This window comes from Streptomyces achromogenes (assembly GCF_030816715.1).
Classification (GTDB): Bacteria; Actinomycetota; Actinomycetes; order Streptomycetales; family Streptomycetaceae; genus Streptomyces; species Streptomyces achromogenes_A.
The window spans coordinates 3,662,677-3,719,187 of the sequence record NZ_JAUSYH010000001.1 but is presented as its reverse complement, the minus strand read 5'-3'; the positions used below and the strand labels follow the sequence as shown (position 1 = coordinate 3,719,187).

At 69.6% G+C, this 56,511-nt stretch carries 52 protein-coding genes, 1 tRNA gene, 3 pseudogenes and 1 riboswitch (1 of these 57 only partly in view); of the genes and pseudogenes, 38 read left to right on the top strand and 18 right to left on the bottom strand.

What is annotated here, in order from left to right:
- Positions 1-64: 64 nt before the first annotated feature.
- Complete coding sequence (locus QF032_RS16610) at positions 65-472, bottom strand: hypothetical protein (protein WP_307056359.1); 408 nt, start codon at positions 470-472, stop codon at positions 65-67.
- 284 nt (positions 473-756) lie between these two features.
- On the opposite strand from QF032_RS16610, the gene QF032_RS16605 reads away from it, so the two are divergent.
- From QF032_RS16605 to QF032_RS16535, 15 genes and pseudogenes are all read left to right on the top strand, one after another.
- Positions 757-1,587, top strand: coding sequence for a glycoside hydrolase domain-containing protein (locus QF032_RS16605; protein ID WP_306951753.1), 831 nt, complete (start codon positions 757-759; stop codon positions 1,585-1,587).
- Between the two features lie 34 nt (positions 1,588-1,621).
- Positions 1,622-1,969: a hypothetical protein gene (locus QF032_RS16600; protein ID WP_307043563.1), complete on the top strand. Its 348-nt coding sequence runs from the start codon at positions 1,622-1,624 to the stop codon at positions 1,967-1,969.
- Between the two features lie 13 nt (positions 1,970-1,982).
- Positions 1,983-2,615 (top strand): hypothetical protein, encoded by a 633-nt coding sequence (locus QF032_RS16595; RefSeq protein ID WP_307056357.1) that lies wholly within the window; start codon positions 1,983-1,985, stop codon positions 2,613-2,615.
- A 189-nt stretch (positions 2,616-2,804) separates the two neighbouring features.
- A complete protein-coding gene (locus QF032_RS16590) occupies positions 2,805-3,449 on the top strand; it encodes a SurA N-terminal domain-containing protein (protein ID WP_307043560.1) in 645 nt (214 codons plus the stop codon).
- A gap of 213 nt (positions 3,450-3,662) precedes the next feature.
- The gene (locus QF032_RS16585; protein WP_307043559.1) at positions 3,663-4,673 is read left to right on the top strand and encodes a nucleoside triphosphate pyrophosphohydrolase; all 1,011 of its coding nucleotides are present in this window, start codon (positions 3,663-3,665) and stop codon (positions 4,671-4,673) included.
- Between the two features lie 144 nt (positions 4,674-4,817).
- On the top strand, positions 4,818-6,143 hold the full coding sequence (locus QF032_RS16580) for a cytochrome P450 family protein (RefSeq protein WP_307056355.1): 1,326 nt from the start codon (positions 4,818-4,820) through the stop codon (positions 6,141-6,143).
- A gap of 217 nt (positions 6,144-6,360) precedes the next feature.
- On the top strand, positions 6,361-7,419 hold the full coding sequence (locus QF032_RS16575) for a LysM peptidoglycan-binding domain-containing protein (protein ID WP_307056353.1): 1,059 nt from the start codon (positions 6,361-6,363) through the stop codon (positions 7,417-7,419).
- Positions 7,420-7,624: 205 nt separating this feature from the next.
- Positions 7,625-7,807, top strand: a riboswitch (cyclic di-AMP (ydaO/yuaA leader).
- A gap of 3 nt (positions 7,808-7,810) precedes the next feature.
- Positions 7,811-8,509: a LysM peptidoglycan-binding domain-containing protein gene (locus QF032_RS16570; protein WP_307043554.1), complete on the top strand. Its 699-nt coding sequence runs from the start codon at positions 7,811-7,813 to the stop codon at positions 8,507-8,509.
- A 335-nt stretch (positions 8,510-8,844) separates the two neighbouring features.
- Positions 8,845-10,140: a phosphopyruvate hydratase gene (gene eno / locus QF032_RS16565; protein WP_057578620.1), complete on the top strand. Its 1,296-nt coding sequence runs from the start codon at positions 8,845-8,847 to the stop codon at positions 10,138-10,140.
- A gap of 139 nt (positions 10,141-10,279) precedes the next feature.
- Positions 10,280-10,756, top strand: a complete 477-nt coding sequence (locus QF032_RS16560) for an FtsB family cell division protein (RefSeq protein ID WP_306951761.1) — start codon at positions 10,280-10,282, stop codon at positions 10,754-10,756.
- 30 nt (positions 10,757-10,786) lie between these two features.
- Positions 10,787-11,326, top strand: coding sequence for a DUF501 domain-containing protein (locus QF032_RS16555; RefSeq protein WP_307043551.1), 540 nt, complete (start codon positions 10,787-10,789; stop codon positions 11,324-11,326).
- Positions 11,323-12,264 (top strand): Ppx/GppA phosphatase family protein, encoded by a 942-nt coding sequence (locus QF032_RS16550; RefSeq protein ID WP_306951763.1) that lies wholly within the window; start codon positions 11,323-11,325, stop codon positions 12,262-12,264. The genes QF032_RS16555 and QF032_RS16550 overlap by 4 nt, the downstream gene beginning before the upstream one ends.
- 453 nt (positions 12,265-12,717) lie before the next feature.
- Positions 12,718-14,112, top strand: coding sequence for an NAD(P)/FAD-dependent oxidoreductase (locus tag QF032_RS16545; protein WP_306951764.1), 1,395 nt, complete (start codon positions 12,718-12,720; stop codon positions 14,110-14,112).
- A 112-nt stretch (positions 14,113-14,224) separates the two neighbouring features.
- Positions 14,225-14,574, top strand: a pseudogene (locus QF032_RS16540) (Uma2 family endonuclease); the annotation flags it as partial.
- Between the two features lie 179 nt (positions 14,575-14,753).
- Complete coding sequence (locus QF032_RS16535) at positions 14,754-16,043, top strand: SAM-dependent methyltransferase (RefSeq protein ID WP_307056351.1); 1,290 nt, start codon at positions 14,754-14,756, stop codon at positions 16,041-16,043.
- 59 nt (positions 16,044-16,102) lie between these two features.
- Here QF032_RS16535 and QF032_RS16530 read toward each other — a convergent pair.
- Positions 16,103-18,632, bottom strand: a pseudogene (locus tag QF032_RS16530) (ABC transporter permease).
- A gap of 81 nt (positions 18,633-18,713) precedes the next feature.
- Positions 18,714-19,484, bottom strand: coding sequence for an ABC transporter ATP-binding protein (locus QF032_RS16525; RefSeq protein ID WP_306951768.1), 771 nt, complete (start codon positions 19,482-19,484; stop codon positions 18,714-18,716).
- A 480-nt stretch (positions 19,485-19,964) separates the two neighbouring features.
- On the opposite strand from QF032_RS16525, the gene QF032_RS16520 reads away from it, so the two are divergent.
- The 3 genes from QF032_RS16520 (at position 19,965) to QF032_RS16510 (ending at position 22,644) form a co-directional block, all read left to right on the top strand.
- Positions 19,965-20,048 (top strand) — tRNA-Leu (locus QF032_RS16520).
- A gap of 314 nt (positions 20,049-20,362) precedes the next feature.
- Entirely contained in the window at positions 20,363-21,538 is a 1,176-nt protein-coding gene (locus tag QF032_RS16515) for a 4-hydroxybenzoate 3-monooxygenase (RefSeq protein ID WP_307056349.1), read from the top strand.
- Positions 21,539-21,750: 212 nt separating this feature from the next.
- Positions 21,751-22,644 (top strand): Bax inhibitor-1/YccA family protein, encoded by an 894-nt coding sequence (locus tag QF032_RS16510; RefSeq protein ID WP_306951772.1) that lies wholly within the window; start codon positions 21,751-21,753, stop codon positions 22,642-22,644.
- A gap of 103 nt (positions 22,645-22,747) precedes the next feature.
- Here QF032_RS16510 and QF032_RS16505 read toward each other — a convergent pair whose 3' ends face one another.
- Positions 22,748-22,975, bottom strand: coding sequence for a DUF4287 domain-containing protein (locus tag QF032_RS16505; protein WP_020128488.1), 228 nt, complete (start codon positions 22,973-22,975; stop codon positions 22,748-22,750).
- A 103-nt stretch (positions 22,976-23,078) separates the two neighbouring features.
- Between QF032_RS16505 and QF032_RS16500 the strand changes: the two genes are divergently transcribed.
- Complete coding sequence (locus tag QF032_RS16500; protein WP_173985633.1) at positions 23,079-23,390, top strand: hypothetical protein; 312 nt, start codon at positions 23,079-23,081, stop codon at positions 23,388-23,390.
- A gap of 21 nt (positions 23,391-23,411) precedes the next feature.
- Here the strand turns inward: QF032_RS16500 and QF032_RS16495 are convergent, their stop codons facing one another.
- The 3 genes from QF032_RS16495 to QF032_RS16485 form a co-directional block, all read right to left on the bottom strand.
- Positions 23,412-24,227 carry a hypothetical protein gene (locus QF032_RS16495; protein WP_307043543.1) on the bottom strand — a complete coding sequence of 272 codons (816 nt, stop codon included), beginning with the start codon at positions 24,225-24,227 and terminating at the stop codon, positions 23,412-23,414.
- 283 nt (positions 24,228-24,510) lie between these two features.
- Complete coding sequence (locus QF032_RS16490) at positions 24,511-25,731, bottom strand: acetyl-CoA C-acetyltransferase (RefSeq protein ID WP_307043541.1); 1,221 nt, start codon at positions 25,729-25,731, stop codon at positions 24,511-24,513.
- Positions 25,732-26,130: 399 nt separating this feature from the next.
- On the bottom strand, positions 26,131-27,159 hold the full coding sequence (locus QF032_RS16485; protein ID WP_307043539.1) for an SGNH/GDSL hydrolase family protein: 1,029 nt from the start codon (positions 27,157-27,159) through the stop codon (positions 26,131-26,133).
- Positions 27,160-27,320: 161 nt separating this feature from the next.
- Here QF032_RS16485 and QF032_RS16480 point away from each other — a divergent pair, with 161 nt between their 5' ends.
- Positions 27,321-28,709: a cystathionine beta-synthase gene (locus QF032_RS16480; protein WP_057578588.1), complete on the top strand. Its 1,389-nt coding sequence runs from the start codon at positions 27,321-27,323 to the stop codon at positions 28,707-28,709.
- A 449-nt stretch (positions 28,710-29,158) separates the two neighbouring features.
- On the opposite strand, the gene QF032_RS16475 is transcribed toward QF032_RS16480, so the two are convergent.
- Entirely contained in the window at positions 29,159-29,584 is a 426-nt protein-coding gene (locus QF032_RS16475) for a hypothetical protein (RefSeq protein WP_307050130.1), read from the bottom strand.
- Between the two features lie 235 nt (positions 29,585-29,819).
- On the opposite strand from QF032_RS16475, the gene QF032_RS16470 reads away from it, so the two are divergent.
- Positions 29,820-30,362 (top strand): GNAT family N-acetyltransferase, encoded by a 543-nt coding sequence (locus QF032_RS16470; protein WP_307056347.1) that lies wholly within the window; start codon positions 29,820-29,822, stop codon positions 30,360-30,362.
- A 231-nt stretch (positions 30,363-30,593) separates the two neighbouring features.
- Here QF032_RS16470 and QF032_RS16465 read toward each other — a convergent pair whose 3' ends face one another.
- On the bottom strand, positions 30,594-31,100 hold the full coding sequence (locus QF032_RS16465; RefSeq protein WP_307056345.1) for a hypothetical protein: 507 nt from the start codon (positions 31,098-31,100) through the stop codon (positions 30,594-30,596).
- Between the two features lie 471 nt (positions 31,101-31,571).
- Positions 31,572-32,597: a hypothetical protein gene (locus tag QF032_RS16460; RefSeq protein ID WP_307056343.1), complete on the bottom strand. Its 1,026-nt coding sequence runs from the start codon at positions 32,595-32,597 to the stop codon at positions 31,572-31,574.
- A gap of 122 nt (positions 32,598-32,719) precedes the next feature.
- Here QF032_RS16460 and QF032_RS16455 point away from each other — a divergent pair, with 122 nt between their 5' ends.
- The 4 genes from QF032_RS16455 (at position 32,720) to QF032_RS16440 (ending at position 36,733) form a co-directional block, all read left to right on the top strand.
- Positions 32,720-33,028 carry a helix-turn-helix domain-containing protein gene (locus QF032_RS16455; protein ID WP_307056341.1) on the top strand — a complete coding sequence of 103 codons (309 nt, stop codon included), beginning with the start codon at positions 32,720-32,722 and terminating at the stop codon, positions 33,026-33,028.
- Positions 32,952-33,545 (top strand): ImmA/IrrE family metallo-endopeptidase, encoded by a 594-nt coding sequence (locus QF032_RS16450; protein ID WP_307056339.1) that lies wholly within the window; start codon positions 32,952-32,954, stop codon positions 33,543-33,545. Before QF032_RS16455 ends, QF032_RS16450 begins: the two co-directional genes overlap by 77 nt.
- A 1,884-nt stretch (positions 33,546-35,429) precedes the next feature.
- Positions 35,430-35,693 (top strand): helix-turn-helix transcriptional regulator, encoded by a 264-nt coding sequence (locus tag QF032_RS16445; RefSeq protein ID WP_307056337.1) that lies wholly within the window; start codon positions 35,430-35,432, stop codon positions 35,691-35,693.
- Between the two features lie 71 nt (positions 35,694-35,764).
- Entirely contained in the window at positions 35,765-36,733 is a 969-nt protein-coding gene (locus QF032_RS16440) for a DUF6083 domain-containing protein (protein ID WP_307056335.1), read from the top strand.
- Between the two features lie 179 nt (positions 36,734-36,912).
- Here QF032_RS16440 and QF032_RS16435 read toward each other — a convergent pair whose 3' ends face one another.
- Positions 36,913-37,194: a hypothetical protein gene (locus QF032_RS16435; RefSeq protein WP_307056334.1), complete on the bottom strand. Its 282-nt coding sequence runs from the start codon at positions 37,192-37,194 to the stop codon at positions 36,913-36,915.
- A 75-nt stretch (positions 37,195-37,269) separates the two neighbouring features.
- Between QF032_RS16435 and QF032_RS16430 the strand changes: the two genes are divergently transcribed.
- From QF032_RS16430 to QF032_RS16420, 3 genes and pseudogenes are all read left to right on the top strand, one after another.
- Entirely contained in the window at positions 37,270-38,739 is a 1,470-nt protein-coding gene (locus QF032_RS16430) for a UvrD-helicase domain-containing protein (protein ID WP_307060284.1), read from the top strand.
- A gap of 882 nt (positions 38,740-39,621) precedes the next feature.
- Positions 39,622-39,768 (top strand): annotated as a pseudogene (locus QF032_RS16425) (IS110 family transposase); the annotation flags it as partial.
- Between the two features lie 754 nt (positions 39,769-40,522).
- Positions 40,523-41,416, top strand: coding sequence for an IS5 family transposase (locus QF032_RS16420; RefSeq protein ID WP_307060282.1), 894 nt, complete (start codon positions 40,523-40,525; stop codon positions 41,414-41,416).
- Here the strand turns inward: QF032_RS16420 and QF032_RS16415 are convergent.
- Positions 41,404-41,871, bottom strand: a complete 468-nt coding sequence (locus QF032_RS16415) for a hypothetical protein (RefSeq protein WP_307056333.1) — start codon at positions 41,869-41,871, stop codon at positions 41,404-41,406. The two genes, QF032_RS16420 and QF032_RS16415, sit on opposite strands and share 13 nt — an antisense overlap.
- Positions 41,872-42,514: 643 nt before the next feature.
- Here QF032_RS16415 and QF032_RS16410 point away from each other — a divergent pair.
- A complete protein-coding gene (locus QF032_RS16410; RefSeq protein ID WP_307056332.1) occupies positions 42,515-42,856 on the top strand; it encodes a hypothetical protein in 342 nt (113 codons plus the stop codon).
- A gap of 201 nt (positions 42,857-43,057) precedes the next feature.
- Here the strand turns inward: QF032_RS16410 and QF032_RS16405 are convergent, their stop codons facing one another.
- Positions 43,058-43,465, bottom strand: coding sequence for a hypothetical protein (locus QF032_RS16405; RefSeq protein ID WP_307056331.1), 408 nt, complete (start codon positions 43,463-43,465; stop codon positions 43,058-43,060).
- A gap of 336 nt (positions 43,466-43,801) precedes the next feature.
- Between QF032_RS16405 and QF032_RS16400 the strand changes: the two genes are divergently transcribed.
- From QF032_RS16400 to QF032_RS16360, 9 genes are all read left to right on the top strand, one after another.
- A complete protein-coding gene (locus QF032_RS16400) occupies positions 43,802-44,152 on the top strand; it encodes a hypothetical protein (protein WP_307056330.1) in 351 nt (116 codons plus the stop codon).
- Position 44,153: 1 nt separating this feature from the next.
- On the top strand, positions 44,154-44,927 hold the full coding sequence (locus tag QF032_RS16395) for a hypothetical protein (RefSeq protein ID WP_307056329.1): 774 nt from the start codon (positions 44,154-44,156) through the stop codon (positions 44,925-44,927).
- Positions 44,928-45,075: 148 nt separating this feature from the next.
- Entirely contained in the window at positions 45,076-46,602 is a 1,527-nt protein-coding gene (locus QF032_RS16390; protein ID WP_307056328.1) for a M48 family metalloprotease, read from the top strand.
- Positions 46,599-47,582 (top strand): hypothetical protein, encoded by a 984-nt coding sequence (locus QF032_RS16385; protein WP_307056327.1) that lies wholly within the window; start codon positions 46,599-46,601, stop codon positions 47,580-47,582. Before QF032_RS16390 ends, QF032_RS16385 begins: the two co-directional genes overlap by 4 nt.
- A gap of 475 nt (positions 47,583-48,057) precedes the next feature.
- Positions 48,058-48,591 carry a TerD family protein gene (locus tag QF032_RS16380; protein ID WP_307056326.1) on the top strand — a complete coding sequence of 178 codons (534 nt, stop codon included), beginning with the start codon at positions 48,058-48,060 and terminating at the stop codon, positions 48,589-48,591.
- 471 nt (positions 48,592-49,062) lie between these two features.
- Positions 49,063-49,575: a hypothetical protein gene (locus tag QF032_RS16375; RefSeq protein ID WP_307056325.1), complete on the top strand. Its 513-nt coding sequence runs from the start codon at positions 49,063-49,065 to the stop codon at positions 49,573-49,575.
- A gap of 106 nt (positions 49,576-49,681) precedes the next feature.
- Complete coding sequence (locus QF032_RS16370; protein ID WP_307056324.1) at positions 49,682-51,115, top strand: flotillin family protein; 1,434 nt, start codon at positions 49,682-49,684, stop codon at positions 51,113-51,115.
- 140 nt (positions 51,116-51,255) lie between these two features.
- On the top strand, positions 51,256-51,603 hold the full coding sequence (locus QF032_RS16365) for a hypothetical protein (protein WP_307056323.1): 348 nt from the start codon (positions 51,256-51,258) through the stop codon (positions 51,601-51,603).
- Between the two features lie 152 nt (positions 51,604-51,755).
- The gene (locus QF032_RS16360; RefSeq protein ID WP_307056322.1) at positions 51,756-52,232 is read left to right on the top strand and encodes a CBS domain-containing protein; all 477 of its coding nucleotides are present in this window, start codon (positions 51,756-51,758) and stop codon (positions 52,230-52,232) included.
- 699 nt (positions 52,233-52,931) lie between these two features.
- Here QF032_RS16360 and QF032_RS16355 read toward each other — a convergent pair.
- The 5 genes from QF032_RS16355 to QF032_RS16335 form a co-directional block, all read right to left on the bottom strand.
- Positions 52,932-53,897, bottom strand: coding sequence for a sporulation-delaying protein SdpB family protein (locus QF032_RS16355; protein ID WP_307056321.1), 966 nt, complete (start codon positions 53,895-53,897; stop codon positions 52,932-52,934).
- Entirely contained in the window at positions 53,891-54,490 is a 600-nt protein-coding gene (locus QF032_RS16350) for an SdpA family antimicrobial peptide system protein (protein ID WP_307056320.1), read from the bottom strand. The genes QF032_RS16355 and QF032_RS16350 overlap by 7 nt, the downstream gene beginning before the upstream one ends.
- Positions 54,491-54,577: 87 nt before the next feature.
- On the bottom strand, positions 54,578-55,246 hold the full coding sequence (locus tag QF032_RS16345; RefSeq protein ID WP_307056319.1) for a hypothetical protein: 669 nt from the start codon (positions 55,244-55,246) through the stop codon (positions 54,578-54,580).
- Between the two features lie 242 nt (positions 55,247-55,488).
- Positions 55,489-56,415 carry a DUF1648 domain-containing protein gene (locus tag QF032_RS16340; RefSeq protein WP_307056318.1) on the bottom strand — a complete coding sequence of 309 codons (927 nt, stop codon included), beginning with the start codon at positions 56,413-56,415 and terminating at the stop codon, positions 55,489-55,491.
- A 50-nt stretch (positions 56,416-56,465) separates the two neighbouring features.
- A protein-coding gene (locus QF032_RS16335) for a GntR family transcriptional regulator (protein ID WP_307056317.1) crosses the window boundary here: on the bottom strand, positions 56,466-56,511 show its final stretch. 302 nt of this gene lie beyond the right edge of the window; only the last 46 of its 348 coding nucleotides appear in the window; its start codon lies off the right edge, out of view; it ends in the stop codon at positions 56,466-56,468.

Genomic DNA, 56,511 nt, shown 5'->3' with positions numbered 1-56,511 from the left:
GGCGTTGCGACGCGTACGACCTGGCGCTGCGATGAGCGCGACCGGTGCTGAGGCCGCTCGTGCCTCAGCGGCCGTACTGGTATCCCTGCTGCGGATGCTGCTGCTGGTACTGCGGCTGGCCGTACGGCATCGCCGTCGGGGGATGAGGCGGCTTCTTGTCGAACATCGCGAACAGCAGCAATCCCGTCGCCGTCAGCAGGGTCACCATGAACGCGATGCCGAGGAAGGGGTCGCCGTCGCCGTCGGCGGTGTTCATCGCCCACGGCAGGCTCACGCACTCGTACAGCGTGAACGAGGCGAAGGCGGCCCAGTCCGAGGGGTGTTTGCGGCGGATCGCGACGTAGAGGAAGGGCACCCAGACGAGGAGCCCCAGTGACCCCCACGCCAGGACCACCCAGGCGAACCGCTGGAACCAGCCGGCCGCCAGCTGTCTCTCCGTACCCGCCGCCATCGCCGTCGTCGGCATCGTCATGTCGCCCCCCAAGTCATCAGGGCGTAAGGGTAGGACATCGCAGGACCTCCCGCGCCCTCGCTTCTTTACTGTGACATGGGCGAATCTTGTGGCTCTGGGGGACCGGTGTTTCCCGATCGCTGGGGCGCCGCGCGTTATGGTGCGATCCGCCTCCGGTGCCGGACGTCGAGTCGACTCCGTATCGTCGCACCGGTCAAGGGGAGACTTCCGCACGACGCAGCCGTACACAGTCGTACGCAGCGACGACGCCGTACGCACAGATGAACGATGGGGTTGGGGAACGCATGGCCGAGCACCGGCAGTCCAGGAAGCGCAGATACATCACGTGGGGCGTCGCCGGCGCGGCCGTCCTCGCGGGGGCCGGGATAGCGGCGCAGACCTCGATGGCGGCCACCGTCTGGCCCGCCCAGAAGACGTACACCGGGCGTGCCTTCGACGCCTGCACCGCCCCCTCGCTGGCCGCGATGAAGGCCTGGAAGACCGACGGCTACTACAGCGGCGCCGCCGTCTACGTCGGAGGCAAGAACCGGGGTTGCGCCCAGCCCAACCTGACCGCGTCCTGGGTGAAGTCGGTCAACACGCTCGGCTGGAAGCTCATCCCGCTCTACGTCGGCGCGCAGCCGCCGTGCCAGACCGGCTCCAGCCCCGAGAAGATCACCGCCTCCACGGCCACCTCCCTCGGCGCCAAGGACGGCGCGGACGCCGTCGCCAAGGCCGCCGCGCTCGGCATGAAGGCCGGCAGCCCGATCTACCTCGACATGGAGGCGTACGACATCACCAACAAGTCGTGCAACGACTCCGTGCTGGCGTACGTCCGCTCCTTCAGCAAGACGCTGCGCGCCAAGACGTACCGCTCCGGCTACTACGGGTTCAGCAGCTCCAGCGCCAAGGCGATCGCCACCGCCACGAACAAGACGGACCTGCCGGGCAACCTCTGGTACGCGCTGTGGGACAAGAAGGACACCACGACCACGGACTGGCCGTGGGGCGCCACCCAGTTCACCGGCCACAGCCGCGGCCACCAGTACCTGGTCAACAGCAAGGAGACCCGCGGCGGTTACACGATCACCGTGGACCGCGACTCCTGGGACGCCCCGGTCGCCATCGTCGGCTGAACCGGATCACACGAGGACGGGGAAGGTGCGGGAGATGAGGATCGTCTTCGCGGGGGCGGTGACCGGTGCGGCGCTGCGCACGCCGGCCGCCCGGGTGGGCTTCGCCCTGCTGCCCGTCCTCAGCCTGGGACTGCTGTGCCCCGTCCCCTTTCTTGTCCTCGCCCTGCGCCGGCGTTCCCGAGCCGACTGGTGGGCCTTCGTCGCCTTCAGCGCGGTACTGGCGGCATGGGTCACCGAGCTGTCACTGACACCGGTCGACACGCACGGGGCGCTGTTCGCGCTCGACGTGCTGCTGATCGGCCTGTCGACGGCCGGCGCCGCCACCCACGCGTGGCGGACCTGGCCGCAGCACGCGGCCGCGAAGCAGGAAGCACAGGAGTAGGGAAACGGCAGCGGTGAGCAAGCAGGTCAGACAGGTGTCCCGGACGCGGTCGGCGACGTCCGGGAAGGCGAAGCAGGCGCGCGCAGGGCGGGCGTTCGCTCTGGGGCGCGCCGCCGTGAGGTGGCTGCGCGCCCTGCGGGGGCGCGTCCTCGCCGTCTCGGCGGGCGCGCTCGTGGCCGCCGCGGCCCTCGCGGTGGCCGCCGTCCTCCTCTTCTCCCACGACGACCGTGCCCCCGTCCCGGACACCCGTGCCCGTGCCTACACCGACGTCGACGCCTGCCTCCTCACCGATGGCAAGGGCATCACCGGCGCCACGGCGGCCACCGTCTGGCAGGGCATGCAGGACGCCTCTCTCAGGACGCACGCGCGCGTGAGCTACGCCCCGGTGACCGGCGAACAGAGCGTCGGCAACGCGCGCCCCTTCCTCAACGGTCTCCTCCAGCGCTCCTGCGATGTCGTCCTGGCCGTAGGAAAACCCGAGGTCACCGCAGTGGAGGCGACGGCCCCGCAATACCGGAAGGTCGACTTCGTCCTGGTGGGAGGTACCACGCGCGCGGGCGGGAACGTCCACGCGGTGACCACGGGCGACACCCTGCGCGCCGACGTGGCGGACGCGGTCGAGCATGCCGTGGACGCGCCGAGCTGACCGTTCGCAGCGACGAGCGGGCGGCAACCGGGGGGTGAGCGGGCGGCAACCGGGAGGCGAGCGGGCGCGGCGGTGCCGGAAGTCCTGGTGAATCGTTGGTCGAATGGGTTGGCCGCAGCCGCGCCACTGCCTACCATCGATCACCGCAAGACCTTGTGCACCGCCGCACAATCTCCTCGGGAGGCTTCCTTGCACCGCCGTCGTCGCACCGCGCTCCTGCTGTCCGCCGCGATCGCGGCGGCCCCTCTCCTCACCGCCTGCGGCAACGACGCGCATCCGGGCGCGGCGGCCGTCGTGGGGGGGCAGCGGATCACCGTCGCACAGCTGGAGAGCCGGGTGGACGAGGTGCGCTCCGCGCAGCGCGCGGCCGTCACCGACGACACCCAGTACGCGCAGGCCGTCAGCCAGACCGGCGGGCTCGCCCGGGACACCCTGCACGGCATGGTCCTCGACCAGGTGCTGCACCGCGCCGCCGAGGACGCGGGCATCACGGTCACCCCCCGCGAGGTCCAGGAGATGCGGACCGGTCTGGAACAGCAGGCGGGCGGTGCGAAGGGCCTGGAGACGGCGTGGCTGCAGCAGTACGGCATCCCGCCGCAGCGCCTCGACGAGAACCTCCGCCTTCAGCTGGAGGCCCAGAAACTCGCCGCCCAGCTGGGCACGAACACCAGCCAGCCCGCCTTCTGGAGTGCCCTGTCCAAGGCGTCCAAGGCCCTCGGCGTCGACCTCAACCCGCGCTACGGCAGCTGGGACGCGCAGAAGGTCGCCCGTGTCGACGCGAAGACCCCGTGGGTGCGGGAGGTCACGGCGACCGGGACCAAGCAGACGACCTGACCTGCGATCGAGGTGACCCTGCCCGGTCGAAGTGACCTTGCAAGGTCGAAGTGACCTTGCCCGGTCACGCGTCCCTGCGGCCCACGCACCGCAGGGGTGCGTGACCCCGCGACCCACCCCTGCGGCCGGCATGACCATGTGATCGTGTGACCGGCGGGCCTGCCCTGTGGACAACTCCTGGGGCCGTCGGCGGGCGTGCGTTACGTTCGGGGTGTGAACGCAATCAGCTCCGCCGATGCCGACGTCGCAGTAACGGCCCCCGGCCGCGTCGTCCTGCTCACCACCAGCCACCGCGTCGCCCCCGGTCTGCTCTCCTGGCCGGCCTGGCAGGCCCTGCGCGCGGCGGACCAGGTGCTGTGCGCGGACGGCGCGCACCCGCAGCTGCCCTATCTGCGGGACGCGGGCATAGCCGTCGAGGAGACCTCCCCGACCGCCGAGGAGCTGGTCGCCGCCTGCTCCGGCGGCCGCACCGCCGTGGTGGTGGCGACCGGCGAGGGCGAACCGGCCCTCACGGACGGTCTGGCCCGGCTGGCGGGCTCCGGCCGGGTGTCGATGCCGGAGCTGGAACTCCTCCCCGCCTCCTACGACCTGCCCGGCGCCCGGCTGCTCGACCTCGTCCAGGTCATGGACCGCATCCGCGACGAGTGCCCGTGGTCCTCGCAGCAGACCCACCAGGGCCTGGCGAAGTACGCGATGGAGGAGGCGTACGAGCTGGTCGAGGCGATCGAGGACGGCGACCGCGACGAACTCCGCGAGGAGCTGGGCGACGTCCTGCTCCAGGTGGTCTTCCACGCCCGTATCGCCGAGGAGGACGAGGAGTCCCCCTTCTCCGTCGACGACGTCGCGGGCACGATCGTCGCCAAACTCGTCCACCGCCACCCCCATGTCTTCGGCGACGCCACCGCCACCACACCGGAGGAGGTCAAGGAGCACTGGCTGCGCACGAAGGCGGCGGAGAAGCGCCGGGCGTCGGTGACCGACGGCGTTCCGCTGCACCAGCCCTCGCTGGCTCTCGCGGCGAAGCTGACCGCGCGGGCCAGGACGGCGGGGCTGGACGTACCCCTGCCGGCCGCCGAGGGCATCGGCTACGAACTGCTCGCCCTCGCCGCCCGGGCCGAGTCGGAGGGCGTGGACCCGGAGGCGGCGCTGCGGGCAGCCGCCCGGGCCTACCGGGACGCGATCCGGGCCACCGAAGGCGCCCCCGACCGCCCGTCCTCGACGTAAGCCCCGTCCCCGGCCCCGGCCCGTCCATGTCCCTGGCCCCGGCCACGTCACTGGCCCCGGCCATGTCTCCATCTCCGTCCCCGGCCCCGCCGCTGGGGCGAGGGAGCGTGACCGCGCACTCAGGAGGCCCGCTACGGTCGGGTCGTGACCGACCCGAACCACCCGAACCACCCGCCCCGGCAAACCCCGGCCGACGTTCCGCCCGCGCCGGCGCTCTTCACCTGGGAGTTCGCCACCGACCCCTACCCCGCCTACGCCTGGCTGCGGGAGCACGCCCCCGTGCACCGGACCGTGTTGCCGAGCGGGGTCGAGGCCTGGCTGGTCACCCGGTACGCCGACGCCAAGCAGGCCCTCGCCGACCCGCGGCTGTCCAAGAACCCCGCACATCATGACGAACCCGTCCACGCCAGGGGCAGGACCGGCATTCCCGGGGAGCGCAAGGCCGAGCTGATGACGCATCTGCTCAACATCGACCCGCCGGACCACACCCGGCTGAGGCGGCTCGTGAGCAAGGCCTTCACCCCGCGCCGTGTCGCCGAGTTCGCGCCGCGCGTGCAGGAGCTGACGGACCGGCTGATCGACCGGTTCGCCGCCGAGGGCCGGGCCGACCTCATCCACGACTTCGCCTTCCCCCTCCCCATCTACGCGATCTGCGACCTGCTGGGCGTCCCCGAGGAGGACCAGGACGACTTCCGCGACTGGGCCGGGATGATGATCCGGCACGGCGGGGGCCCCAGGGGCGGCGTCGCCCGGTCGGTCAAGAAGATGCGCGGCTACCTGCTGGAGCTCATCCACCGCAAGCGCGCGGAGCTTCCCGCCGAACCCGCCCCGGGCGAGGACCTCATCTCGGGTCTGATCCGCGCCTCCGACCACGGCGAGCACCTCACGGAGAACGAGGCCGCCGCGATGGCCTTCATCCTGCTGTTCGCCGGCTTCGAGACGACGGTGAACCTCATCGGGAACGGTATGTACGCCCTCCTGACCCATCCCGCCCAGCGCGAGGCCCTGCAGCGCTCCCTCACCGAGGACGGCGGCGACCGCGTCCTGCTCGCCACCGGCGTCGAGGAACTGCTCCGCTACGACGGTCCCGTCGAACTCGCCACCTGGCGGTTCGCGACCGAGCCGGTCGGCATCGGCGGCCAGGACATCGCACCCGGCGATCCCGTCCTCGTCGTGCTGGCCGCCGCCGACCGCGATCCGGCCCGCTTCACCGATCCCGACACCCTCGACCTCTCCCGCCGTGACAACCAGCACCTCGGCTACGGCCACGGCATCCACTACTGTCTGGGCGCCCCGCTGGCCCGGCTGGAGGGCCAGACCGCGCTGGCCACCCTGCTCACCCGGCTCCCCGACCTCCGACTGGCCGTGGAACCGGCCGAGTTGAGGTGGCGCGGCGGCCTCATCATGCGCGGCCTGCGCACGCTGCCGGTCGAGTTCACCCCCGCGTCCGCCGCCGGCTCCGGCGCCTGACGGCCGTGTCGCGACCGGTGCGGGCCTGACGGGACGTCAGCCGGATTGTGACCATGAGAGGGAGTAAAGGTGACCGATCCTCAAGTCTGTGATCTTCACGTGATCTGCGCGGCATTAACTTGTGACAAGTGATCGTCTGCCGATACGTTCACTCGTCAGCGCGACGCGTCAGCTCACTCGCCCGCGCCGGCACTGCTGTCCAGAGAAAGGCCCTCGCATGCTCTCCGGGAACGGTCGTCACCGTCGCCCCCGCCAGGCCCCCGCGCTGCTCGTCGCGGCCGGGGTGACCGGCTCCGCCATCGCCATCCCGCTGTTCGCCGCCTCCGGCGCGAGCGCCGCGGACGGCACGGTGTGGGACAAGGTGGCGCAGTGCGAGACCGGGGGCTCGTGGAGTGCCGGCGACGGCGGTGACGGCGAGTCCGGCGGCCTGAGCCTGACCCTGCAGGACTGGAAGGCCTACGGCGGGCTCGACTACGCGGCGAGCCCCGACCTGGCCAGCCGCAACCAGCAGATCGCCGTGGCGCAGAAGGTGCTCGCGGCCAAAGGCATCGGCGCGTGGGGCACCTGCGGGCTGACCTCCGGGCTCACCAAGGAGAACGGCGCGCTGACCGTGGACACCGGCGTGGCGGGCGATTCGTCAGGATCGTCCGGCTCCTCGGGTTTGTCCGACCTGTCCAGAGGCTTGTCGGGTTCCTCGGGGTCGTCGAGCTCCTCGGGTTCGGGCAACGGCTCGACCGACTCCAGCGGTTCGACCGGTTCGGCCGGTTCGTCTGACTCATCCGGATCATCCGACTCATCCGGTGATTCCACGAGTTCACCCTCAGCTTCGCCTTCGTCGCCTTCGTCGCCTTCGTCTCCCTCTGCCGTCACGGGCGACTCCGGCGGCGCCGGTCGTCAGGGTGACCCGCGGGCGGCCGACGGCTCGCCCACGGGAACCCCGGAAGCGGACGACTCGGACAAGTCGGGCCAGGAAGTGGGTTCCTGGAACCTCGTCGACACCGGCTCTCTCGGGTCCGGCCGTCATCGCGGTGCCACGGCCGACGAGCCGGCGGCCAAGGGCGCCGACACCGAGGCGGGCGGTGCGTCCACCGCCTCCGCGGGCCGGCATGCCGCGGCCACCTACGTCGTCCAGGAGGGCGACTCCCTCGCCTCCATCGCCGACTCCCTTGGTCTCCATGGCGGATGGCGTGCCCTCTATGCCGAGAACAAGGACCTCATCGGCGCCGACCCGAGCGACATCGCCCCCGGTCAGACCCTCGACACAGGCGTCCAATAGGGCGCAAAGCCCAAGAAAAACAGCGGGAGTTCACGTCACACTTCGCGCCGAATGTCCGATTTGGTGAAAGTGTGGGATGAGTCTCAGAAGCCCTGATCGTCTTTGAAATTCCGCGGATCGCGTGTCTACGGTCGTGACCGCTCGGCAACCCGAGCCCCGGCCGTCGCAACGCCGAATCCTGCCAGCGGCAGCCCGGGAACAGTCGTCGCGTCAAGCGCCGTAGGCAGGAGCGGGGGACCCAAGGTAAGTGCCGCACCGGGAAATCGCCGGAGCGGCTCGGGGTGAAGTCACCCCTCCCACGGAGCGCAAGCTCCGGCGGAGGAGTGGCCGGGCAACTCACACGGCCCGAACCCGACAGCTCACCTCGCAGGCGTCGGTGAGGGGATCCACCATGCTGTTTTCCGGTAAGGGCAAGCACCGCCGTCCGTCCAAGGCCACCCGCGCCGCCGCTCTGGCCGGTGTCACCGGCGTCGCCATCGCCGCCCCGCTGATGGCGGCCGGCAACGCCTCCGCCGCCACCGCCTCCGAGTGGGACACGGTCGCCCAGTGCGAGTCCGGCGGCAACTGGTCCATCAATACCGGCAACGGCTACTACGGCGGCCTGCAGTTCTCGTCCTCCACCTGGGCCGCGTACGGCGGCACGCAGTACGCCTCGCAGGCCAACCAGGCCTCCAAGGCCCAGCAGATAGCCATCGGCGAGAAGGTCCTCGCGGGCCAGGGCAAGGGCGCCTGGCCGGTCTGCGGCAAGGGCCTGTCCGGCGCCTCCTACGACGGCGCCGGCGCCTCGAACAACAGCTCTTCCGGCTCGTCGGACAGCGGCAGCAGCTCCCGCTCGACCGAGCAGAAGAGCAGCTCCCGCTCCACCGACCGTCCGGCGGCCGCCAAGAAGTCCAAGACGGTCACCACCCCGACCGGCAAGAAGGTCAAGAAGGGCGACGGCGAGTACAAGGTCGTCAAGGGCGACACCCTCAGCTCCATCGCCGAGAAGCACAAGGTCGAGGGCGGCTGGCAGAAGCTGTTCCAGCTGAACAAGGACATCGTCCAGGACGCCGACCTCATCTACCCGGGTCAGCAGCTGCACCTGAAGTGACGGCCGGCCGCCGACGCGGCCACGGTGCCCTCCTGGTGAAGGCCGGCGCCCCGAGGACCTCGTGACGGTCCCCCCGTCCCCACAGCCCCCCGTTCCGGTGCGTGTTCCCCCGTACGCACCGGGACGGGGTTTTCTCTTGCGCCCTCCCGGTTCGCGCAGTGGATTTCCGGGTCTTTCCGGCCGCTTCCCGCCGCCGCTTTGTTCCGGGAAGGAACAATGTGTACGGTCAGTCCGTCCACGGGACGGTCGGTCGGTGGCCGACGCTCCGGAGACGGTTAGGCTCTAGGCGCAAGGCCACGCGCCGCGCACTTTCAGCGTCACATCCCATGAAGGAGATGCTCGTGCCGTCCATCGACGTCGTCGTAGCCCGGGAAATCCTGGACTCCCGAGGCAACCCCACGGTCGAGGTCGAGGTCGGCCTCGACGACGGCAGCACGGGTCGTGCCGCCGTTCCGTCCGGCGCCTCCACGGGCGCCTTCGAGGCCATCGAGCTGCGCGACGGTGACCCGAACCGCTACCAGGGCAAGGGCGTCGAGAAGGCCGTCCTCGCCGTCATCGAGCAGATCGGCCCGGAGCTCGTCGGCTACGACGCCACCGAGCAGCGCCTGATCGACCAGGCCATGTTCGACCTGGACGCCACCGACAACAAGGGCTCGCTCGGCGCCAACGCGATCCTCGGCGTCTCGCTCGCCGTGGCGCACGCCGCCTCCGAGGCCAGCGACCTGCCGCTGTTCCGCTACCTGGGCGGCCCGAACGCGCACCTGCTGCCCGTTCCGATGATGAACATCCTGAACGGCGGCTCGCACGCCGACTCCAACGTGGACATCCAGGAGTTCATGATCGCCCCGATCGGCGCGGAGTCCTTCTCCGAGGCCCTGCGCTGGGGCGCCGAGGTCTACCACACCCTCAAGAAGGTGCTGAAGACCAAGGGCCTGTCCACCGGCCTCGGCGACGAGGGCGGCTTCGCCCCGAACCTGGAGTCCAACCGCGCCGCGCTCGACCTCATCATCGAGGCCATCCAGCAGGCCGGTTACGTCCCCGGCGAGCAGATCGCGCTCGCGCTCGACGTCGCCGCGTCCGAGTTCTACAAGGACGGCAAGTACGAGTTCGAGGGCAAGTCCCGCTCGGCCGCCGAGATGACCGAGTACTACGAGGAGCTCGTCTCCGCGTACCCGCTCGTCTCCATCGAGGACCCGCTGTACGAGGACGACTGGGCCGGCTGGAAGGTCATCACCGACAAGCTGGGCGACAAGGTCCAGATCGTCGGAGACGACCTCTTCGTCACCAACCCGGAGCGCCTGGCCCGCGGCATCGAGGAGGGCTCCGCCAACGCCCTGCTCGTCAAGGTCAACCAGATCGGCTCGCTGACCGAGACCCTGGACGCCGTCGAGATGGCCCAGCGCAACGGCTTCAAGTGCATGATGTCCCACCGCTCCGGCGAGACCGAGGACGTCACCATCGCCGACCTCGCCGTCGCGGTGAACTGCGGTCAGATCAAGACCGGCGCCCCGGCCCGCTCGGACCGCGTCGCCAAGTACAACCAGCTGCTGCGCATCGAGGAGATCCTCGACGACGCCGCGGTGTACGCGGGCCGCTCCGCCTTCCCGCGGTTCCGCTCCGCGAACCACTGAGCTCGGCTCGCGAATCACTGAGCGCGGCAACGGCTGACCCCACCCGGGGTAAGGCCTAGCCAGTCGCACGAACGTCCCCGTACTCGGTCCCGTACCGTGTGCGGGGACGTACGCACGTGGGAGACGGGAGGCGCAGCACATGGCCGTGAAGGACCGGGACCGTTTCTCCACCGCGACCAGGATCAAGCTGCTCGGCGAGCAGACCGCGGCCCGCGTCTACCGTTCGCAGACCAAACGCCAGGCCCGCCGCTCCCGCCTCACCGGCCGAGCCGCCCTGCTGGCGCTCGTGCTGTGCACGCTGATCGTGGCCCTGGCCTACCCGATGCGCCAGTACGTCTCCCAGCGCGCCGAGATCGCCGACCTGGAGCGCGAGAAGCAGCAGGCCGGCGAGCGCGTCGAGCAGCTGCGCGACCTCAAGGCGCGCTGGCAGGACGACGCGTACGCCGAGCAGCAGATCCGGCTGCGGCTGCACTACGTGCTGCCGGGGGAGACCGGCTACATCGTCGTCGACCCGGACGCCGTCAGGCGCTCGCGCGCCGACCTCGGGGCGGCCGACCGCCCCTGGTACTCCAACGTCTGGGACGGGGTCGACAAGTCCGACGCCTCCGACCGCTGACCGACCGACTTCACCGATGGAAAGACAGGCATGCAGACGCCCCCGCCGACCACTCCGCGCACCGAGCCCACCGACGCGGACGTCGAGGCCTTCAAGCAGCAGCTCGGACGCCCGCCGCGCGGCCTGCGCGCGATCGCGCACCGCTGCCCGTGCGGTCATCCGGACGTCGTCGAGACGGCCCCGCGCCTGCCCGACGGCACCCCCTTCCCGACGCTGTACTACCTGACGTGCCCGAAGGCCAACTCGGCGATCGGCACGCTGGAGGCGAACGGCGTGATGAAGGAGATGACGGAGCGGCTGCGGTCCGACCCCGAGCTCGCCGCCGCCTACCGGGCCGCGCACGAGGACTACGTCCGGCGGCGGGACGAGATCGAGGAGCTGCGGAACTTCCCCAGCGCGGGCGGCATGCCGGACCGGGTGAAGTGCCTGCACGTCCTGGTGGCCCACTCGCTGGCCGCCGGCCCGGGCGTGAACCCGCTCGGCGACGAGGCGCTGGAGATGCTCCCCGAGTGGTGGCGCAAGGGCGCCTGCGTGACCCTTGCCCAGCCGGCCGAGGGGGAGGCCCCGTGACCCGGGTCGCCGCCGTCGACTGCGGTACGAACTCCATCCGGCTGCTCGTCGCCGACGCGGACCCGGAAACCGGCGAACTCGTCGACCTGGACCGCCGCATGACGATCGTCCGGCTCGGCCAGGGCGTCGACCGCACCGGCCGGCTCGCGCCCGAGGCGCTGGAGCGGACGTTCGCCGCCTGCCGGGAGTACGCGGCCGCCGTCAAGGAACTCGGCGCGCAGCGCCTGCGGTTCGTCGCCACGTCCGCCTCCCGGGACGCCGAGAACCGGGAGGAGTTCGTGCGCGGGGTGCTGGACATCCTGGGCGTCGAGCCGGAGGTCATCACCGGCGACCAGGAGGCCGAGTTCTCGTTCACCGGCGCCACGAAGGAGCTCACCGGCCGCGACGACCTGGCCCGCCCCTACCTGGTGGTGGACATCGGCGGCGGCTCGACGGAGTTCGTCGTCGGCGACGACCGGGTGCGCGCCGCGCGTTCGGTCGACGTCGGCTGCGTGCGGATGACCGAGCGGCACCTGGTCGTGGACGGGAAGGTCACCGACCCGCCGTCCGAGGAGCAGATCGCGGCGATGCGCGCCGACATCGAGGCCGCCCTCGACCTCGCCGAGCGGACGGTCCCGCTGCGCGAGGCGCGCACCCTGGTCGGCCTGGCCGGCTCGGTCACCACGGTCTCGGCGATCGCCCAGCGGCTGCCCGCGTACGACTCGGCGGCCATCCACCACTCGCGCGTCTCGCACGACGAGGTCCGCGCGATCACCGGGCGGCTGCTGCGCTCGACCCACGCCGAGCGGGCGGCGATCGGAGCGATGCACCCGGGCCGGGTGGACGTGATCGGGGCGGGCGCGCTGGTGCTGCTGGCGATCATGGAGCGCACCGGTGCGCAGGAGGTCGTCGTGAGCGAACACGACATCCTCGACGGCATCGCGTGGTCGGTCGCGTAGTCCTCGGCCGGGCCGCTCCGCGCACTCTGCTGAGCAGGAAGGATGCGCGGATGAGCAGTCCTGGGGGCCCTTCGGGGCCCCTTCGGCATGTTCTCGCGACACACCGCCGGGAAAGTTCGTGAAGTTCTTCACAAGGAATTCGGCCCCGTCGGAGGACGATCGTGTCCCGGTTGACCCCTCCGAGGGCCCAACCCCCGTGTGAACGTGTTCAAAAGAGGCGGACGGGGACGTCTCGGCGGGTGTCCCGTGAGGCTCGCCGCGGGGCGCTCACAGAGGCCTTCCGGAGCCGGAGAGGCAGCTCACGCGGCATTGACAACGCCATGCCCTACACGCTGGTTCCCGTTCTCCGCCATGAGGTGGATCACGCGGGTCGCGGAGGATAGCACACACCCTCGGGAAGCTTGTGAAGGGGCGCACGAGCGACCCCCCTGAACCGGGTGGATACTCGATGGCATGAGCACCACGGAGCGTCCCAGGATCCTCGTAGTAGGCGGTGGGTACGTAGGCCTGTACGCAGCTCGGCGCATTCTCAAGAAGATGCGCTACGGCGAGGCGACCGTCACGGTCGTCGACCCCCGGTCGTACATGACCTACCAGCCCTTCCTCCCCGAAACCGCCGCCGGCAACATCTCCCCGCGCCATGTCGTCGTCCCGCTGCGACGCGTGCTGCCCAAGGCGGAGGTCCTCACCGGCCGGGTCACCACCATCGACCAGGACCGCAAGGTCGCCACGATCGCCCCGCTCGTGGGCGAGGCGTACGAGCTGCCCTTCGACTACCTGGTGATCGCGCTCGGCGCGGTCTCCCGCACCTTCCCGATCCCCGGCCTCGCCGAACAGGGCATCGGCATGAAGGGCGTCGAGGAGGCCATCGGCCTGCGCAACCACGTCCTCGAGCAGCTGGACAAGGCCGACTCCACCACGGACGAGGAGATCCGCCGCAAGGCGCTCACCTTCGTCTTCATCGGCGGCGGCTTCGCCGGTGCGGAGACCATCGGTGAGGTCGAGGACCTGGCCCGCGACGCGGCCAAGTACTACAAGACGGTGTCCCGCGAGGACATGCGCTTCATCCTGGTCGACGCCGCGGACAAGATCCTGCCCGAGGTCGGCCCGAAGCTCGGCCAGTACGGCAAGGCCCACCTGGAGAGCCGCGGCGTGGAGATCTACCTCTCCACCTCCATGGACTCCTGCGTCGACGGCCACGTCGTGCTGAAGAACGGCCTCGAGGTCGACTCGAACACCATCGTGTGGACGGCCGGCGTCAAGCCGAACCCCGTCCTCGCCCGCTACGGCCTCCCGCTGGGCCCGCGTGGTCACGTCGACACCGCGCCCAGCCTCCAGGTCCAGGGCACCGACTACATCTGGGCCGCCGGCGACAACGCCCAGGTTCCCGACGTCGCCGCCCGCAAGGCCGGCGTCGAGAACGCCTGGTGCCCGCCGAACGCGCAGCACGCGCTGCGTCAGGCCAAGGTCCTCGGCGACAACGTGATCTCCGGTATGCGGGGCTTCCCGCAGAAGGACTACGAGCACTCCAACAAGGGTGCGGTGGCGGGCCTCGGCCTCCACAAGGGCGTCGCGATGATCGTCATGGGCAAGGTGAAGATCAAGCTCAAGGGCCGTCTCGCCTGGTACATGCACCGCGGCTACCACGGCATGGCGATGCCGACCTGGAACCGCAAGATCCGCGTCTTCGCCGACTGGACCCTCGGCATGTTCCTCAAGCGCGAGGTCGTGGCGCTGGGCGCGCTGGAGTCCCCGCGCGAGGAGTTCTACGAGGCCGCCAAGCCGGCGCCGGTCGCCGCGAAGCCGGTTGCCGCGAAGACCGAGAACGAGAAGGCCAACGCCTCCTGACCTCAGGTCACCCGACCTCGGGCCTGCGGGCCCGCGGTCACTGAACACCCCCGAAGGGGCCGTCCGCCATCCGTGGTGCGGGCGGCCCCTTCGGCGTCCCGCGGCCGGGGCGCGGCACGCGTTGTCACCCTTTGTCAGCGTCGTGCGCGCGGAGGCCGTGACCGACCTGGACCGGCCCGCTTCCAGGCAGCCGACGTCCTGCTCGCCGTGGAGGTGGTCTCCCCGGACTCCGAGGCCCGCGACCGCGACACCAAGCCCCACAAGTACGCCGCCGCGGGCATCCCGCACTTCTGGCTGGTCGAGCTGGCCGAGGCGAACCAGCAGCCCCCGGTCCGCACCTACGAGCTCGACCCGGTGACCAAGACCTACGGATTCACCGGCACCCACCGCGACCTGCTCAAGGTGGGCGTTCCCTACGGCATCGGCATCGACATCACGCCCGAAGCCCTCGACGCGCTCTGACGCGTCCGCCGCCGTCTCCGCCCCGTCGGCGGCACCGGCGTGCGGCGGGTGTCGTCCGGCGTGTGCCGTGTGCCGGTATTTTGCCCAGCCGTGACGGCGTCGCGGGACTGGACACCGCACCCCCTCGTGTTTACGTGGTGACAGGACATTCCGGGATCACCGTCACGGAGGTGTGCATCATGGCTGACGCCGCGCCGCGGCTCCATGGACTCGTCGAACAGTTGCTGGGCGCTCCGTTCCCGCTGCGCGTCCGCGCCTGGGACGGTTCGCAGGCGGGCCCGCCCGGCGCCCCCGTCCTCGTCGCGCACCACCGCAGAGCCCTGCGCCGTCTGCTCTTCAAGCCCGGCGAACTGGGCCTCGCCCGCGCCTGGGTGGCCGGCGACGTGGACATCGAGGGCGACCTGTACACCGCGGTCGACCTGCTCTCCGGCCTTGTCTGGGAGCGCGGCGACGACGCCCGCACCCTCTCCCAGGCCCTGCGCGACCCCGACTTCCGTGCCGCCGTCCGCGGGCTGCTGAAGCTCGCCGGCCCCCCGCTGCCGCCCGCCCCGCCCCGCCAGGAGGTCCGCAGAGGCCGGCACCTGCACACCCGGCGCACCGACAGACGCGCCGTCAGCCACCACTACGACGTCGGCAACGACTTCTACGCACTCGTCCTCGGCCCGTCCATGGTGTACTCCTGCGCCTACTGGGAGACCCCGGACGGCACTCTCGAGGACGCCCAGCGCGACAAGCTCGAACTCGTCTGCCGCAAACTCGCCCTGACACCCGGTCAGCGGCTGCTGGACGTCGGCTGCGGCTGGGGCTCGATGGCGATCCACGCGGCCCGCGAGCACGACGTGCGCGTCGTCGGGATCACCCTTTCCCGGGAGCAGGCGGCCTACGCCCGCAAGCGGGTCGCCGACGCCGGCCTCACCGACCGGGTCGAGATCCGCGTCCAGGACTACCGGGACGTCGCCGACGGCCCGTTCGACGCCGTCTCCTCCATCGGCATGGCCGAACACGTCGGCGCCGACAAGTACCTCGCGTACGCGCGCGCCCTGCACGCGCTGCTGCGGCCGGGCGGCCGGCTCCTCAACCACCAGATCGCCCGCCGTCCGCAACGCGACGAGTCGGCCTACGACGTGGACGCCTTCATCGACGCCTATGTCTTCCCGGACGGCGAACTCGCTCCCCTCGGCGCCACCGTCGCCCAGCTCGAACGGGCCGGCTTCGAGGTCCGCGACGTCGAGTCGATCCGTGAGCACTACGCCCTCACCCTGCGCCGCTGGGTGACCCGTCTGGAGGACGGCTGGGATCGGGCCGTCCGCCTGGCCGGGCCCGGCCGCGCCCGCGTCTGGCGGCTCTACATGGCCGCCTCCGCGGTCGCCTTCGAACGCAACCGCATCGGCGTCAACCAGGTCCTGGCCGTGCGCACCCCCGGCTCCGGGGACTCCGGGCTGCCGCTGCGCGCCCGGACCTGGAACTGACGGAACGGCAGAAGGGCCCGGCGCCGTGAGGACGACGCCGGGCCCGACCGCTGCTGCCGTTACTCGGACTTGATCGCCGTCAGCATGTTCAGGCGGGACGCCCGCCGGGCCGGCCAGAGCGCCGCCAGGATGCCCACCGCCGCCGCGAGCACCAGGAAGACCGCCATCCGGCCCCAGGGCACGACGAGTTCGTAGGTGGCCATCTTCGTGCCGAGCAGTTCGCCCGCGGCCCAGCCGAAGAACACGCCGAGGCCGATGCCGAGCACCCCGCCGAAGAGCGAGATCACCAGCGACTCCAGCCGGACCATCCGCTTGACCGACCGCCGGTCCAGGCCGATCGCCCGCAGCATGCCGATCTCCTGGGAGCGCTCGAAGACGGACATCGCGAGGGTGTTGACGACGCCGAGCACCGCGACGATCACGGCCATCGCGAGCAGCCCGTAGAGCATGTTCAGCAGCAGCGTGAACATCTTCGCGATCTGGTCGGAGAGGTCCTGCTTGCTCTGCACCTTGATGGCCGGGTTGGAGCCGAGGGCCTTCTCCAGCCGGTCCTTCGTACCGTCCGAGACGCCGTCGGACGTCTTGACCATGACCTGCATGTCCGACGGGTCCTCGACGTGCGGGGTCAGCGCCGAGTTGTCGAGGAGGATGCCCCGGATCAGCTCGTTGCTCTCGTACACCCCGGCGACCGTCAGCCGCTGGTCCTTGCCGTCCTCGTAGTGCACCGTGAACGCCGAACCGGTCTTCCAGCCGTTGTACTTCGCGGTGCCCGCGTCGACGACGACCTGTGAGCCGCCCACCGTGAAGGCGCCGTTGTCCATCGGGAGGTCGGTGAGCTCGCCGAAGGCGGAGCCGTTGACGCCGGTGAGGTACTCGGTCTCGCCGTTGATGCGGCCGGGCGCGTTGCGCATCGGGCTGGTGGCGGTCACCCCGTCGACGGTCTTCAGCTTCGCGTCGACGTCCGGGGAGAGCTCGTTGCCGTTGGCCATCGACACGATGTAGTCCGCCTTGATCGCGGCGGACGCCATCTTGTCGATGGACTTCTGCAGGCTGCCCGCCATCACCGTCATGCCGGTGATCAGGGTCAGGCCGATCATCAGCGCGGAGGCGGTGGCCGCCGTACGGCGCGGGTTGCGCACCGAGTTCTGCCGGGCCAGCTTTCCGGACACCCCGAAGATCCGCAGCACCGGCGCGGAGGCCGCGATCAGCGGGCGGGACAGCAGCGGGGTGAGGATGAAGACGCCGATGATCAGCAGGACCGCGCCGAGGCCCATGGGAGCCTGGCCGTCTGAGCCGTCCATCGTCGTCGCGGCGAGGACGACGGCGACGCCCGCCGCCGAGAACAGCGCCCCCAGCGTGTTGCGCAGCACCAGCGACTTGGTGGTCGCGGCGGCGTGCACGCTGCTCATCGCGGCGACCGGCGGGATCTTCGCGGCCCGGCGCCCGGGCAGCCAGGCCGCCACCATGGTGATGACGACGCCGACGGCCATGGCGGTGGCGACCGTGCCGGGCGTGACGACGAGCGGACCGTCGGGGACGGTCGCCCCCAGCGTCCCGAGCAGCGAGCGCAGCCCGGCGCCGATGCCGATGCCGGCGACCAGCCCGGTCACCCCGGCGACCGTGCCGACGACGAACGCCTCGATCAGCACGGACCGGGTGACCTGCCGGCGGGAGGCGCCGACGGCCCGCATCAGCGCGAGCTCCTTGGTGCGCTGGGCGACCAGCATCGTGAAGGTGTTGGCGATGATGAAGGTGCCGACGAACAGAGCGATGCCGGCGAAGACCAGCAGCCCCTGCTTCATTCCGCTCATCGACGCGGAGATCGCCTCGGCCTGGTCGTCCGCCAGTTGACGCCCGGTGGTGGTCTCGACCCGGTCCTTGGGCAGGGCGGCGTCCAGCGCCGACTTCAGCGCGCTCTGCGAGGTTCCGGCGGCCGCCCTGACGTCGATCTCGTCGTAGGTGCCGGGCTTGCCGAAGAGCGCCTGCGCGCTCGCCGTGTCGAACAGGGCGAGGCTGCCGCCGGCGGCGACGTTGCCGTCGTCGGTGGTGAAGACGCCGACGATCCTCGGGGTGAGGACGGGGCCGTCCACGGAGATCCGCACGGTGTCACCGACCTCGTACCCGGCCCGCTCGGCGGTCCGCCGAGTCGATGAGGACCTCGTTCCTGCCGCTCGGGGCGTGCCCGGAGACGAGCGGGTACCGGGTGTCCTTCTTGCCCCAGTAGTTGCCGCCCTGCGACTGGAAACCGCCGCCGACGAGCTTGCCGTCCTTGTCGGCGATGGCGGTGAAGCCGTTGACGACGCCGATCGCAGAGGCGGCGCCCGAAACCTTCGCGCTCTGCTCCAGCAGGGCCTCGGTCAGCTCGGGCGTCTTGACGATGCGGTCGCCGACGTCGGGCTGGGACTCGGCGGTGACGGCGACGTCGACCTGGTCGAAGCCCTTGGCGGAGCTGTTCTGGAGGGCGTTGGACAGGGTGTTGGTGAAGACCAGGGTCCCCGAGACGAAGGCCACGCCGAGCATCACGGCGAGCACGGTCATCAGGAGCCGGGCCTTGTGCGCGAGCACGTTGCGCAAGGCGGTACGGAACATGGGTGGTGTCTTCTCAGTCCTGCTCGTCGGCGAGCGGTCGGTCCCGGTCCGGGATCAGCCGGTGGTGGTCCCGGACCGGGATCAGCTGGTGCGGCCCTTGGCGTCGAAGCGCTTCATACGGTCGAGCACCGACTCGGCGGTCGGGCCGTGCATCTCGTCGACGATGCGTCCGTCCGCGAGGAAGACGACCCGGTCCGCGTAGGCCGCTGCCACCGGGTCGTGGGTCACCATGACCACGGTCTGCCCCAACTCCCGCACGGAGTTGCGCAGGAAGCCCAGCACCTCGGCGCCCGAGCGCGAGTCGAGGTTGCCGGTCGGTTCGTCGCCGAAGATGATGTCCGGCCGGGAGGCCAGGGCGCGGGCGACGGCGACCCGCTGCTGCTGACCGCCGGAGAGCTGTGAGGGCCGGTGGCCGAGCCGGTCGGCGAGGCCGACCATGGCGATGACCTTTTCCAGCCACTCCTTGTCCGGCTTGCGCCCCGCGATGTCCATGGGGAGCGTGATGTTCTCGCGGGCCGTCAGCGTCGGCAGCAGGTTGAACGCCTGGAAGATGAACCCGATCTTGTCCCGGCGGAGCTTGGTGAGCTGCTTGTCCTTCAGCGAGCCGAGCTCGGTGTCGCCGATGCGCACGGAGCCGGAGGAGAAGGTGTCGAGCCCGGCCACGCAGTGCATCAGAGTGGACTTGCCGGAGCCGGACGGCCCCATGATCGCGGTGAACTCGGCCTGCCGGAAGTCGGCCGACACCCGGTCCAGGGCGACCACCTGGGTCTCGCCCTGTCCGTAGATCTTCGACAGGTCCGTGGCGCGCGCGGCCACGGCGGTGGTCCGCTCGGCGAGGGGGCTGGTGGTCACGGGAAACGGGCTCCTGACGGGACGGTGGATGGTTCCGGGGGACTGGACCATCGTCCCGCCCGCCCGGCGCCGTGTAGTCAGCCGCTGTTCCGGTTCTGAGGGCAGACTCCGGACGGACCAGGAGCCGCGATGTCATACCTGGGGATGACCCGGGCCCCTGAGGAGCGGTCCCGCGAGAGGCCCCCGAGAGGCCCGCGAGCCGGCTTACGGAGACGGTCGTGGGAGGCGGTTCCGCGGGGCTCGGCGGCGCGACGATGTGTCAAGAACCGGTGGAGCAACCTCGTCCGGACGGTGAAATTCCGTCATTCCGCATACGCAAGCGGTTTCCGCGCGCCACGCTACTGGCAAGTGCGGATGGCCGGTGCCGTGTACTGATGCACCCTCAGACATCAATAAAATAAGACAACATGAGGTCTGCTCGTCCGCTGTTCGGGGGACGGATCCCGATAGGGTCGGAAGCTCCAGCGGAGCCTTGGGCCTGCCCAGATGGTGGAATGCAGACACGGCGAGCTTAAACCTCGCTGCCCCTTCGTGGGCGTGCCGGTTCAAGTCCGGCTCTGGGCACTTCCGCGGTCACCGTGCGTGACGCTTGGAGACGGTGGGTTGCGAAGGGGTCGCCGGTCACGGCCGGCCGGCCCCTGATGCGTGTTCGGCCCCTGATGCACCTTCGGTCCCCTTTCTCCGTAGCAATGCCGGGCCCGGGTCCGGTACCGGCGCCTCCCGGTCATTCGTGGGCCGGGGTCGTCGACCGTTGACACCCGAAGAAGGAGGGCGCAGACTCGGACCCGGATCGTGAAGTGAAGAAATTTTCACTGCGCGAACAACGTACGGACAGCCTGTACCGGCAACCTCGTCCCGCCCTCGAAGGGAATCGCCCGATGCGCACGACCGTCGGCATCGTCGGCGCCGGCCCCGCCGGCCTCCTCCTCGCCCGTCTGCTGCACAACGCCGGCGTCGACTCGGTCGTGCTGGAGAGCCGTGACCGCGCCTACGTCGAGCAGCGCCAGCGCGCCGGGATCCTGGAACAGGGCACGGTGGACGTGCTGCGCGCGGCGGGAGCCGGGGAGCGCATGGACCGCGAGGGCCTGCGGCACGACGGCATAGAGCTGCGGTTCGACCGCCGCCGCCATCGCGTCGACTTCCCCGCGCTCACCGGCGGCCGGTCGGTGACCGTCTACGCCCAGACCGAGGTGTGCAAGGACCTCATCGCCCTCCAGCTGAAGGAGGGCGGCCCGCTGCTGTTCGAGGCGGAGGCCCTGGCCGTGGAGGACGCCGACACCGACCGCCCCCGCGTCCGCTTCCGCCACCAGGGCGTCGAGGACGTCCTGGAGTGCGACTACGTCGTCGGCTGCGACGGCTTCTGGGGCGTCGCCCGCAAGGCCGTCCCGGCCGAGACGAGCCGCACCTTCGAACGGTCCTACCCGTTCGGCTGGCTCGGCGTCCTCGCCGACGTGCCGCCCTCCCACGACGAGCTGGTCTACGCCCGTCACGACCGCGGGTTCGCGCTGCTGTCCATGCGGTCCCCGTCCGTCTCCCGCCTGTACCTCCAGGTGCCCGAGGGCACGGACGCCGAGTCGTGGAGCGACGAGGAGATCTGGGACGAGCTGGAGCGGCGGTTCGCCACCGACGACGGCTGGCGGCTGGAGCGCGGGCCGATCACCCAGAAGTCGGTCACCCCGATGCGCTCCTACGTCCACGAGCCCATGCGGCACGGGCGGCTCTTCCTCGCCGGCGACGCGGCCCACATCGTGCCGCCCACCGGGGCGAAGGGGCTGAACCTGGCCGTCGGGGACGTCGTCACCTTCGCCAGGGCGCTGACCCACCGGCGGGAGACGGGATCGTCCGCGCTCCTGGACGCCTACTCCGCGACCTGTCTGCGGCGCGTGTGGCAGGCCGAGCGGTTCTCCTACGACATGACCACCCTGCTGCACCCCGCCCCGGACGCGGACCCCTTCGAGGGCCGTCTGCAGCTCGCCCGTCTCGAGCGGATCGCCTCCTCCCGGGCCGCCGAGACCGACCTCGCCGAGGGGTACACCGGGTTCTCGTTCGAATGACCGAACACCGCGGCCCCTCCGGTCTCCGTGCGATACCGGCCATGTCGCGGCTTGGTCATGATCGGGGACCTTCCGTGCCGGGAATCACGAGGGCACGTAGCGTGTTGCGCAGCAACAAGAGGGAAAGATCCTCCCCAAGCACTAGGGTCAATCCTTTGCCTACCCATTACCCTTGAGCTCAAGGCCGCGCAGTGCGGCCACGGAGGAGTGCAATGAGGAGCAGAAACCCGGTCTTCTCGCGACGGGGGTTCAGCCGCGACAACGGCTACGCGGGCTTCAACGCCGCGCCGCAGGCCGGGGGACCCGCAGTCGGCACGCAGCAGGGCAACCCGTACGCCCAGCCGGCCGGCAACCCGTACGCGCAGAACCCCTACGCCCAGCAGGACCTGCAGCACGGCGCCCCGCCGCAGGCCCCGGCCGCCACCGGCCGGATGACGATGGACGACGTCGTCGCGCGCACCGCGACCACGCTCGGCACCGTGGTCGTCACGGCGATCCTGTCGTGGCTGCTGCTGCCCGTCGACGAGGCCAACATCGGCAAGTCGTACGGCATCGCCATCGGCGCCGGCCTGGTCGCGATGGTGCTCGCCCTGGTCCAGTCGTTCAAGCGGCGCCCGGCGCCCGCGCTGATCCTGTCGTACGCCGCCTTCGAGGGCGTCTTCCTCGGCGTGATCTCCAGCGCGGTCTCGACCTACATCGCGGACGGGGTCGTCGCCCAGGCGGTGCTCGGCACCATGGCGGTCTTCGCCGGCGTGCTCGTGGCCTACAAGGCCGGCTGGATCCGCGTCAACCGTCGCTTCTACGGCTTCGTGATGGCCGCCGCGATCGGTTTCGTCCTGCTGATGATGGTGAACCTGCTGTTCGCCGTCTTCGGCGGCGGTGACGGCCTCGGCTTCCGCAGCGGCGGCCTCGGCATCGTGTTCGGCATCATCGGCATCATCCTCGGCGCCTGCTTCCTCGCTCTGGACTTCAAGCAGGTCGAGGACGGCGTGGCCTACGGCGCCCCGCGCGAGGAGGCCTGGCTGGCCGCCTTCGGCCTCACGATGACGCTGGTGTGGATCTACATGGAGTTCCTGCGGCTCCTGTCCATCCTCAACAGCGACTGAGTCAGGAGCCGCTGACCGGCGGCGCGCGAGCGTCGGCGCACGACAGCGGGAAGGGCCCCGGGATCATCGATCCCGGGGCCCTTCGCCGTGTGTCGCGTGCGCGCTAGAGCAGTTTGCGCGCGGCCCTCCTCAGGTCGTACTCGTGGATGATCGCCTTGGCGTGGCCGTACGCGAGGTTGTGCTCGGCGCGCAGCCAGCTGACCTTCTCCTCGAAGCGGAGAGCGGGGCCTTCGTCGACGGTGCGCAGCCAGTCGGCGACTTCACGACCGGTGCAATGGGGGATGCGGGCGAGAATGTTGCGGTGGGTCTCCTCGGAGAGGACATGGGACATCGGCGCCTCCGGTAGCAAAGGGGATGTAAGCCGGTCCTCAGGTCACCGTGCCTGACTGTTCGCCCGTTGGCAACAGTCCCGCTGCGACGCGTAGTCTCGCGGCGTGGCTGATACGACGTCCCTGACCCGTGCGGTGGATCATTTCGCCGATCGTCTGCGCGCCGCCCCGCAGAGCCGGCTGCAGCGAGGCGCGGCCGCCGAGGCGCTGGCCCTGGCGCGGGAGATGGCCCGGCGGACCCAGCTCATCGAGGAGCCCGGAACACCCCTGCGGGAGATGCCCGACGCCGGCATGTTCGCCGCCGCCGACCAGATCACCGTCGCCGCGCACGACCTGGCCCTCGTGCTCACGGACGAGGGCCAGGTCGACGAGGCGGTGGAGTTGGTGGCGCAGGCGCAGAAGCGGGCGGGCGTGTGACGTCCGGGACCCGCCGGACGCTCAGAGGCTCGCTATGACGCGGTCCGCCAGGATGTAGACGTTGTCCCCGCCGCACTGGAACGTCAGGGTGTAGGCGCCGGAGATGCCCGACCCGCCCAGCAGGAACGGCGTCTGGCCCGCGGTCAGGGCCGCGGAGAGCCGCTCGGCCGTCTCGCGGTGGCCCGGGGTCATGCAGAGCGTGGTGCCGTCGGCGAAGACGTAGACGTCGAGAGTGCCGAGCGGGCCCGGCCGGACGTCGGTCAGCTCGATCTGCGCCGAGGCGAGCTCCTCGAGAGCGGCGACCGTGCGTTCGTGGTCGTTCGCGACCGGTGACTGTACCGGCACGAAGTCGGGGTGGGACGGGTGACGGCGGCGGGCGGCGGCCAGTTCGGGCGACTCCCCGGCCATGTCCCCGGCCAGCTCGCCGGCGAACTCGTCGGCGTCCGCGGCCGACTCGGCGACCGACTCCAGCGGCTCCAGGCCCAGCAGGTCGGCCTGTCGGGGCAGGAACAGTTCGCTGTCCGGCAGGCCCAGCAGCGACGGGGCGTCGGAGGCGTCACGCGCCTCCTGGGCGGCCCAGAACGCGCGCGCCTCGGCGAGCTCCCGCTCCCGCTCCTCCGCGAGCGCCTCGGCGACCGCGGCGCGTATCTCCGCCGCGTCGGCGGTGGTGCGGGCGGCCGGGACGAAGCCGCGCAGGTCCGCCGCGGCGTCCTCGGCGTTCCTGGCGAGCTGGAGGTGCAGGGCGGCGACCTGTCGGCGCAACTGCATGAGGGTGCGCAGGACGGCGACGCCCACGGCGCCCGTGGCGGCCGTGGTGACCAGCAAGGCGATCGGCATGGCGCTCACTGACGTACTCCCGGTTTCAAGTCGACCCCCGACTTCCTACATCAGCTTGAAGGGCGGACTATCCAGCTGTCAGTGCGTAACGTCACGAAACGGGCAGGACTTTGGTCCTCCGGTTTACCGCCGAAAGGCGCTGAGCTGGGTGAACCCCTCCGGGGAGGGAGATAGGTCACATCCTGGGGGAGATTGGATCACAGAATGGCCCGGAGTCCGGGTGCTTTCCGGACTCCGGGCCATTTCGTCACAGCTGGTGCCGAAGCGGTCACTCAGGGGTGGTTCAGCTGAGGCGCTCGATGACCATGGCCATGCCCTGGCCGCCGCCGACGCACATCGTCTCCAGGCCGAACTGCTTGTCGTGGAACTGGAGGGAGTTGATGAGCGTGCCGGTGATGCGGGCGCCGGTCATGCCGAAGGGGTGGCCGACGGCGATGGCGCCACCGTTGACGTTCAGCTTGTCGAGATCGATGCCGAGGTCGCGGTAGGAGGGGATCACCTGGGCGGCGAACGCCTCGTTGATCTCGACCAGATCGATGTCGTCGATGGTGAGGCCGGCCCGGCGCAGGGCCTGGTTGCTCGCCTCGACCGGGCCGAGGCCCATGATCTCGGGGGAGAGGCCGGAGACGCCGGTGGACACGATGCGGGCGAGCGGGGTGAGGCCGAGCTCGCGGGCCTTGGTGTCGCTCATCACGACGACCGCGGCGGCGCCGTCGTTCAGCGGGCAGCAGTTGCCGGCGGTGACCAGGCCGTCGGGGCGGAAGACCGGCTTCAGGCCCTGGACGCCCTCGAGGGTGACGCCGGCGCGCGGGCCGTCGTCCTTGGAGACGACCGTGCCGTCGGGGAGCGTCACCGGGGTGATCTCGCGCTCCCAGAAGCCGTTCTTGAGGGCTTCCTCGGCGAGGTTCTGCGAGCGGACGCCGAACTCGTCCATGTCCTGGCGGGTCACGCCCTTCACGCGGGCGAGGTTCTCGGCCGTCTGCCCCATGGCGATGTAGGCGTCCGGGACGAGGCCGTCCTCGCGCGGGTCGTGCCAGGTGGTGCCCTCCTGGGCCGCGACGGCCGCGGTGCGGGCCTCCGCCTCGGCGAAGAACGGGTTGCGGGTGTCCGGCAGGCTGTCGGAGTTGCCTTTCGCGAACCGGGAGACCATCTCGACGCCCGCCGAGATGAAGACGTCGCCCTCGCCGGCCTTGATGGCGTGCAGCGCCATCCGGCTGGTCTGCAGGGAGGAGGAGCAGTAGCGGGTGATCGTGCAGCCGGGGAGGTGGTCCATCCCCATCTGCACGGCCACGATCCGGCCGAGGTTGTTGCCCTGCTCGCCGCCGGGCAGGCCGCAGCCGAGCATCAGGTCGTCGATGTCCCTCGGGTCGAGCTCGGGGACCTTGGCGAGGGCCGCCTGGATGATCGTGGCGGTGAGGTCGTCCGGGCGCAGGTCCTTCAGGGAGCCCTTGAAAGCGCGGCCGATGGGCGAGCGGGCGGTCGAGACGATGACGGCTTCGGGCATCACGGCTCCATTGGCGAGATTCGTACGGCGTCTGACGGGGACGGCTTCCTGGGAAGTTACCCGTACGTATGGGCTGGGTCACGGGGGTGGCGGTGTGACCCTGACCGCAATTTACTAAGCGCTTGCTTTTGCCTCCGGCGGTAGGGGCGGAATTGTGCGGGTGGGGCGCCGGACCCTGGGGGCTGCTGGGGGGCCGCTCCCCCAGACCCCCCCTTCGGCCCTGAAGGGGCCTTGTCCTCAAACGCCGGACGGGCTGATCGGTGGGCCGAGCCTCCGGCCGGCGGATAGGCGGATAGGCGGATAGGCGGACCGGCGGGATGGCGGGTCGGCGGGATGGCGAGTCGGCGAGGTGGCGGGATGGCGGGTCGGCGAGGTGGCTGGGTGGGTGTCGCCGGGGGGTCAGGCGTTCGTCGAGGAGGTCGGCTCCGATTCCGACACCCGCCGCCGCCGGCGGCGCTTGAGGAGGGCCCAGGGGCCTCGGGGGCCCGTCGGCATCGCGGCCGTCACCTCGGTACCGGGCTCCGAGGCCGCTTCCGCCGCCGCCCGGGCGACCGGGAGGAAGCCCTCGTGGCGGGAGGCGTCCGGGCGTTCCTCGTCGGCCGGCCAGAGGCCGAGGGCCGCGCAGACCGTGGGGAGGACCGCCATCGCGGCCGTCGCGTACCCCTCCGCCGACGGGTGGTAGTGGTCGGGGCCGAACAGCTCGCGCGGGTTCGCCTCGAACTCGGGGCCCAGGAGGTCGCCCAGCGACACCGTGCGGCCGCCCTGCTCGACCGTGCCGATCGTCTGGGCCGCCGCCAGCTGGCGGGAGGCCCGGCGGGCCAGCCAGCGCAGGGGCTGCTGGACCGGCTCGATGGTGCCCAGGTCCGGGCAGGTGCCGACGACGACCTCCGCACCGGCCGTGCGCAGCCGCCGTACCGCCGCGGACAGATGCCGCACCGAGCGGGTCGGAGGCATGCGGTGGGTCACGTCGTTCGCGCCGATCATGATCACGCAGACGTCGGGCGCCCCGTCGGTGTCCGACAGGACCAGCGCGACCTGGCGGTCGAGGTCGTCGGACTGGGCCCCGGGCAGCGCCACGTTGCGCAGCTCCACGGGGCGTTCGGCGACCGCCGCCAGCCCCGAGGCCAGCAGGGCCGCCGGCGTCTGACCCGAGCGGTGCACGCCCTGGCCTGCCGCCGTGGAATCGCCCAGCATGGTCAGCCGCAGCGGTTCCCTGCCGGGCCCGGGGGCGTCATAGGCGATGCCGTAGCGGCCGTCCGCCTGGGGGACGTGCGGATGCGCCCCGTTGTTCACCTGGCGCCGGGCCAGGCGCATCTCCGCCAGCACCAGGCCGGCCGCCGCCGCGCCGGCCAGCCCGAGTCCGCCGCCGCCGTAGGCCGCGCCGGCCGCGATGCGCCGGGCCACTCTCGCCCTCGACATGCTCGTCATCCCTCGACGCCACCTCCTCGTGTCCGTACACCCACTCCTTGCCCCGTACGGACGGTCGCCCAATCTCGACGAGGTGTGAACATGCCGCTCCGGTCAGAGCCCGCCCCGTACTCTGGCGGCACCACTACGACCACTGTTTTTGAAAGCAACCGGAGACAACGGTGCAATTCCACGACTCGATGATCAGCCTCGTCGGCAACACCCCGCTGGTGAAGCTCAACAGCGTGACCAAGGGCATCCGGGCGACCGTCCTGGCCAAGGTGGAGTACTTCAACCCGGGCGGCTCCGTGAAGGACCGCATCGCCCTGCGCATGATCGAGGCCGCCGAGCAGAGCGGGGAGCTGAAGCCCGGCGGCACGATCGTCGAGCCGACCAGCGGCAACACCGGTGTCGGGCTCGCCATCGTGGCCCAGCAGAAGGGGTACCACTGCATCTTCGTGTGCCCCGACAAGGTGTCGACGGACAAGATCAACGTGCTGCGGGCCTACGGCGCCGAGGTCGTCGTCTGCCCGACCGCCGTGGACCCCGAGCACCCGGACTCCTACTACAACGTCTCCGACCGCCTGGTGCGTGAGACGCCGGGCGCGTGGAAGCCGGACCAGTACTCCAACGCGAACAACCCGCTCTCCCACTACCACTCCACCGGCCCCGAGCTGTGGGAGCAGACGGAGGGGCGGATCACCCACTTCGTGGCGGGCGTCGGCACGGGCGGCACCATCTCGGGCACCGGCCGCTATCTGAAGGACGCCAGCGAGGGCCGGGTCCAGGTCGTCGGTGCCGACCCGGAGGGGTCCGTGTACTCCGGCGGGTCCGGCCGGCCGTACCTCGTCGAGGGCGTCGGCGAGGACTTCTGGCCGACCGCCTACGACCGCACGGTCGCCGACGAGATCGTCGCGGTGTCCGACAAGGACTCCTTCCAGATGACCCGCCGGCTCGCGAAGGAGGAGGGCCTGCTGGTGGGCGGCTCCTGCGGGATGGCCGTCGTGGCCGCCCTGCGCGTCGCCGAGCGGCTCGGCCCGGACGACGTCGTGGTCGTCCTGCTGCCCGACAGCGGCCGCGGCTACCTCAGCAAGATCTTCAACGACGAGTGGATGGCCGACTACGGCTTCCTCGAGGACGAGGGTCCCAGCGCCCGCGTCGCCGACGTCCTCAACGACAAGGTGCACGGCGCCATCCCGTCCCTCGTCCACATGCACCCGGACGAGACCGTCGGCGAGGCCATCGAGGTGCTGCGCGAGTACGGCGTCTCGCAGATGCCGATCGTGAAGCCGGGCGCCGGGCACCCCGACGTCATGGCCGCCGAGGTCGTCGGGTCGGTCGTGGAGCGGGAGCTGCTCGACGCGCTGTTCACCCAGCGGGCCTCCCTCGGCGACCCGCTGGAGAAGCACATGTCCGCGCCGCTGCCGCAGGTCGGCTCCGGTGAGCCGGTCGGCGACCTGATGTCCGTGCTCGGCACGGCCGACGCGGCAATCGTCCTCGTCGAGGGCAAGCCCACCGGGGTCGTCAGCCGCCAGGACCTGCTGGCCTTCCTGGCCAAGGGCGGGAAGTGACGTTTGCGTGACGGGGGCCGTGATTGCGGGGAAACCTGCGGTGAACGGCCCCTCGGGGCGCTGAACTTCCGTTTCCCCACCGAAGTGGTGGACTTCGCGGAAGTGGTACGCGCGCGTCACGTCCACGCAGCACCCGGTTAACACGCGTCCGGCATATTTGTGGATGTCGGCAGGGAGCGGCTCCCCGGCCGGCACCGAAACGGCGTCACGGACCTCCGGAGCGGCTCCCGGACCTTCCACCGACGCCACGGACGCGGCGACCCGGCCTGACCCGGCCCGCGTCCCTCGCGGGGACCGCCGTCGTCCCGCCCCCCGGTAACGGGGGTGCGGCGGTCCCCGCGCACACCTCTTCGCCGTCACCTTCCCCGTGCGCTGCCGTCCCCGCGCACGGCCTTCGCCTCACGTCTCCCCCCGCACGCCCTCGGCCCGAGGACGCCTCGTGGCGCCGCTCACTCCTCCCAGTCGCCGTCCTTGGAGGAGCGGCGCCGGCCGACGAAGAGACCGGGGTTGCTGCGGGCGGCCTGGACCACGTTGACGCCCACGATGCCCACCCAGGAGACGATCAGGCCCGGCAGGCCCTCGACGCCCACGCCGATCGCGGACAGCGGGACCGCCAGCACCAGCGAGACGATGCCGAAGCCGAAGCGCTCGCCCCACGAGTCCGTCGCCTTCGGCGAGCGGGAGTCGCGGGCCGCCGCCATCTGCCGCTCCGCGAACTGCCGCCGCACCCGGCGCTCCACCGCGCCGTCGATGCGCTGGTCGACCTTCTCCAGGAACGACTCCACCAGCGCGGACTCGTACTCCTCGCCGAGTTCCCTGCGGGTCTGCAGGGTGGCGTCCAGGTCCTTCTTCAGGTCCGTGTCCCGCGCTTCCATGGTGGTCTCCCGTCCCGTCATGGGCACCAGGCTAGAGAGCGCGCCCGCCCGTCGCACTGGGGATAGCCCCCGTCTCCGGGGTCGGGGCCGCCGGGGCGTCCCGTCCGTGCACGGGCGACGCGTCCGCGGCGTGAGGCCGACGCCGCCGCCGGGATCCGGCCGACCGGCGACTGCACAGGGGGTCAGTCCCCGGTTAGGCTGCTCCGTCCTGAACAGGCCCGGGAGGTCCTCCACCATGAGCAGCACGCCGTCCTTTCCCGACCGGATCGAGCTCGTGGGCGAGGACCTCGTCCTGCGTGACTGGACGGAGGCGGACCTGGCGGCGATGCCCGATCTGTTCGACCACCCCGACATCGCCTACTGGACGCCGATCGTCTCCCCCTTCGACGCGGCGGCCGCCCGCGCGCGGCTGGACCGGGCCCGTCGGCTGCGGGCGGAGGGCACGACCGTCCTGCTCGCCATCACCGTCGACGGCCACGCGCCCCTCGGCGAGGTGATGCTGCGCCGGGCGGCCGAGGGCGCGGAGATCGGTTACGCGGTCGGCCCGGCGCACCGCGGCCGGGGGCTGGCCGTGCGGGCGGTGCGGGTCATGGCCGCGTACGCCTTCGAGCGGCTGGACGTGGCACAGGTGGTCCTGGAGGTGGAGGCCGAGAACGCCGCGAGCGTCGCCGTGGCCACCAGGGCGGGCTTCCGCCTGCTCGACGTCCCGCTGATCGAGGGGGAGGAGAAGGGGCGGCCCTACGCCCTGCAGACCTGGGGCCTGCGGCGCTCCGCCTGACCCGCCTGGCGGCCTGTTCTGCCTGACCCGCCTGGCGGCCTGTCCGGTCCGAGCTGTCCGAGCCGACTGATCCGGCGGACGGGTGAGAGCCGCCGCTGGAAACGAGAGTTGACAAGGCCTCTGACCTGCCCACTATCACTTAGATGAACATCGAAGTGGCGCGAGTTCGGGTCGCTGTAAATGAGAGTGGGCTGACCAGCGCCTATCGAGGGGAACGGCCTTGGCATGTCTTCATAGGTGACGGCGCATCACTTCGATGCAGGCTGCCCGAGCTTCGTTTGATCGATCCCGGGGATAGGCCGCGCCAAGGTTCATTCCGTTGTCGGTCGTGATCGGCTGCTGCTGCCATGCCAGGCTCATCTGCGCGCCGGCTTCCGCTCGCGCGGTGGCCACGAGGGTCGCGTACGGGCCCGCGACGGCCGATGCCTCGATTTGGAGCCAGGCTTGATGGAAGGCCATGCGGGCCAGTAGTCCGCTGACTTCGTCGGTGAGTTGTTGCCGTACGGCGGATGAGGACTCGGGGCGGCGTCGTATCCGGTACGGCATTTCCAGGTACTCCTCGACCGCTGTCAGGGCCTCGGCGAAGGTCTCGGCCCGGTGTTCCTTGCGTACGGCCCGTTGGTTGAGGGCGTACGTCAGCAAGGCGCCGAAGAGGGCGATGAAGGGGACGATCAGCGCGGTGGTCTGGGCCCAGGTCCAGCCGGTGTCCGTCGCTTGTGCCGCTGCGATGATCGCCACGCACCACTCTCCGGCATGCCGTGAGGCGCATCCTCTACCAGCCACTGGCCGCCGTGCTCACCGCCGGTGAGCCGCCAGTAGTGTTCGAGGAACAAGTGTGTGCGGACTATCTCGATGAGGTCCAGCAGTCCTTTCGAACTCGTCCAGCGTCGTTCCTCCGGATCGAGCGGATACCAGAGGCAGAGGGCGGCGTCGCGCGAGTACCGGTGCTTGGACGGGGCTCCAGGCTTGGCGTGAACGCGTGGGAAGTCCTGAGGCAGTTGGCCGTAGGTCGGGTAGGGCGGGTTCTGGTAGAAGCGGATCTGGACGTCGATCGAATCGGGTTCGCCTGTGACGTCGAGTCCGGCGAGTTCGTACGTCAGTGAGTCGCGGCGGTAGGCGTGGCGGAGAGCGTTGCCGAAATGTCGCCGGGCGTCTCGTTCGAGTGGAGCCCACCACACCGGCTGGGCCCCGTACCAGACCGACATGACGTCAATCTCCCCAGGCGCGGGTCGGGGTGACGAGTCCCGTGGAAAGTCCGAGACCGGTAGCGGCCGTGCCGCCCGAGCGGACGGTCCTCGTAAGGCGATCGGCTTCTTCCTGCGTGCCGTCCGCGTCGGGCACGAGTTCCGGTAGGACCTGGTGCAGCGCGTGCTGCGCGCTGAGCGGGCGTCCCGCCTTCTCGTGCTCGATCGCGAGTGCGACGTACTTCCGGGCGATGCAGAGCCGCTTGTGCACTTCGGTGCGCGGCATGTTGAGAGGGATCGGGCCGGCCACGTGGGCCGGGTCGGGCGTCGGGCCCTTGTCGATCTCGTCCGCCGCGTAGGTGAAGAAGATCTGCAGCGCGTTGATCAGCGGCATGGGCTCGTCGAGGCAGCCGAGGCAGAGGGCCTTGATGTTCCAGGAGCACATGGGCTTGCTGTGGGTGCCGTTCCAGTGCTTCAGCAGCCGGACCGTACGCGCGAAGACCACCCTCGTGTCCTCAATGGCCTGGAGCACCATCCGCGTGTGCCTGATCGGATCGGCACGGTCCCACTGGTCCGCGATCTTCGTGTTCGGGATGTACAGCCCACGGCCCGAGGGGTGTGGGATCGCGGTCATCACGTCCGCCGTGAAGTCGTCCTGCCCCGGCGTGACCGGGTCACCGAAGCGAACGAGGACGGCGCGGCGCCGACCTTCGACTTCGATGGTGAGCTTGGGGAACTCGTCCTCGAGATCCTCGCGGATGGCGTCGCGGGCGATCTCCATCAAGGGCCGGGCGCTCTTCTTGCCGGGGCCGTACGGTTCGGCGCTCTTCTTCGTGAGGACGACGCCGAGGTCGACGTCGGTCAGGGGCGTGTTGGCGTCACCGTGCGCGACGCTCCCATTGAAGTAGGTGGTGGAGCCCGAGAAGGCTCGGCGCACGGACCCAGCGAGGAGTCTGCGGCGGCGCTTGGCCTCGGCGAGTTCCTCGTCGGTCACTTGGATCTTGCGGCGTCCTTCGTCGAGGAGCTGCGCAAGGGACTCCTTTCGAACCATCGGTACCTCTCTCCTGCTCAGACCCTCCAGATTCCAGTCTAGCGAACCATATGGAATCCATTCTAAGCAACAGTGTTTGTGAGACTGGAACTCGGGCTGTGAGTGCGAGAGGATGCGAACAGATGGACGGGTTCTACGAGAGGTTCGGGGAGCGGGTCCGGAAGGCGCGTGCCGCTCTAGGGATGAACCAACAGGAGTTGGGGAGCGCCGTGGGGCTGAATCGCACGTCGATCAGCAACATTGAGAAGGGGCGTCAGAGGGTCGCGTTGCACATGCTCTTCGAGTTCGCTGACGTGCTCCAGGTGGAGCCTGAGTCGCTCCTGCCGGCTCCTGGCGGACGCTCGGACGTCCTGGATGAGTTGCCGGAAGATGCGCGCGATTGGGCGCAGAGCGTATTGGCCAAGGTGCGGAGGGAGGCAGGACATGGCTAGACGGGCAGAACAAGCTGCCAGTCGCCTTCTCGCAGAGGCGGGTGAGACTGCGGCTCCGGTGAATGTAGAGAGATTGGCTGTCCACCTAGGTGTCGTGATCTCCCGGAGCGCGTTCCGGGACGGGGATGTTTCCGGGATGCTTGTACGCCAGGATGGCCAGTCGCCGGTGGTTGGCGTCAACGATGCGCACTCCTCTCATCGCCAGAGGTTCACGATCGGTCATGAACTCGGGCACCTGCTCCTGCACCCAGGGCGTGAAGTCGTGCTGGACCGGCCTGTGCGGGTGAACCTTCGGGACAAGACCTCCAGCATGGCGACCGACCGTGAGGAGATCGAAGCGAACGCTTTCGCGGCCAGTCTGCTGATGCCCGCTGATCTCGTCCGGTCGGAGCTTCAGCGGCTTCCTGCGGCAGTGCGACAAGACCCGGATGGTTGCGCTGCCGCCCTGGCCCCACTCTTTGAGGTCAGTGATTCGGCGATGGGCTTCCGTTTGATCAATCTCGGTCTCGTCAGCTGACTCATGGCCGGGATGTCGCGCGCGAGAACTCGCTTCTGCGGCTGCCTCTAGCATTGGGTTATAGGCAGCCGCAGTGTGGTCAGCATGTATTCCGACGGGGGTGGTCCACATAGGTGTAGAGCCAGTCAAGAAGAGGCGGGATTACTTTACCAAGCCGGTCAAGGATGCACTCGCGGCCAGGGTGGCCTTCAGGTGCAGCAACCCTGACTGTCGGGCCGTGACCTCAGGCCCCAAGCTTCAGGCGAGCGGGGCTGTCAATCTTGGCGTGGCGGCTCATATCGCTGCGGCCAGTCCGGGTGGGCCCAATTGAGCCGACATCTTTGACAGTGAAGGCGACGTCAGTGCTGCCATCCGGTACGTGCAGAGGGACTCGAACTCGCAGAGACGACGTACAACCGGCGTTTTATCGCACATTCGACGGGCGCCTACGGACGGTACTTGCCGGGGACATCGCGACGGAGCAGAAGATGTCAGCCCGATTGCAGCGCGCAGAGTGGCTCATCGAAACCGGATCAGCGTCCCGCGCCAGTTCAGACCTGGAATCGGTGCGTTGCCGCGGAGCGAAAGTTCGCCGCCGTTGAAAGCGAAGCTAGAGAAACTTCTCTCTCAACTTCCAGAGTGCTCGCCGGAGTAACGGGGATGTGCCTCCCTGATCGAAAATCTTCGATGATCCTGTCACTGCTCTGAATCAATGCCCTGAAATGCTGACACCAGCGTCCAATGTAGATCTTCGGCTGATTTCCCTATGGTCCATTCACTTAGGACTTCTTTCGTTGTCAGATACTTCACTACGGCAAGGAATGTGGAGCTAGGAAGCCCGCATTCTCGCGCCAACTGCTCTACTTCGGCCGTCCCATGTAGTCCTCCCGGACCAGAGTGAGCCGCGAGACACAGAGTCACGAGCCGAGGCGAAGGCTTGGAATGCGCACGGATGGAGCAGGTAAGGCGCAGGGCCCAGTCAGCGGCGCGGAGCCGGTCTGGCCGCGCCGGGTGCTGTGAGAGCAAGCCCCTGTCGAGCAGTTGCACTCTCGCCACACGACGGTCAGTTGGCGAAGTGTGTGGGAGCACGCGCAACCACCATGCCTGTTTGAGCTCCACCCACGGATCCGTGGACGCTCCCAAACGAAGGCTTCGCAGCAGACCGTGGGGGAAGTGCACCTCAGCTGAATCATTCATGCGCAGCGCGCACTGCAACGCGATCAGTCGGGCGGCGGCTCCCGTGTCCGCAGGCAGGGCGGCGGCGAGGTAGCTGAGTATCTCGCGTACGCGGGATTGGCTGCCGGGCCCTCTGGGTGGGCGTGGTCTGGGTCGAGCGTTCGTGCGGCTGGTCGGTGATGTCGTCGCGGTCAGGATCGTGTCGGGAACTACGGCGGCCTCCGGGGTGGCTGCGGCGCAGGCCGTGCATGCGTCAGTCAGCCGCCACAGGCGTCCGCCACGTTCGCGCGCGAGCAGGAGCAGGATGGGACCCTGACATCCCCGGTGGCGGCGGTGCCAGCAGCAGCCCCGCTCCTGACACTGACAGGTCCGCAGGTGGGTCGGCAGGGGAGCTCCGCGGGCGTGCTGAGCGAGGTGGGCCATAAGCTCGGCCCGGGCCGAGGGGCCGTTGACCGGTCGGCCGCTGTGGGTGCAGTGCTGGCACACGAGGACTGGGCCGCCAGGCTGCGGGCGAAGTTCCACTGTCCAGGTGCGTCGCACTTTGGAGTGGGCGAAGTGGAGCCTCATGGCGCGTGCGCTCCTCCTGTCGTTTCCGCGCCGGCCCCCGTCGGGCTGGGATCGGCCGCACACGGTAGTGCAGACTTCTGCCCTTTGCTTGGTTGCTGACGGGCGGAAATAGGGCAGAGGTCTGCACTGACAGGGCAGGTGTCTGCACCGTCGGATGGTCGGGTGACGATCTTCCCGCCCGATCCGGACTTCGAGGCTCTGCGTCTGGAGCTCGCCCGGCTGCGTGCGGCGCGGGGATGGACGTACGACGAGCTGGCCGCCCGGAGCGGCCTGGCCAGAAGGACTCTGATCGAGATCGAACAAGGTCGCACCATCGGCACCCTTAAGACGTGGCACGCCCTGGCCCACGCGCTCAGCACTCCGCTCGACGAGCTCTTCGGGGCCCTCTGTCGTGGGCACGAACCCCCTCCCCGGGCGAGCGACTGACAGGCTTCGGGGCCCGCGCGGCGAACCACTCGATCAGGCGGCCCAGCGTGAACCCCTGAGCGAAGATCCGAATGCATGTCGCCCCGCATGGGGCCGTTCGGTGGACGTATCGGCCGGGACGTCGCCCGCGCGGCGTGTTGCCTGGCACCTTCCCCCACATGCGCCCCTCATCTGCACTCCGGCATTGGGACGGAAGTCCCCTTCAGGCCCACCCGCGACGGTCACTGCGTGTCGAGACCGACAGTCCCACCCGGCTTCTGCGCTGTGCTCAGCGCGCCCGTTGCCGCGAGTGCGGCAATCCGATCGAGTGGTACCACCGCGTCCGTGACCGTCCCGTCCGCCTGCACCCGAGGGAGCTGCCTGCGGCCGAGGTGCCCGCCTCCCACCGCTGGCATGTCAGCTCCGGCCTCGCGCATCCCGCCGGAGACGGCACCGCCTGGTGCCGACTGGCGCACGCCGTCGTCTGCCCAGCCCGCGATTCCGCCTCCGTCGTCGCTCCCGCGCTGACTGGGCTGCGTCGGGCGCTGGCTGTGAACACGCGCCGCCTGACGGACGCCGGTGCTTTCACTCCAACCCCAGACTCGGACCGGCCGGCCGAGCGGCAGGACGCATGTCGACCAGCCAGGCCCATCGTCCAGATCCTGTACGTCCGCTACCTCGCCGCACGTCCCGTGGACGAGATCCAGTGTGTCGCCCAGACACGGCATCGTGACCGCTGTGCCTCCAGGATGCTCGCTCCGGGCGGCCCGGCGGGAGTCTGGAGCCTGGTCCCGGCAACAGCCACCCAAGGGCAACTAGCCCTTCCATCCGAGGCGATGGCTCTGTATGACCTCTCTTGCCTGCCCTACGCCGAGCAGTTGCGCTGGCGCACACAGCGCTGTCCGCGGCATGCCGCTGCTCCAACGGCGGCTGACCTCGCAATGACCGACTGGGAACCTTTCGACCCGCTCATCCACCACGCCCACGTATACGCTCGGCTGCCGACCCGCGGCCGTAGGCCGGGACCGCACGGCGATCCGCGGGAGGCGACCCCGCGATGAAGCGGCAGCATGCCGTCGAAATCATCCTGACAAGGCCCGCCACCTGCGGAGAGCTGCGGCGAGCCTGCCGTGCGGTGCCGTTCGCGGCGAACGCTGACCGCACCCGCCTCATGGCCGTGCGCCGAGCCAAGTCGCCTGGACGCGCACTGCGGTCCCTTCGTCACGACCTCGATCGGTTACTACCCATCGACGTGCTGACGACTCACTACCCCGACCACTCTGGCAAGGTCCTGCTCAACCTCGCTCTTCCTGAGACCACATGCTCTGCGATTCGCGAGGCAGCGGCAGCCCGACGGCAGAAGCCTGCAGACTTCCTCGGTCGAGCCGTCGTAGCGGCCCTTGAACGGAATGAGAAGGCCCGCACGCGTCAGCTGGCCGGGCAGCTTGAGAGCCTCCTCGTCCACCACGCCCCTGATGAGGTACTGGCCTGCACGGCCCGGGCCCTGCTCCGCATCCTTCACCCGGCCTCTTCTCACTCCTACGGCGCGGACCTCTCTCACACCGCCCCTTAACCCATGTCCTCCACGGAGCACCTGTTGCAGACGCCCACCGACGAACAGACCCACGCCATCGATGCCTTCCGCGACGGTCACCACCTGGTACTGCAGGCGGGTGCCGGCACCGGCAAGACCAGCACACTGGGCCTGCTCGCTGCGAGTACTGGACGCCATGGCCGCTATCTCGCCTTCAACAAGGACATCGCGCGCGATGCCGCGGTCCGCTTCCCACACTCCGTGCTGTGCAAGACGGCCCACGCCACGGCCTACGCCGCCCTCGGTCACCGCTACGCACGCCGTCTCAACTGTCCCCGCCAGCCCGCATGGCGGATCGGACACGCCCTCGGAATCAGCTCACCCGTCCGCATCGGCAATCACGAGATCGGCCCCAGGACTCTGTCCCACGCCGTGCTGCGCACTGTGACCCGCTTCTGCCAGTCCGCCGACCGAGATCTGACACCCCATCACGTACCGTCCCTGCGCAGGATTGAGGGGCCAGACGAACGCTCCCAACTTGCCGACGAGGTCATGCCGTTCGCACAGAGGGCCTGGGCCGATCTCCAGAACCCCGAGCAAGGCGTGGTCCGCTTTGAGCACGACCACTACTTGAAGATGTGGGCCCTGACCGAGCCGAAGATCGAGGCCGACTTCCTCTTCCTCGACGAGGCCCAGGACACCAACCCCGTCCTCGAGCAGGTCTTCGCGGCTCAACGAGGTCACGCCCAGCTGGTCATGGTCGGCGACTCCGCCCAAGCCATCTACGGGTGGCGCGGGGCCCGGGACGTGATGACCGGCTTCGACGCCACCCACCTCACCTTGACCCGCTCCTTCCGCTTTGGCCCGCTCCTCGCCGAAGAAGCCAACCGGTGGCTCGCGTTCACCGACGCACCGATTCGGCTGACCGGCACCGAGACCATTCCGACGAAGGTCGGACTGGTCGCATGTCCGGACGCAGTGCTGTGCCGCACCAACATCGGCGCCATGACCGAAGTCATGAGGCAGCTGGAAGCCGGCCGGCGGGTGGCTCTGACCAGGGGAGGACAGACACTCAACGCGCTGGCCCTCGCCGCCCGGGACCTAAAAGACGGCCGGCACACCTCCCACCCCGAACTGGTGCTCTTCGCCTCATGGGGTGAGCTGCAGGAGTACGCGGAATACGATCCCGCCGGCCGAGATCTCCAGCCGTTCGTGGAGCTTGTCGACACCCACGGGCCCGAGGCCATCATCGCTGCCGTCGACGCGCTGACCGACGAAGACGATGCCGAAGTCACGGTCTCCACCGCTCACAAGGCAAAAGGCCGGGAGTGGCCCGAAGTCAGAATCGCCGACGACTTTCCCCCACCGCCGGACAGCGACCAGCTGGACGACAGCGGCCGTCCGATCCCAGAACCGGTGAGCGACACGGACGCACGCCTTGCCTACGTCGCCGTCACTCGCGCCCGCCGCCGACTGGACCTCGGAGGGCTGGCATGGATCGAGAACCAATCAGCTGCTGTCGACGCCGTATGACGAGCCGAACCACGGGGCTGGTCCGTGACTCAGTCGGGGCCTCATGCCTACGAGTGCCTGAGGTACGGCCATGGGATCAGCGCGGTCGGGCGGACCAGCGTGCAGACAGAGCTTCGGTGGCCGCTCGGGGACAGCCTGCGGCATAGTGGTCAAGCGGCCGTGGTTGTCGTTCAGCTGGCTGGCTCTCGCCGCTTTGGTGGTAGCCGCCCAGCACTGGGTGTCCCAGCCGTGGTCGGCGGCCGCTTACCCCATCGCGCCGATCGTCGCACTCTGGCTCTACAACCGGGCAACTCACGGGAACTAAGCCAAGGAGCTTGAGGCTGTCAGTCGGCTCGGCGACGGGGTGAGCCAGCCGCGTTCCTCATGGGATGCCGCGGCAGAAGGGGAGGGAGAATGTGGGAGGTTGTGGGTGACGGGGTGTTGCTGGTAGCGGGAGTACTGATCGTCTGTACAGGGTGCTGGTCCTGGCGCTGGCCGGAGAGGGTCCGCGGTTTGATGGCAGGCGCCCCAGTGTGGTTGATGCGTTGCTCCGCCGTCGGTTTCGTGCTGACAGGCTGCGCAGTCGGTGCGTTCGGCGGCTTCGACCTTGCAGACCGCCGGTCGGAGTGGCTGGTTGGCCCCCTCCGCGCAGGCGGCGTGCTGCTCGTGGTCTTCTCGATGGTGGGCGCAGTGGCCCTTCGGCAGAGGAAGCACGATGCCTCATAGCGGCGGCTGGTCGTCGGGCTTCCACAACAGGTGGGAGGCGCACACCAGCGCTTTCTGATGCGCTTGCGGCGCTGCTTTGAGCAAGTGCTCAAGGTGTGAAGCGGGACGATTACGCCATAGCCGATCGCCCAGCCGCCGGCCGCTGTCCGTATGAAAGCCAAAACGAGAAAAGTCCTAGCCCTGCGCATGGCCGCCAGGCTGATCGACGAGGTCTTCGACGCCCTCGACGAGCAGACCGTCGTCGTCCCGGGCACCGGCACTCTCGACATCGTGATCCCCTCCCTGGCCCGCTCGCTCCGCGCCGTCCACGAACAACGCCGGGCCAGAAGCCCAGATCAGCGCCTGGCGGCACCTTCTACGAACCCCGCCCTGCTGAAGTAGCCGTCGCATGACCAGCGCAGGCAGGACATAGAGGCACCCCCCGAAGGCAGCGGGAAACGGCAGTAGAAAGAACAGGAAGAGGCTGCCGGGCGTGGCCGCACAGCCACGCCCGGCAGGCTCGTTCAGCGCGTAGCGCTGGCTTTGATTGGCATCATCGCCACGGCGCCGGTGTCGCCAGCGGCACCGGCGCGGGTACGGCGTTCCGGATTCGTCACTTCGAAGGGGATATCTTCCTCCTCCACGAACGGTACGCCAGCCAGCATGCATAGCCGATCGCCGCCCCGAAGGCCGCTGGCGCCCACACAGGAAGGCTGCGCCCAAAAATGACCCCAATAGCCGTCATGGATACAATGCAGAAACCCACTCCGACATAATTTTGGAGTTTACTTTCTCCCGACTTTGGCCGGTCACTCATCCGTCGTGAACTCCTCATTTGCTCAGTCCTCTCCAGCTCCAGCCGCGGACCGCCATGTCAGAACGCGATCTACGAGTCACGCGGCCAACTGCCAGTGTGCGGGCTTGGGTTACCGTTGCCAGCGGCGGGCCGCTATGCCCGTGCCGCAACCTATACCGGCCGCGTACCACGACCGGTGGGCAGCCTTGGTCGCTCATGCAACCAATCCATTCCCGGCGTCGCCGAAGAAGCAGGCTTGGACGTAGGGGTTGTGGTAATACCGCCTGAGACCGCGTTGGAGATCTGCCGTACCTTGGGTCGGGAGGCGAGCCCTGCGTGAGTGGTGCCGTGGGTGGGTATCCGTCGGATTTGACGGACGAGCAGTGGGCGCTGGTCGAGCCGTTGCTGCCAGCGGCGAGGGTGGGACCGAAGGGTGGGCGGCGGGAGAAGCATCCGCGGCGGCGGATCGCGGAGGCGATCTTCTATGTGGTCCGGACCGGGTGCGCCTGGCGGCAGCTGCCGAAGGACTTCCCGCCCTGGCCCACCGCCTACTGGTACTTCACCTGGTGGCACGACGACGGCACCGTCGAGCGCATCCACGATGCCCTGCGCGGCAAGGTTCGCAAAGCCGACGGCAGGAATGCCGAACCGACTGCCGCGCTGATCGACTCCCAGTCCGTCCGCACCGCAGATACCGTCCTGGCCGCAACCAGGGGTTTCGACGCGGGGAAGAAAGTGAAGGGCCGCAAGCGGTTCATCGTCACCGACACCCTCGGCCTCCTCCTGGCCGTGCACGTCGTCGCGGCCAACGTCCAGGACCGCGACGGTGCCCGTCGCTCGCTGCTGTGGACCCGGCTCGACCACCCGAGTGTTCAGAAGATCTGGGCGGACCAGGGCTTCGCCGGCCGCTTGGTCGACTGGACCGCCCATGTCCTCGGACGCGAGCTGGACATCGTGCGCAAAGACCCAGGCCAGCGCGGCTTCCGGGTCCAGCCCAAGCGTTGGGCCGTCGAACGCACCTTCTCGTGGCTCATCGCACACCGACGTCTTGCACGGGACTACGAGACCAACCCGGCCTACGCGGAGACGATGATCCGCTGGGCGATGATCGGCGTGATGGTGCGCCGGCTCTCCCGGGGCCGGGCAGCCGTCCGGAGCGGTCCGCGGCTCCTCGCTGGCTCGGCTCAGGTGTCGTAGCAACCGTCCCAGGGCGCGTTGAAGCCCAGACCGTCGGGATAGAACTCGACCCACACACCGTCATCCTCCTCGTCCACGTCTTCCTCCACGACCAGGCCGAACAGGGCTCCCTCGAACCGGACCTCGAAGGGCGCGATCGCAATGTCCTGGTACTGCCGCTCCGGCAGAGCGTCCAGCCACTGGGCAAGCAGCAGCCGGGCTGCGTCGATCGCCTTCTTCTCGCCGTCCGCCGTGGTGCCGGTGAACTGGATACGCGAGTCCAGGTGCCGGCCAGCCCCGTCGAACCGATGGAGCACGGCACACCAACGTTTCTGGGACTGCCAGTCGTCGCCGCTCCAGCCCTCGGGGAAGGCCGCAGTGACCGAGGCGAAGAACTGGCCGCCCTGCCACCGCCCGATGGTGCTCGTGCGGTAGTCAGGTTCATGCCTGATGGGGATGACCTGGGGAACGCTCATGGGCGGAACCATAGGCGCTACCTGGGACAACAGGCGCTCATGACCCTGTCACCTATCCGTCTAGAGTGAGATCTCAAACGCGGTCTGACGTATTGGTCTATGTATACGGATTCGGACGCGATGGTAGTAGTGCCTGGCGCGCGCATAGCCGGGCACGTGCCAGCTGTAACGGAGGGGCGACCAGCGGTCGTGGCGCCATGGGCCTATCAGCGCCACCCATAGCGACCGTTGAGATCACGACCAGGATCGGGTCCGCCGAGCGCCCGGCCTCCTCCTGGACCTGCCAACGCAGCAGAACGTTGATCCTCACGTCCGCGCCGTACTTCGCGCCAGGCCGCGAAGTAGTAGGAGACGGCTGACTTCGGCGGCAGGTCGTGCGGGAGGTAGTTCCACCGGCAGCCGGTCCTGCCGTGGGGCGCCGACGGAGCTCGCTGGGGCAGGGGCCATCAGGGTGCTTTCGGAGATCGTTTCCCGCGCTGACGTAGATCATTTCCCACGTGCCTGGCCGACGGCCGCGCCCCAGGATGTGCGCAGACGCGACGCGGATTCTGGCTTCTCAAGTGCCTACTCCCCAAGTGGAACGCTTGATCTTGAGATCTGGGGGCAGGCGGCTGCTGTGCCATCTGCGCGGTTCGATCTCCTCGTGCAGGTTCGACACGCCTTGATCGATGCGGGGTTCCACCTCGTTGGCGAGGATGCAGAGGACCGCAGGCCCGGGCTTGCAGTGACGACGGTGCCGACCGGCGTGCTGGTGGGATGGACGGCCTCGGACGGGTTCACCTCGTTGGTGAAGGACCGGCCCGGAGCCTCGTGCAACAGTATGCGGACGCTCGTACAGGCCGCTGTTTCGGGCCTGCTGGCCGAGCTAGGACACACCGTGACGGAACCGTCAAACGGCGGTGACCTGCTGGTCTTGGCCGACGAACAGGCGAATCGCCTGACAGGTTTGTCGGGCGATGAGAGTGGGCTCAGGGGAGGTGAATGACGCCGCGCCGGAGGCCAGGGTGACGGCCTTGGCCTTGAAACGATAAGACCCGGTCGGCTTCATGGGATGTCGGCTGGCCGCTCCTGCGGGAGCTTCGGCGGGTGATCAGGGTGATCAGGGTGATCGCTGGCCATGGGCGCAGGGACTCATCCGGCGCGTGAGTCATCAGCCAGACGGCATGTTCACCGGAGGCCTGGCCGCCTACCTGGTAACCGTGCGTTGCAAGGGGAACGAGCACGCGACGACGAACAGTCCGAACAGGGTGATGGGCAACAGGTGCACCAGCTTCGCAGGATCGTCCTGTAGCCAGTGCCGGTTGCCCCACCCGTTCGCGAAGACGTCCATCACCATCACGGCGCTTGCCAGCCAGACCCCTTCGCGCCGCACGAGCCCCACCAGAACGGCCACCAGCGGATCGAGAACCGCCAAGCTGACGAAGAACACCTGCACAGGAACCTGAGGCAACGACGCGTAGACATGGATGCCGTCACTGGCCAGATCGAGAATGTGGACGCAGGATCCTTCCAGGAATCCGATCATGTACGCCGCGAGAACCCATTTCGCCCATAACGGCTGTCCGCTCCATCGTTCCCGCAGCTCGCCCCTCACCGTGTCACCCTAGAGCTTCGGCAACAGGGTTCTCCCAGTGACCGGGACGTTCATGGGCATGCTGACGTGGGCTCCGCCGGGAGGCGTCCTGGATGGCCGTGGCCTCGCTGCCGCTGAGGCAGACCGCAGCGACATCAGTGCCCAGTCCTGGCAGCGGTCTTCTTGAAGGCCTTCACGGCCGCCTCCGCGCATCCGGGCATTGTCCAGCCAGGAAGAAGTCTTGCCTGCCGTAGTCCGGCAGTCGGGCCGCCCCAGATCATGCCGCTGAGTGGCATAACCCCCACAGAAAGGGCTGTGACTCAATGACCATGGCACTCAGCACGAAAGGCACAGGCGGTGAATGAAGTACGCCCTGCTCCGGTTGCATGGAGCGATACGGCATGGAGAGCGATCGGGTGCTCTGTCCTGTGCGGACTGGCCTACGCCGTCCTGGCCCTGCTGGGCGAGGATCAGCTGCCGGTGTCCGCACCGGTGGTGATGGTCCTGGCCCGCTGGTTCTGGCTGCGTCACGGCCTCTGGGGACCGGGCGCCGTCGCGGCGCTGGCCGGAACTGCCGTGGCGTTCCTCGTCGCCGACGCCCTGCGGCCGTCGCTGGACCGGTTGCCCGCCGATACCCTCGCCACCGAGGCGGGACTGCTCGTGGCCCTGGTCGTCTTCACCGTCTGCTCCCGGCTGCGGAGTACCTGACGTGGTACACGACCGCCACGTCCTCACCCGCACACCACGCAGTCTGCGCCGACGTGCCCTCTGCCACCGCGCCTGGGGAGCCGGTGCCGCGCTGCTGGGCATCACCATGGTGCTCGCCGCCGGTATCGGCCTGGCCACCGTGCCCGACCTGATGGACGACGAGCAGGCCTTTCACACCGCCCGCCCCTGCTCCGGGACGGTCGTCGCCGACTGCCTGCGGGAAGTACAGGCCACCGTGCGCGGCACGGTGATCCGGGACCGGGCCAAGGACTCCGAGCACACGCTCAAGCTCGCCGGCCCCCGCCCAGTACCGGACGAACTCGACATGGGCAGCAGCGAACCGCTGCTCGAACGCCTGAAGGCCGGAGACATGGTGACGGTGACCGTGTGGCGTGACTACGCGACCGCGGTGAGCAAGGACGACCTGACCCAGCGGTCCGCCGACACCCCCGAGGGCGAACCGCTGATCGCGGCCTCCGTGGCCGTGGCCCTGCTTTCCGGCGGACTCTTCGCCGCCCTCGCCGGGGGCATCGTGCTCGCCCGGGCCCCTACGTACGCCGCCCAGGGCCTTCCGGGGTTCTTGGTCCTGCGCGGCAAGCAGGCGCTGGGCTCCGCGCTGTGCGCCATCCCGGCAGGTGTGTTCGGCACCTGGACCGGCCCATGGGGAGTCGTCGTGTTGTGGGCGGTACTCAGCGGGGCCGTCTGCGGCTTGATGCGACGGCTTGAATCGCGACGGGCCGGCCGTCACGCGCGACCACCCGATCCGCCCCGCTGACACAAGCCAGCGACATGCGTCAGCCAACAAGTACGTGAGAGCAATGTGTGCGCGGCGTCGGGCTGTCGTATCCGTGTCATGGCCCAAGGGCGACAGGCCCGGTCAGCTGCGAAGATCCAGCCGCCCCTTGCGGAGAGACAGGAAAGTGGTGGACACCCTGATAGTCCACGGTTCGGACAGGCCTTCCGCGGTGCGTGAGTGGCTGCTCATCATGGCGATGTTCGCGGTCGCCTGGCTGCCTCTGGTCTGCCTTGCCCTGGCGTTTCTCGCCGTGGCGTTTGTCTGGCATCTGCCACAGGCGATCCTGCCGCCGCTGATGTGGGTGATGATGGGCGTCCTGCGGCGCTACGGTGACCGGGAGGCGTTGCCGGGCAGGGCTGTGCAGCCCGGTGAGGAGCCGGAACTGGCCGCTGTGGTCAGGGCGGTGGCCGAGCAGGTCGGCTTCCGGGAGCACCTGCTGGTGAGGATCACGCCGGATCCGGAAGCGGCAATGGGGCGGGCGAAGGTGTCCGGCGCACGCAGTTACGTTCTGCTGCTGGGCCTGCCTCTGCTGCGGTCCCTGACCGTGGGACAGCTGGCAGCCGTGATCGGGCATGAGCTCGCACATCGCCAACACATCAACAATCGGCGCGCGTCATGGTTGCTGGATGCCCGCTGCGCGCTCGCCCAGCGCCTGGAAGGCCAGGGCCGCTTCCGTCCGCTCACGCCGCTGGCCAGACCGCTGCTGCGGGCCTCCCAGCAGCGAGTCTGGCAGGCGGAGTTGGCCGCCGACGCCGACGCCGCCCGCGTCGCGGGTTCCGACAACACCACCGAGGCCCTGGAACTGCTGCACGCCTCCGTCGCCACGTTCGACGGGATCGGTGAGAGGTGGCTAGCGGAACTGGCCGAGGAGCATACGTATCCGGAGGACTTCTACGACGCGTTCGACGCCGTGCTGCGGGACCCGTTCGTCCGGCGCCGCTCCGCCGGCGTCGTGGCCGAGCAGGAGGCCCTCGACCCGTACCACGCGGCCGGTCACCCGCCTCTCGGTCAGCGGGTGGCCGCCCTGCCGCCCGCGGAGGGCTCCCGCTCCTGGGAGAACGAACCGCTCACGCTCCACGCGGCGGCGGCGATCGAGCAGTGGTGCGTTCGCCAGCTGGCCGGCCTGGATGGTCCGGGCGGTCACGGCGGTACGAAGGACAAAGTCCCCCGGGGCACCAAGCGCCCACCGCGCCGCGGGCACCGGTACGAGCCACCGGAGCCAGTGCGCCTGCTCGATCGCGACATGGGCCAACTCCACGTCCGGCTCGATGGCGGGGACGAGCTCGCGCTGTTGACCGCAACCCGCTGCGAGACGCCCGTCCAGGCACTGTCCGCCGCGCTCGAAGCTGTTCGCGACGGCAGGTGGCCCCGTCTGGCCCGTCGGCTCGAGCCCGCTCTGCGGTGGGTGCCTGCCGCCGAGCGCCCCCCTGCCGCTCGCGACGTGCTGGTCGCAGCCATGGGCACAGCCCTGGTCGCCCTGCTGCGAGGGGCAGGCTGGGATTACGCCAGCCCGTGGATGAGCACCGTGTTCACCGCGCAGGACGGGCGCGTGCTCGATGTCCACGAGTTGCTTGCCGTCGCCGTGGACAGCTCAGACCCAGAGCCCGTGCGAGCCCTCCTGGAAACCATCGGCACACAAGAGGTTCTGCTATGAGACGCCCTGGTCCCGCCCTGCGCGTCGCCCTCCTGGGCGTGGTCGGCACGCTGACGGGGTTCGCCCTGCTCACCACCTGGCTGGGCGTGCACGCCCACCGGTACGACAGCGCCCGCGACCGGGCCACGGCGCGTGCCGTCGGCCGGGTCATCGAGGACGACATCGGCGACGAGGAGGACATCCGCGTGCGGTGGACCGACCAGGCCGGCCACGAGCACGTGCAGCGCTTCGGCATCTACGACACCCACCGCTACACGAAGGGCCGCTCCTTCCCCATCGCCTACGACCCCCGCCGGACCCGTCCTCGTGGCTTCCCGGCTGACCCGGATGAGACCGCGACCGAGGACGACCTGCTCGTCCCGGTCGGTCTCGCCGGTGTCGCGGCGGCGGCTGTGTGCGGAGTCTGGGCGCGGCGCGGCCTGCGCTTTTGTTGGACGGCACGACGGCCGGGGCGCCCCATGAGCGCCACCGTGCGATGCGGCGAACGCATAGGTGCCGCAGGGTGGTTGTCGGACACCACCTGGCTCGTCCTGGCCGAGACCGACCAGCCCGGCCTGCCGGTCGCCTGGCAACGGGTCATGTGGCATGCCGTCCTCGGCCAAGGGTCGGCCGAACCCCTCATGGTGAGCGCGCATCCCGGAATCCGAGGCCGCGCTGCCGTGGTTGCGGAGCTGCCCGACGGCACACGGCTGGTGCCGCTGGGGCGCCTGCACCGGCGCCCTCCGCGCCACCTACTCCTCGGTGACCGCGATGGCGTCCGTGCCGATCTGCGTGACTCCTTCATCCTGGACGGCACTGAGCCTCCGTCCGCGCAGCCCTGGTGGCGGCCGGGCGCTCACGCCGCCGTCCTGGGCGCTGTCATCGCCACGGTCCCGGGCCTCGTACTGACCAACGGCAGCCTCGTCGCCACCGTGTCATTCGCCCTCATCGGCGCCACGGCATTCACCTCGTCCTGGGCCCTGTCGTCCCCGCAGCCCTGACGTGCCGTCGCGTGCGGCACGATGCCGGGCCACGGCTGACCCCGGCCCCTTCACGGTTGACGGTGGGGAAACAACCGTCCCGCTCGGCTTCCCGCGAGGTCCCCTGCGCTGATCTTCCAGACGGCCGTGCGTCGCCCGGTTCAGTGCTCCGAGGTGTTCCGGCAGGCCGTTGGCGGCCTCGGCACCGTCCGCCCGCCCAGGATCTTCGCTGTCAACGAGCCGTGGATCTGCGCGGGTCTCCCGCGCCCACGCCGACCACGCGTAGGCGGCGGATCGGAACCTGGCACCCCAGAACGTCGAGACGGGTAGGCCCAGGCCGATCTGTGCGGCAAGTCCGCCGACAAGGCCCCAGACAGCGCATCGAATCAGCGAGCAGCCTGCCCCCGCGCAGGCTTCAACAGGGTTACTTCGAGACATACTTGAACATGCGGGGACCATCCCGTGGTGGCGTGACAGCGGGAGAGGAAGCAAACCGGTGAGCAGCGGCAGTAAGGGGCTGGGGAAGGTCGAGGTGCGGCTCAAGTGGGACCCGAGTCCCTTTGATCAGCCGCCTCATCATCTCGACATCATCGCCGCGACCTACTCGGAGGACGCCCCCTACGGGCGGCCGGTGTACGTCGTCCACTTCGACAGCCGCTCACCGGACGGCACCATCAACATGAGCCGGCACAGCCAAACCGGTCAGGGCTTCGGCTACGTCGAAGCGATGACTCTGGAACTCGACCGCCTCGCCCCTTCCTTCGCACGGGTGGTCGTGGGGGTGGCGATCCACCAGAACACCGGCTCCAAGGCTTTCGGCGACCTGTCCAACGCCGGAGTGCTGGTGGTCGAGGGGTACACGGAACTGCTGAAGGACGACTTCACGCAGATCGCCGGATCCACCGCCGGGACCGTCGCGGAGTTCATCAAGGACGCCTCCGGAACGTGGGAGTTCCGCGAGATGGTTCGGGGGTTCGACAGCGAACCGGTGGTCTTCAGCGCGGAGATGGGCTCCGCGCCGCAACTCTGACCGGCAACCGTGCGAAGAGCCGCGGTCGGCAGCCGGACCAGTCAAGACCACACGGCGCCCCGCCGCCCGGAGAAGGGCGGCGGGGCGGGGGACGGCTCCGCCCGGCGAGAAGGCCGCGGGCAGGAAGCCGGATCGGCCTCGCCGACGGGGGGCGACGAGGCCAGGCGGAGCATAACGCAGACACCTCGGCCCTTGTGTGGGTCTGGTGAAACTTACTTGATTCTTGAAGTAAGGCAGGCGAGGCGCAGCCGCCGTGAGCTTGTGGCAGCCTACTTCGCTCTTTGGCGACCAGTCCCCGAAAACCGTCACCGAGCCTGGCGTCGTTCAGCCCGCTCGTGAAGGTGTCGGCGGTGCAGAGTCCGGCATCAATAGCGCGTAAAGATTGCCGGGGACAGGCAATGCCAGGACTACCCCCGACGTGTGAGCATGCATCCACCGGCACGTGACACAGGGGAGAGGCGGTGCGGTCGGATGGGCTGGTTTCTGGGTCTCGGCATCGTCGGAGTGGTGCTCCTCGTGCTGTCCCTCGTCTTCGACGGCGTCCTCGAACGCCTCTTCGACGGCGTCGGCGTGCTGGACGGTCTCTTCGACGGGCTGCTGTCGCTGCCGGTCATCGCCGGATTCGTCTCCATGCTCGGCTTCTCCGGTGCGATCGCTATGGGTGCCACGGGAGTGGGCGCCGTCGGTGCGACCGCGATCGGCGTGCCGGCCGGGCTCGTCACTGGCTGGCTCGCATACCGCCTCAGCCGGATGCTCCTGCGCGACGACTCCGGTGCGGCTCCACGCGACGAGGATCTGATCGGCGCGCCGGGGTCCGTGGTGACGGCGATTCCGGCCGACGGCTACGGCGAGGTGCTGGTCCATCTCGCCGGGCAGCCGGTGAAACTCTCCGCGAAGAGTCCCGCACCGGTGGCCCAAGGGGCCGAGGTCTGGGTGGAGGGGACGCTGTCCCAGACAGCGGTGTCCGTACGACCCGTGCGCTGACCGCACCGCACCACCACCGTTGTCGTCGCACCGCGGGCGTTGCCCGCTTCCGCACACGAACCCGTATCGATCTGCCGTCCCCTGGGAGGGCTGAGGGGATAACACCATGAGTTCAGTCGCTGTCGCCGTCATAGGAGTCGTCGTACTCCTCGTCCTGCTCGCGCTGGTCGTCGTCACCCGCTACAAGGTGGCCGGTCCCAGTGAGGCGTTCATCGTTACCGGGCGGCGCGGCAAGCAGTCCACCGATCCGGAGACCGGCCGGGTGTTCACCGACAACAGCGGGCAGAAGGTCGTGGTCGGCGGCGGGGTGTTCGTCGTGCCGTTCGTGCAGCAGAAGTTCACCCTCGACCTGTCCTCGCGGCACATCCCGGTGGCGGTGCGCGGCGCGGTCACCCTGCGCGGTGTCAAGGCCCACCTGGAGGGTGTCGCCATCGTCAAGGTCGGCGGCAGCGAGGATTCCATCCGCGCCGCTGCCCAGCGATTTTTGATGCAGCAGGACGGCATCGTCGGCTTCACCCAGGAAGTGCTCTCCGGTGCACTGCGTGCCATCGTCGGCCGGATGTCGGTGGAGGACATCATCCGCGACCGAGCCGCGTTCGCCGGCCAGGTCGCCGAGGAGGCGGAGGCCAGTCTGTCGGGGCAGGGCCTGGTCCTTGACGCCTTCCAGATCCAGGACATCAGCACCGAGGGCTCCTACCTGGAGGACCTCGGCCGGCCGGAGGCCGCCCGCGCCAAGCAGGAGGCCGACATCGCCGAGGCCGTCGCCCGGCGGGCCGCCGAGCAGGCCCGGCTGAAGGCCGAGGAGGAGATCGCGATAGCCCAGCGCACCTTCGCGCTGAAGCAGGCGGAGATCAAAGCCGAGACCGACGAGGCCGCTGCCCGCGCCGCTGCCGCCGGCCCGCTGGCCGAAGCCGCACGATCGCAGGAGGTCCTCGCAGAGCAGGAGAAGGTCGCCCAGCGGCAGGCCGCGCTGACCGACCGCGAGCTGGACACCAAGGTCCGCAAGCCCGCTGACGCCGCCCGCTACCAGGCCGAGCAGGAGGCCGAGGCCCGCCGCATCGCCCTGGTCAAGCAGGCCGAAGCCGACGCCCAGCGCTCCCGGCTGACCGGTGAGGGCGAGAAAGCACACCGCGCCGCGCTCGCCGACGCCGTACGCATCGAGGGCGAGGCCGAGGCCGCCGCCATCGGCGCGAAGGGCGCCGCCGAGGCCGAAGCGATGCAGAAGAAGGCCGACGCCTTCGCCCGGTACGGCGACGCAGCCGTCCTGCAGATGCTCGTCGAGGTCCTGCCCCAGGTCGTCGCCAAGGCATCCGAGCCGCTCAGTGCCATCGACAAGATGACGGTCATCTCCACCGACGGCGCTTCCCAGCTCTCCCGAACGGTCGCCGACAACGTCGCCCAGGGTATGGAGCTCCTCAGCTCCACCACCGGAGTCGACCTCGCCGAGCTGCTGAATGGTATGACCAAGCGGGCCGGCGGTGCGCAGCCCGAGGCCGCGGCATCGGCCGAAGCCAACGGCAAGATCGAGATCACCGGCTGACGCTGGTACGGCAGTGCAGTGAGCCCGGGCGGCTGCGAACCGCCTTGGCTTCAAGGACGGACGCTGCGTCCCCTGATGGCCGACGAGCTGCGGCGAACGCCTTGCGGCCGCTCGGCCGTCTCGGAGAAGGAGTGTGGGAAATGTTCCTGTGGGCATGGCTGATCGGCTGGTCGGCCTTCGTGCTGCCCCTGTCGATCGCCTCGTTGCGGGGCTGGGCGCCCAGGCGGGTCCGCAGTCGTACGACGCCCTGGGGCATCCGAGTCCGGGGTGTCGCCATGCTGGTGATGTGGGTCGGCGGGCTGGTCGTCCCGCTGGGACGGTGGGGCGGGCTGGTCGGCAAGGACGCGATGTTCCTCCTGCCCGTGGTGGAGGCCGGTCTGTTGCTGTTCGCGGCAGGGCTCATCGCCGGCTCGCAGCTCGGTGACCGCTTCCGCCGCAGCGCCGTGCGTCCACAGGTCAACGGCCAGAGCATCGGCGATCGGTCCTGATTACGTCGCCACGGACCGGCTGGGGCTTGTTCTCCCTCATGCGGTGGTTCCACCGGTGCCGCCGCGTATCTTTCGCATCAATGACCTGGCCCGCTCGCCGATGACGTAAGACGGTGAGTGAAGAAAACTTTCCAGCAGACGAGGAGCCCGCCATGCGCGCGCGTGACCTGGCGGCCGAGTACGAGACGGTGAGCGTCGACAGCGATGCCATGGAGGCGGCCCGGCTGATGGCCGAGCACAGGCTGCCGGCCCTGCTCGTGGTGGACGAACGGGGGGAGCCGAAGGCGATCCTTCCCGCCTCCCAGATGATCAAGATCCTGGTGCCCGCCTACGTCATCGAGGACCCCGCTCTCGCCGCCGTCATCGACGAGAAGCACGCCGACCGGCTGTGTCAGGCCTTGGCAGGCCGACGCGTCGGCGACTGCCTCTCCAGCAAGGCCGACCCGCCCCCGATCGCCGACCCCGACGACACCGCGCTGGAGGTGGCCGCGCTGATGGCGCGGGTGCGCAGCCCTCTGGTGGCGGTGGCGACGAAGGACAAGGCCGGAACACACCTGCTCGGCGTGATCACGGCCTCGCACCTCCTGCACGAGCTGCTCGGCGCCGGGGGGACGTCGAGCCCGGCGTGACCGAGGGCTGCGAGGTCGGCGCCCCCGCCCTGGATGCGGGCGTGGCCCTCGGACAGCCGCGTCACCACTCATCCCGCGCCGGGATTTCGGCCGCCCTTGTCATGCAGTGAGGCTGCGCTGGCGGCTGCGGCGTGCTGGGCGGTCAGCGGCCTGGGATACGGCGCGACCGCAGCCCTTGACGAGCCTGAACTGTCCGTTGGGTCCCTCGTCGGCGCCGGGCTTGTGCAGTGGCTCTGGGTGCGCCGCTGCTCCTGGCCGGCAGCGGCCGGGGCCGGTCTCGTGGGAGTTGAAACGGGCTGTCGAGATCGTTGATGTCCTGCGGCCGGAGCTGGGCCCGTACGGAGCGGACGCGCTGGCCACGGGGATGCGGCGATCGCCTCCGTAAGCGTGCTCACTCTGGTGGGGCACGTGAGAGGACGCCGTCATGCCGCCGCACGGTGACCCGTTGGCGGGACGCCACATCAGCCTGCCGGCCGTGCTGGGAGCCGTTCGGCGGCGCTTCGTCTGGCGTCGCGTGTGGAGGCTGTGCGCGGCATCGCTCGGTGTCGCGATGCTCCTCCTCGGCCAACGAGACGGCAGCTGTTCAGCGGCGGCCCCGCCGGTGAACCGGTGGGGCCGCCGCTGAACGGCATCTGTCGGTCTCTCACCTTTCGCGTCCTGGTGTGATCAGTGGTGTGCCAGAAGCCCCCGGTCGTGGTGTCAGGGCTGGGTGCCGGCCATGACAGGTGCTTCGACCGGATCCTTCTTTTCCGCAGGGACGGCCGACGGGCGGGGAGTTCGGCGCAGCATGCGTGTGAAGTCGGGGTCGTGCCCGAGAGGTGTCAGGAGCAGGAGCAGGCCGGCGCACATGGCCAGGGCGAAGCTCCACAGGCCCATCACGGCTGCGATGCACAGGTGGAAGGAGACGCCCGCCGGCAGCAGCATCCAGCGCGCTCTTTGTGGCATGAGGAGGGCGGCGGCCAGAGCGAGTTCGAGGATGAGGGGGCCCCAGGTCATCGCGGCGACGCCTACGGGGTGGTCGACCACGGACTCGAGCGTGGGGCGTAGCCAGTACGGGGCGCCGAAATCGTAGTTGTTGATCCAGTAGTACAGGGCGCTGCCGTCGGCCCATTCGGCGTGGGGGAGCTTGGCCACGCAGGACTGGAAGTAGAGAACCGACATCTGGATGCGCGCGACGGTCAGGGCGCTGACGCCCAGCAGTGCCCACCGGTTGCGGCGATTCGACGGGGGGCTGTCGGGCGGCGGGGCAGGCTGCCAGTGCCAGCGGCGGGGGTCGCCGAGGGCCACTGCGACGATCAGCAGGGTGAGGATCCAGGTGATCTGGTCGCCGCCGTCGGGGATGGCGATTCCGGTGAAGACGCTGAACGCCACGTAGGCATGGGGGATCGCGGTGAAGCGGGGACGCCAGCCGCTCGCTGCGACCACCAGGACGAGGCAGCACGCCCAGCGCATGGCGTCGTAGTGGTCCTCGGACACCTGGCAGAAGGCGCCAGCCGAGTTGACGCCCTGACACAGGGGGTACCGGCCGACGGTCGCGACCTCGCGGAAGAGGGTTGTCGCGTCGCTGAAGACCAGGGTGCCCAGGGTGCCGAGAGCGAGGAGGGTGCGGGCCAGGCCGTATCCCGCGGCCCAGGGAAGGGGGACGGTGCGCGAGCGCTTCAACACGTCACCTCCAGCACCATGACCCGCTCGGGGGAGTGTGCTTCGGGCAAGAGGTCGCGCCACGCCCACGGCGTCGGCTTCTCCTGGAGCAGGCCGACGGTTCCGCACAGCGTGGGTCTGGGGGAGCGGTTGTCGATGTGCCGTCCGGGTGCGCCGTAGCCGCCGAGGCACTGCGAGCGGCTGCTCGTGCAGTCATGCCAGTCGCCCTTTTGGGCGGCGGAGAGCAGCAGTGCGATCTCCACTCCCTGAGCGCGTGAACGTCGGTCGAGGCCGAAGGCATTGTGCGGGGAGGAGTGCGGCGTCAGGGAAGCCGACTTCCAGCCGCTCGCCCTCTTTTCATAGGGGACTATTTCGGCGTCCCTCGGTGATTTGGTGAAGAAGGCCCAGCCCTGGGGGGCCATATTCGCCACGGTATGCCGGGCCTTTGTTTGGCCGGGCAGTGTGATGACGTTCTTCGGCAGCTGTTCCTGGACCACGTACGCGATGAGGACCGCCCAGACGGCGCAGACGACGATCACCGACTTCATTGAGACGGAGACGGCTGCGTCTGCGGTCCGTGTGAATGCGAGGCAAAATTTACGGAGTTCTTTTTTCATGCGAGTCGGTTTCCCTGCCGCTGTGACGCCGAAAGGACGGGCCCAGAGGGCGGGGAGTCTGCAGCCTCCCCGCCCCCACGAGCAATGTCAGGCGGCCTTGAGCGCCCGAGTGACCTGGGCGACCGCCTCGTCCTTCGACAGCGGCGTGCCGTCACCCGTGGTGGGCTGGGAGCTCCAGAACCAGTTCTTGCCCTTCACGAAGTTGGCGCCGACGGCCACGGTGACCGTGACGACGGCGCCGGCTGCGGTGATCGCAGCCACGACGTGCACGAGCGCCGCGCCGACCGCCACGGTCACGCCGCAGAGCTGGCCGTTCTCCACCGGGGTCGCAGACTTGTTCTGTGCGACGGACAGCAGCATGTGCTGGGCGTCGGCGACGGCGGCCTCGACCTGGCGAGGGTCGCCGCTGCGGGCCCGTGCGCTGAAGTCGGCGAAGAAGCTCGCCGAGCGCTTGTTGATCAGCTCGATGACGGCGTTCGAGGCACGGACCTCGTCCAGGTCCTCGTTGTCGAGGTGCTGGCGGGCCTGCGAGAACAGGTCCAGGTCGGCGAGGTCATGACCCACCTGACCCTGTGCGAAGAACAGGCCGCGAAAGACGTTCTCGCCGTCGGTCTTCGCCGACACCGCGGACGCGGCGGCCGCCGGCCGTGCGGAGACGCCGGAGGTGTCCGCCATCGCCGACGGCGCGACGGTCACGCACAGGGCCGCGGCCGTGACGCCGGCCACCGCCAGGATCCCCCGCTGTTTGATGTTCAATTCGTTTCCCCTCGAATCGATGAATTACCGAGGGTGAAACGGTGCGTGGTCAGCACACACGCCTACCCCCCGGCTTGGCGATGAAGATCTTCACATGCCTCGATCGGAATGTCGATCAACTGTGGCGGGGGTCACATCGCCGTGTTTCGGGGAGTTTCGTGGCGCATATTTTTCGGTGGCTTGTTTATTTATTTGACTTCGGTCCCGGCCGGTGCGGGGGTGTCGCCGGCCGGGACCTTTCCTCACCTTGTGTGCTGTGCACTCAAGGAGTTCAAAAGAGCGGCCGCGTGTTCGGCGTCGTCCACGCTCACGGCGAAATCCTTGCCCTTGGCCGTGCGGATGACCAGGCACTCGCCGCCGCGGAGCATCACCGTGGTTCCCAGGCCGCTCAGCCGGTATCCCCAGCCGCCGACCTGAGCGGGCGTGCGGTTCTCGGTGCGGGCCGACTCGATGTCCTCGAGAGGCCAGTGACGACCGGGCCAGCCCAGGGGGCCGAAGGTCACATCCAAGCCGCGTTCCGTCACGCGCGCCTGAACCGAGGAGCAGGCCAGGACCAGCACGCAGGCGAGCGCGAACGGCGTGGCGGCCAGCGCGACCGGAGGGTCCGCCAGACCCGCCAGCGCACCCACCACAACCGCGATCGCGATCAGCCCCGTCACGGCGGAGACCGCCTGCAGCCAGGAATTCGACGTACGCGCGAGCCACACGAGCCGCTGTCCGGCGGGCAGATCCAGTGCCGGACCGTCCGTCGCCGGCGGCGCCTGCGCCGGCCGCTGCGCGGCCAGGAAACCGATCGCGCCGACAGTGGCCGCAACGACGAGAGTGCCCACGACCCAGCTCGTCACCGAGTCGGCGTCATGCCAGTCCGCGTGGTCGAGGTTGGCCCGCACGATCGAGGCCTGCCCGCCGAGCAGTATCACGCCACCGAACCCGAGGCCGGCAAGAGCCCATCCCGGTACCGCGCCGCCACCGGTCCCCGTCCGGCGCAGAACCAGCGCGACGACGGCGGTCAGCACCGCCCAGACGAGCGCAGGAAAGAGCGCCGCGGCCCACAGCGGCATGGAACCGTCGGGGCTGCCCGAGCCGGCGTTCCAGTGCGTCGCGAGCCGTTCGGGCAGTCGACTGCTCGCAACCGGAGGCAACGCCACCAATAACACCAGTACACCCACACACCAGCCGACGGTCCCCCACGCAGATGTGCTCCTGCGTCCACGGTCGGTCACGGAATCTCCCTGATCATCTCGATGACGTCGCTCTTGCTGTAG

What these genes read in the sequence shown, in the direction of transcription:
- QF032_RS16575 (WP_307056353.1), top strand. Translation starts at nt 6,361, where the DNA reads ATGCTCTCCGGGAACGGTCGTCACCGTCGCCCCCGCCAGGCCCCCGCG.
- QF032_RS16495 (WP_307043543.1), bottom strand. Translation starts at nt 24,227, where the DNA reads ATGCCGATCGCCTTGCTGGTCACCACGGCCGCCACGGGCGCCGTGGGC.
- QF032_RS16535 (WP_307056351.1), top strand. Translation starts at nt 14,754, where the DNA reads ATGGCTGACGCCGCGCCGCGGCTCCATGGACTCGTCGAACAGTTGCTG.
- QF032_RS16415 (WP_307056333.1), bottom strand. Translation starts at nt 41,871, where the DNA reads ATGAGCGTTCCCCAGGTCATCCCCATCAGGCATGAACCTGACTACCGC.
- QF032_RS16350 (WP_307056320.1), bottom strand. Translation starts at nt 54,490, where the DNA reads ATGAAAAAAGAACTCCGTAAATTTTGCCTCGCATTCACACGGACCGCA.
- QF032_RS16570 (WP_307043554.1), top strand. Translation starts at nt 7,811, where the DNA reads ATGCTGTTTTCCGGTAAGGGCAAGCACCGCCGTCCGTCCAAGGCCACC.
- QF032_RS16510 (WP_306951772.1), top strand. Translation starts at nt 21,751, where the DNA reads ATGAGGAGCAGAAACCCGGTCTTCTCGCGACGGGGGTTCAGCCGCGAC.
- QF032_RS16600 (WP_307043563.1), top strand. Translation starts at nt 1,622, where the DNA reads ATGAGGATCGTCTTCGCGGGGGCGGTGACCGGTGCGGCGCTGCGCACG.
- QF032_RS16455 (WP_307056341.1), top strand. Translation starts at nt 32,720, where the DNA reads ATGGACGGGTTCTACGAGAGGTTCGGGGAGCGGGTCCGGAAGGCGCGT.
- QF032_RS16385 (WP_307056327.1), top strand. Translation starts at nt 46,599, where the DNA reads ATGAGACGCCCTGGTCCCGCCCTGCGCGTCGCCCTCCTGGGCGTGGTC.
- QF032_RS16440 (WP_307056335.1), top strand. Translation starts at nt 35,765, where the DNA reads ATGCATGTCGCCCCGCATGGGGCCGTTCGGTGGACGTATCGGCCGGGA.
- QF032_RS16485 (WP_307043539.1), bottom strand. Translation starts at nt 27,159, where the DNA reads ATGACGAGCATGTCGAGGGCGAGAGTGGCCCGGCGCATCGCGGCCGGC.
- QF032_RS16605 (WP_306951753.1), top strand. Translation starts at nt 757, where the DNA reads ATGGCCGAGCACCGGCAGTCCAGGAAGCGCAGATACATCACGTGGGGC.
- QF032_RS16450 (WP_307056339.1), top strand. Translation starts at nt 32,952, where the DNA reads ATGAGTTGCCGGAAGATGCGCGCGATTGGGCGCAGAGCGTATTGGCCA.
- QF032_RS16505 (WP_020128488.1), bottom strand. Translation starts at nt 22,975, where the DNA reads ATGTCCCATGTCCTCTCCGAGGAGACCCACCGCAACATTCTCGCCCGC.
- QF032_RS16475 (WP_307050130.1), bottom strand. Translation starts at nt 29,584, where the DNA reads ATGGAAGCGCGGGACACGGACCTGAAGAAGGACCTGGACGCCACCCTG.
- QF032_RS16370 (WP_307056324.1), top strand. Translation starts at nt 49,682, where the DNA reads ATGAGTTCAGTCGCTGTCGCCGTCATAGGAGTCGTCGTACTCCTCGTC.
- QF032_RS16515 (WP_307056349.1), top strand. Translation starts at nt 20,363, where the DNA reads ATGCGCACGACCGTCGGCATCGTCGGCGCCGGCCCCGCCGGCCTCCTC.
- QF032_RS16470 (WP_307056347.1), top strand. Translation starts at nt 29,820, where the DNA reads ATGAGCAGCACGCCGTCCTTTCCCGACCGGATCGAGCTCGTGGGCGAG.
- QF032_RS16560 (WP_306951761.1), top strand. Translation starts at nt 10,280, where the DNA reads ATGGCCGTGAAGGACCGGGACCGTTTCTCCACCGCGACCAGGATCAAG.
- QF032_RS16375 (WP_307056325.1), top strand. Translation starts at nt 49,063, where the DNA reads ATGGGCTGGTTTCTGGGTCTCGGCATCGTCGGAGTGGTGCTCCTCGTG.
- QF032_RS16365 (WP_307056323.1), top strand. Translation starts at nt 51,256, where the DNA reads ATGTTCCTGTGGGCATGGCTGATCGGCTGGTCGGCCTTCGTGCTGCCC.
- QF032_RS16360 (WP_307056322.1), top strand. Translation starts at nt 51,756, where the DNA reads ATGCGCGCGCGTGACCTGGCGGCCGAGTACGAGACGGTGAGCGTCGAC.
- QF032_RS16545 (WP_306951764.1), top strand. Translation starts at nt 12,718, where the DNA reads ATGAGCACCACGGAGCGTCCCAGGATCCTCGTAGTAGGCGGTGGGTAC.
- eno (WP_057578620.1), top strand. Translation starts at nt 8,845, where the DNA reads ATGCTCGTGCCGTCCATCGACGTCGTCGTAGCCCGGGAAATCCTGGAC.
- QF032_RS16460 (WP_307056343.1), bottom strand. Translation starts at nt 32,597, where the DNA reads ATGGTTCGAAAGGAGTCCCTTGCGCAGCTCCTCGACGAAGGACGCCGC.
- QF032_RS16490 (WP_307043541.1), bottom strand. Translation starts at nt 25,731, where the DNA reads ATGCCCGAAGCCGTCATCGTCTCGACCGCCCGCTCGCCCATCGGCCGC.
- QF032_RS16610 (WP_307056359.1), bottom strand. Translation starts at nt 472, where the DNA reads ATGACGATGCCGACGACGGCGATGGCGGCGGGTACGGAGAGACAGCTG.
- QF032_RS16555 (WP_307043551.1), top strand. Translation starts at nt 10,787, where the DNA reads ATGCAGACGCCCCCGCCGACCACTCCGCGCACCGAGCCCACCGACGCG.